We start from the raw sequence: 57671 nt of genomic DNA, 5'->3' as shown, positions 1-57671 counted from the left end.
ATCAGGCGTTCGGGTCTTCGCCAACGCGCTTGATGTCGGCCGCCACATGGCGGGCGGCAAGCGCGTAGAACACGATCGACACCAGCGACGCCAACGCGCCGGCGATCATCGCGTAGCGCAACGAATCCTGGCCGAGCACCGGCCGCAGCAGGTCGCTGGCCACGCCGATCAACTGCGGCCCCAGGCCCAGACCGATCATGTTGCCGACGAACAGCTGGATCGCCGCGGCACGCGCACGCATCTTGCCGGGCGAGAGCGTCTGGATCGCCGCGATGCACGGGCCGATGAAGGCGGCACTGAGCGACAACGGCACCACCGCCGCGAGAACGGCCACCAGCCGGCTATCGGACAGGAAGAACGGATACCAGAACGGCATCGACACCAGTGCCGCGATCGCCGGCACATACAGGCTCCAGCGCATGCCGTGGCGACGGCTCAGGCGATCGGCGATCCGCCCCGAGAAATACGTGCCCAGACCGCCGCCCAGCCCCACGATCAGCGCGAAGCTCAGCCCGACCTCGGTGGTGGTCATGCCGTGCGAGCGCACCAGGAACGCCGGCACGAACGAGGCAATCCCGTAACCGGAGAACGCACTCATCGAGGTGCCCAGCACGATGTACTTGTACGAACGCTGCCGCCACAGGAACGCGATGCAGTCGCGCGTACTCACTTCTTCCGCGGCGGCACCCGACACACCCGTGCGCGCAGGTTCGCGCAGCCACAGCCATGCAATCACCGCCAGCACCAGACCCGGGAAGCTGGCCGCGATGAACGCGGCACGCCAGCCATAATGATCGGCGATCCAGCCACCGGCGAAGAACGCGATCATCAAGCCGATGTTCGAACCGATCGCATAGGTCGATTGCGCAGTCGCACGTTCGCGCGGCGCATACAGGTCGGAAATGATCGATTGCGAAGCCGGCCCGGTACCCGCCTCGCCCACGCCGACCAGCACACGCGCCGCCACCAGCTGCCAGAACTGCAACACCAGGCTGCAGACCAGCGTCATCAGGCTGAAGAACGCCAGCGCGACGGCCACGATGCGCGCACGATGGGTGCGGTCCGCCGCGATCGCGATCGGAATGCCGACCGTGGCGTAGAACAACGCGAAAGCCGGGCCCACCAGCAATCCCAGCAGCGAATCGGACACCGCGAATTCGAGCTTGATGTGCTCCAGCACGATCGCCACGATCTGCCGGTCGACGTAGTTGACCGCATAGATCGAGCTGAGCAGCACGACGATCATGCCGCGCGACAGGCCCTTGCCCGCTGCCGAGGTGGAAGTGCTCACGTCAATTGCCATCGGCATCGCTCGCTGCGCTCTTCTTCGCGCGCGTCGGCAGGTTGCGCACGCGCAGCTCGTCGTTGGCGACCTTGCGCATCTGGATCGGCGAGATCCCGAACGCCGCCTTGAACGCGCGGGTGAAGCTGGCGGCGTGCTCGTAGCCGGTTTCCAGCGCGATCTCGATCATCGACAGGTTCGAATCGCGGATCAGATCCAGCGCCAGTTCCATGCGCAGCTTGTCGCGGATCCGCCCCACGGTGTCACCGTAGATCATGCGGAAACCCAGCTGCAGGCGATGCCGGCTCATGCCGACCGCCTCGGCGATTTCGTAGACGCTGATCTGCGCATCGATGTTGTCGCGGATCATCGCCATCGCCTGTTTCATCTTGCGGTGGTCCTCGGCCTCGAAGCGACCGCCGAACAGCTCGCTTTCCGGCTGGGAAAGACCGAACAGGATGTAGCAGGCCAGTTCCAGCGCCTTGGCCGACATGAACGACTGCCGGAACGTGCCGGGAAACGGTGGTGCGGTGAGCTGGTGCGCGGTCAGCGAGGCCAGTTCCGACAGCGGTACGTTGCGGCACGCATACGCGCTGCCGCTGTGGATGTATTCGGCAAATGCCGCCGGCACGTCCGCCTCGACCAGTCCGGTCAGGGCAAAGAAGCGCGAGCGCTCGAAATAGAGCGTGACCCAGCGCAACTGCTCGCCGGGCTCATAGATGGTTTCAAGCGGGCGATCGGGCCCGTTGCCGTAGACCGTGCAGTAGCCGTCGGCGAGTTCGCCTTCCACGCTCATGTCGTCAGTCAGCAGCACGTTGCCGTCGAGCACCGCCGACAGCGCCACGTAGTCACCGGTGTTGTGGCGCCGCACGATCCGCCGATTGGCCGTCATCTGCACCAGCGCGATGCAGATACCGTTGTGCAGGCGGTAGAACTCCCAACCGCCGGTGGCGACGCTGTTGTCGTATTCGTAGCGAAAGCCCAGGCCACCGGCGAGCGGTTGTCGCCAACCATCGCTCATGCGCGTGGACTGGCCGGGGGATGCGTTGGACGCATCCAGCTCCCGGAGCATGTCGTCGACACCGCGCGACAGCAACTCCGATGGAGACGTCATGCTCATCTGGCCCTGACACCGGCTGGCCAGCGATCGCGCCACGGCATCGCCGCTTCCAGTTGATAGGCCAGCCCGATCAGCGTTGCCTCGCCACCATGAGCCGCCGCGAACATGCTGCCGATCGGTGCGTCATCCGGTGCGGGAAACAACGGCAGCGACATGGCAGGGTGTCCGGTCAGGTTATGCAGCGGGGTGTAGGACACGTAGTCGAACATCAGCTCCATGATATGTCCGAACCCTGCGGCGGGGCCGAGCTCGCCGATTGCCAGCGGCGGCCGGTCCAATACCGGCGAAAGAATCACATCCGCGGTGGTGAAGAAGCGCTGCAGCGCATCGCGTGCTTCGGCGATCGCCTGCATCATCCGGTCCGCGTCGGTGATGGACACACCCTCCGCCCACCGCGCCAGCCCTAACGTCCACGGCTCCACCAAGCTGTCGGCCGCATCCCCGAACCGGGCCCTGGCGCCCTGGGCGACGTCGCGGGCGAGATAGGCCCAGATCGTCTTGAACGCGCGCAGGACCGCAGGACCGTCGTAGATGTGTCCGGCTTCGAACACCTCATGGCCCAGGTCCGCGCACAGCTGCGCGCTGCGACGGATGCTGTCCTGCACCTGCGGATGCGGCAGCTTGCCATTCAGGCTTTCCAGCGCCACCGCGATGCGCAGCTTCCTGCCACGTCGCGCCGGCAGCGCCGCAGGCACCGCGCTGGCCGTACGCATCGCCCATTCGACATCACGCACGCTGCGCGCCAGCAGCATGTCGCAGGCGAGCAGGTCTTCGATCATGTGCGGCGCACGCGCACGCAAGGTCGCGCCACGCCCGGGCTTGAGCCCGACCACGCCACAACAGGACGCGGGAATGCGGATCGAGCCACCGCCATCGGCTGCATGCGCGAAAGGCGTCATGCCGGTCGCCACCGCCACTGCCGCGCCACCGCTCGAGCCCCCCGGCGATCGTCCCGGCACCCACGGATTCTGCGCCGGGCCGTACAGCAGCGGCTCGGTGGTCGGCAGCAGCCCGAACTCGGGCGCGTTGGTCTTGCCCAGCGCGACCAGGCCCGCACCGTCGAACGCGCGGGTGAAATCGAAATCGATCTCGCCGGCCGGCGCATCGCGATACAGGCGGCTGGCGCTGCGGTTGGGCATGCCGGGATAGTCGAGCCCATCCTTGAGCAGCCATGGAACGCCCGCCATCTCGCCGCTCGCCCGCTCCGCACGCACCAGCGCCGCGTCGTAGTCGCGGTGGGTGATGACGTTCAAGGCCGGGTTCAACTGTTCGATCCGCACGATCGCGCTTTCGCACAGCTCACGCGCCGACAGCTCGCCCCGGCGCACCAGCGCAGCCTGGTCATGTGCGTCCAGGCGAGCCAGCTCCCAGGCCGCGTCCTCCACGCCACTCGATCCGATCCCCGTTTCCGGCAACGATGCCTGCACTGGCTGCATTCCACCCTCTGCAATCGATTCGGAAAGCCGCGCTTTCCCGGTGACCGCATTAGGGGGCGTCCGTGACCATATCGGTTAGCGAAAAGGACCGGTCAGTTCGCCATTGCGCGGGCGAGCCGGACAGCTAAGCAGGCCACGCTTCTGCAAAGCCGGGCCCCGCGTCGATGCAGTCCCATGGCCTCCACATCACGCGACCCGAAACGAGGATATCGACCGTGCGCAAACCCTATCTGCTGTTCCTGGGTGACGTCACCGAATTCAGCGCGGCCAAGACCGCAGCCGGACTCAAGCAATGGCGCCCAGCCGACGTCATCGCGCAGCATCGCCTGCCCGGCTGCGGCGTCGACCTCGAGCTTCCCGAGATGACGCCCGCGCAAGCCGCGCAGGCCGGCGCAGCAACGATGATCGTAGGCGTGGTCAACGTCGGCGGCTTCATTCCCGAGCACTGGGTGGCCACCATCGTGCAGGCGCTGGACAGCGGCCTCGACGTCGCCGCCGGCATGCATCAACGACTCAACGACATCCCCGCCATCGCCGAGGCCAGAGACCGCAGCGGGCGCGCGGTCCACGACCTGCGCCAACCGACCCAGGGCTTCGTGCCCGGCTCCGGACGCAAGCGCAGCGGCAAGCGCCTGCTGACCGTCGGCACCGATTGCGCGGTCGGCAAGAAATACACCGCCCTGGCAATCGAAGCCGGACTGCGCGCACGCGGCATCGACGCCGATTTCCGCGCGACCGGACAGACCGGCATCATGATTTCCGGTCGCGGCGTCGCCATCGACGCCGTCGTAGCCGACTTCATCTCCGGCGCCGCCGAATGGTTGTCGCCAGACGCCCCCGCCCAACACTGGGACGTCATCGAAGGCCAAGGCTCGCTGTTCCACCCCGCCTATGCCGGCGTGACCCTGGGCCTGATCCACGGCAGCCAACCCGACGCACTGGTGGTATGCCACGAACCGGTGCGGACCCACCTGCTCGGGTTCGACCACAAAGTCCCCGACCTGCGCCGCTGCATCGACGCCAACGTAACCGCCGCACGCCTGACCAACCCCGACGCCCGCGCCGTAGGCATCAGCGTCAACACCTCACGCATGGACCCCGCCTCGATCGACGCCGTGGTACGCGAAATCGAAAGCCAGACCGGCCTCCCCTGCTGCGACCCGATCCGCCACGGCGTGGATCGGATTCTTGATGTGTTGTTGAACTGATCGGCCAGTTAGGGCGCACCACGGACCGGAGCACGCTTTACCGTCGCTCCCGCGCAGGCGGGGGCCCAGTGACGTTCACTGCAATCGACTCGAACGTCGTTGGGTCCCCGCCTGCGCGGGGACGACGGTGTTTTAAGTGTTCGAGGTAAAAGTGAGCGCATCGGTACACAGAAAAACCCATGCTGTGGCTATTGCTGTGTGCGTAGCCGTCGCTTTGGCTCTGGCAGAGGCAGTTGCATTGGCTGTTGCTGTTGCTGTTGCTGTTGCTGTTGCTGTTGCTCGTGATTTTGCCGCTGCTGTTGCCTTGGACTTTGACTTACCGGGGCCCCTGCCGCAGCGGCGGAGCTGGCGGGAATAACCCGAAGGGCGACGTGCATGGATGCACGTCGTTTTCTGCCGCGGCATGGATGCCGCGTCAGAAAATCCCGCTGGCTCCGCGAACCCGTAGCGAAGCGAAGGGCGCGAAGGCGGGGTGTGCTTGATCAGCCATTCGGCTGCTGAAAAGCGCTTCTTTGGGTTACCTTTCTTTGCACAAGCAAAGAAAGGTAACTCGCTCCGAAGGAGCGAAAGCCTTGGCGGTTGCGGTTGCCATCGCTGTCGCTGTTACTTCAAACCCGAGAAGCAACGTCCATGGATGATCAGCCTTCGGCTGCTGAAAAGCGCTTCCCGCGTTCGCGGGGATGACGATAGTGAGATGGCGACGGCAGATAGATGCCGAGGAAGTCGCTCCCCCACCTTCGCGGGGACGACGATAGATAGATCACGGAGGGCGGCAGCTGGATAGTGCGGAAGTAGAAAGATCACGCGGAAAGCGCCCCCTAACGCGAACTCACACCCCGCGGATCATGCCGCTCAACAAGCGGCCACCGCCCCAACTGCGCATCAGGAAATCCCTCAGACTTCCCTCGCACATAAGTGTCAAGAAACGCCAGCGAGAAATCATCCAGTATCTCCTCCATATCACCCGGCGCGATCGTGCCATAAAGCATCTCGCGCCCAGGCCACCGCGTCAGATGCACCAGATCAGTCATCGCCAGATGCGCGGAAGTCTTCACCCGCATGCGGAAGTCGTCCGGCGCAGCATCAGCCGAACCCCAGCGCCGATAAGCGAAATCCATCGGATGCACATCCGCAGTGGGCGGCTGCCCCAGGAACAACGGATGTGCCACCCAATCGCTGTGCAGCAGCAACAACGGCGCGCGCACATCGTGGTCATACATCGCCGGGTCGTACACCACACCATCCAGATTGAAGACTGCGCGACAACGCGGCTCGACCTCGCACGACTTCACCGCCACCCCGCCGCCGAACGACATGCCGCCATAGGCCAGCCGCGCGAAATCGATACGCCCAGCCAGACGGCCGACCAACGGCGGACCACCGCCCTTCTCCAGCGTCGCCAGCACGAAGGCAGTGTCGTCCTGCCAAGCCTGCTCGCTGCGCGACAGCCGGTCCTCGTGCACCGCACGCGCGTAGGCCGGGAACAATGCGGTCCAATTCTCTACATCCAACTTGGGCACCAGCTTGCCCATTACATCCAGCAACGCAGGCGAAACCTGGAACGGCGTGGTGGATGTGCTGCTGCCGTCGGCGAAATCGATGCGCGCCGAATCATAGGGATGACTGATGCTGGCCACCACGTACCCATGGCTGGCGAGCCGCTCGAACAACGGCGTGTTCTGCGCCGGATACATCCGGTAGCCATGGTTGAACAGGACCAACGGAAAATGCCCGTCGCGGCTCGGCTCGGCCTCCAAGCGCGAATGAGTGGTGATCGCCGCCAGATGCAGCAACTGGTACGGCTTGTAGCCGAGGTTCTCGGCAAGGGAAGCGCCCTCGCTGCGGATGTGTTCGACCGGCAGATAGCGCGCCAGCGGTTGCGTGCTGCCAGGTTCGGCCGGATACCACAGCTGCACCGTCATCCGGCGCGCTTGCGCGGGAGCGTCTTCAAGCACGCCGTGCCGCGCCGGATCGACCAGCTCGATCCGGGTGGTCCCGATCGCATACGCCCCATCGGGCTCGGGTAGCGAGAACAACGGAAACAAGTAATAAGGCGCGGCCACCACAACCATCGTCACCACGACGGCAATCCACGCGACAACCCGCCGCCAGCGCGCGGGCCGCAGGGATCCACCGCGACGCCAACGCGCACGAATCCCCACCAGCAGCAGCGCACCCAGCGATACCACCACCGCCGGCACCGCCTGCCAATGCAGCATCACCACTGCCGCGACGGAAAGCCCCAGCGCGCAGATCGCCCAGACGAGCGACCTGCGCCGCAAAACCAGTGCACCCAGCGCGAGCAACAGGGCAAGCAGTGTCGCGAGATCGATCAACTGCATGCTGAGGGCGTGTCATTAGTTCCCGAACAGGTCGCGCCGTTCCTGCGCGTGTTCGGGACAAGGAAGAGGGAGGAAGTGGACGTCCGTCCACGACCGAGTGATGACGCAGTCCCGGGCACGCGTAGGAACGGCCCTTCGGGTTGGGCCTGGAAAGCCGCCAGCCGGCGCCGCGCGGCTTGACCTGACGGCCAGTCAGGCGCTGCGCCACGCAACACCGGCTGACGGCCTTCCAGACCCAACGCGACCTGTTCGGGAACTAATGACACGCCCTTACCTCCGGCAGAATCAGAATCGATGACCGATGGTGAAGCGGAATGCCCGCGGCGTGGCATAGGTCACGTACAGCGGCAATAGCGATCCCACCGCGGCGTACTCGTCGGTCAGGTTGGAGATGTTCAATTGCAGCCACGTCCTTCCTCCGATGTCGTAACTCACGTTGGCATTGAGCAGCGTATAGGACGGCAGGAAGAAACTGTTGGCCGCATCGCCCGCCTGATCCGAGTAATGGCTGCCGCCGAGGCTCAGGCCAAGCCCAGCCAGCGTGCCTTCCTGGAAGGTGTACTTGGCCCACAGGCTGGTGGTCTGCTTCGGCGAATTCAGCGGACGCGAACCGACCGCCTGCACGTTGTCCTCCAGCACCTTGGCATCGGTGTAGGCGTAGGACGCGATCAGCTGCAAGCCCGGCAGCGGGCGCAGCTGCGCATCAAGCTCGAAGCCCTTCGCGCGCTGGCGGCCGGTGACGTCATAGGTGCCCGGCGGCGTCACCCGCGCGGTCGCCACGTTGGTGCGGGTGAGGTCGTAGATCGCGGTGGTCAGGTTGTAGCGGCCATCGGTCGTGGCGAGTTTCAGCCCGATCTCGTACTGGTCGCCGCGTTCGGGCTCCACTGCGTTCCCGTTCCCGTCGCGCAGGCCGACCTGCGGATTGAACGATTCGCTGTAGCTGACGTAGGCGGCAAGCACCGGCGTGATGCGATGGTTGATACCGACCCTGGGCACGAAGGCGTCGTAGTGCACCCACCCCGTACCGCTGTCGACAGAAACACGATCGTAGCGACCACCCAGGGTCACCGTCGTGCGTTCGAGCACGCTGATCTCGTCCTGCAGATACAGGCCATTGCTGCGCGAATCCGATGTCGACGGATACGCCGTCATCTCCGGACGCACGAACACGCTGTAGTCGGGATTGAACAGATCGAACTGCACGCCCGGATAGAACCCGCCGAGATAGTCGACCCGGTCCACGCTCTCATCGCGATACTCGTGACCGAGGGTGACCTCATGCGTCACCGCGCCGGTGCCGAAGCTGCCCATCACGCGGCTATCGACGCCGAAGGCGTGGCGCTTCTCGATCAGATCAGCCGTGTAGAGCGTCAGTGTGCGCTGGTCATCGGACAACGAGAGCGGCTGGTAGATGTTGTACCAGTCCAGATCGGTCCAGGTGAAACGCAGGTTCTGCTGGAACCGGATCGCATCGGTGAAGCGCGTGTTCCATTCGTAGCCGGCGGTGATGTGCTTCTGGTCGATGGTCGGCGGATTGTCCGGATCTTCGATGAACAGGCTGCGCGAGAGCCGGCCGTTGGGGTTGTACTGGATGTAGCCGGTGGCCGGTTGCGCCGGCACCAGCTCGTTCCATTCGCGCGTCAACGACGCCAGAAAGGTGATGTCGCCGACATCCGAATAGACCCACCGCAGCGCCGGGCCCACATACAGCCGCTCCACGCCCTTGGTGTAGTCGATATGACTGCCTTCGCGCCGATAGACCAGATTCAAGCGCCCGGCGACCTCGCCGTCCGAATCGAAGACCTTGTTCAAGTCCGCGGTGCCGATCAACGTATCGAAGCTGCCGCCGGTCACCGACACGTCGGCAAACGTCATCGACTCGGGACGTTTGCTGACCAGGTTCACCACGCCACCCGGCGCGCCGCGTCCGTACAACACCGAGGCCGGGCCCTTGATGACTTCGACCCGCTCCAGCGCGTTCGGCTCGATGTTCAACGACACCGTGCGCGGAAGCCCGTCGAGCTGGGTGTACTGCCAGGCTTCGAAACCGCGGATCCGGAAGAAATCGTAGGCCCGTGCATAACCGCCGACCGATACGCCGGCAACATTGCGCAACCCGTCTTCGAGGACCGAGACGCCCTGCTCCTGCAGGAGCTGGCCCGACAACACCTGGATGTTCTGCGGCACATCGAGCAGGGCGGTTCCGGTCTTGCTGACCTGCGTTTCCGCAGAACCGACCACGATGACACTACCCAGTTCGACGGGTTCATCGTCTTTCTGCGCAGGTTCCGTGGCCGTTTGTGCGTACGCAGTGGCGACGACTGGCAGGTTCAGACCGACACCCAGGAGCAAGCAAATGCAGTACCGCATGACTCGACTCTCCCACGTTCCCCTTGATGTGTTGAGGCTGTCTTGTCATGCCCCTGTCGTACTTTGCGGACAAGGCAGCTCTTTTAGCATCGAGGGCATCGCGGCACACAACAGAAGGGCCAGCTCGCGCCGGCCCTTCCGTCATGGCAATCCGCAGCGAAGACTTACAGCGCCTTGGCGGCCTCCACCACGTGCGCGGTGGTGATGCGGAAATACTTGTACAGCTCATCGGCCGGCGCCGAGGCACCGAACGTGTCGATACCGACCACCGCGCCGTCCAGGCCCACGTACTGGCGCCAGAACGCGGTCACGCCAGCCTCCACCGCCACACGCTTGCGCACCGCGTTCGGCAGCACCGCTTCGCGGTAGGCCGCGTCCTGGCGATCGAACACGTCGGTCGAGGGCATCGACACCACGCGGGTCTTGATGCCTTCGGCGTCCAGCAGCTTCTTCGCTTCCACCACCAGGCCCACTTCCGAACCGGTGGCGATCAGGATCAGCTCCGGATGGCCTTCGCTGTCGGCCAGCACGTAGCCGCCACGCTCGATCTGGCTCACCTGATCGGCGGTACGCGGCTGGTGCTGTAGGTTCTGGCGACTGAATACCAGGCAGCTCGGACCGTTCTGGCGGGTGATCGCCGCCTTCCACGACACCGCCGACTCGACCGCATCGCACGGACGCCACACGTCGTTGTTCGGGATGTAGCGCAGCGAGGCCAGATGCTCGACCGGCTGATGGGTCGGGCCGTCCTCGCCCAGGCCGATCGAATCGTGCGTGTAGACGTGGATCGCATGTGCCGGGATCAGCGCGCCCATGCGCACCGCATTGCGCGCGTAGTCGCTGAACACCAGGAAGGTCGCATCGAACGGCAGGAACCCGCCATGCAGCGCAAGACCATTGGCAATCGCGGTCATGCCGAACTCGCGCACACCGTAGTAGACGTAGTTGGCGTTCGGATCATCGGTGGCGACCGACTTGCTGGCCTTCCACAAGGTCAGGTTCGAATGCGCCAGATCGGCCGAACCGCCGACCAGTTCCGGCAGCAGCGGCGCGAACGCCTCGATGGTGTTCTGCGAAGCCTTGCGCGAGGCGATGGTCTGACCATCGGCCTGGACCTTGGCGATGAACGCATCAGCCTGACCGATGAAATCGGCCGGCAGATCGCCGTGCGAACGGCGGGTCAGTTCGGCCGATTCAGCCGGGTACTGGCGCGCGTACTTGTCGAACGCCTGCTCCCATTCGGCCTGACGCAGCGCACCGGCACCGGTGGCGCGCCAACCGTCGTAGATCTCCTGCGGGATCTCGAACGGGCCATACGGCCAGTCCAGCGCCTTGCGGGTCGCTTCCAGCTCGTCCTTGCCCAGCGCGGCGCCGTGCGAGGACTCCTTGCCGGCCTTGTTCGGCGAACCGAAGCCGATGATGGTGCGGCAGCAGATCAGCGTCGGCTTGCCGTCCTCGGCGATGGCGGTTTCGATCGCGGCCTTGATGCTGTCGGCGTTGTGTCCGTCGACGTCACGCACCACGTGCCAGCCGTACGCCTCGAAGCGTTCCGGCGTGTTGTCGGTGAACCAGCCGTCGGTGTTGCCGTCGATCGAGATGTGGTTGTTGTCCCAGAACGCCACCAGCTTGCCCAGGCCCCAGGTACCGGCCAGCGACGCCGCCTCGTGCGAGATGCCTTCCATCAGGCAGCCATCGCCCATGAACACCCAGGTACGGTGATCGACGATCGCGTGCTCGGGACGGTTGTAGCGCTGCGCCAGCAGCTTCTCGGCCAGTGCGAAGCCGACCGCATTGGCGAAGCCCTGACCGAGCGGACCGGTGGTGGTCTCCACGCCGGGAGTCTCGCTGCGCTCGGGATGACCGGCGGTGCGGCTGTGCAGCTGACGGAAGCGCTTGAGCTCCTCGATCGGCAGGTCATAGCCGGTCAGGTGCAGCAGCGCGTACTGCAGCATCGAACCGTGACCGTTGGAGAGCACGAAACGATCGCGGTTGAACCACTTCGGATCGCTCGGGTTGTGGCGCAGGAAGTCGTTCCACAGCACTTCGGCGATATCGGCCATGCCCATCGGCATGCCCGGATGACCGGAATTGGCGGCTTGCACCGCATCGGCGGCGAGGAAACGGATGGCGTTGGCCAGCTGGCGGCGGGTGGGCTGGGTCATGGGCAGCGAGGGACTTTCCGAAGGCGGCGGGACGGGCACCGCACGGCGCCCGGGCCCGGCATTGTCCCACCCCTGTCCGGATAAGTCATATCGGACTCGGCCCCCATGCTCCCCGTAGGAGCGGCTTCAGCCGCGATGGGGCTTTCCCATTCGCCCCCCCGCACATGGGGGTGCGGTTTTTTGCGGAGAGACCTGCGTGAAAGCCCCATCGCGGCTAAAGCCGCTCCTACGAGGGGGCCATCGATCCGAGAGCGCCCTAGCTGGCTACCCGCGGCGCCTCGTCGCTCTCACCCTTGGCCACCAGCGTGGTCAGCGCCAGATCGCCGGTGACGTTGAGCGCGGTGCGGCACATGTCGAGGAAATGGTTCACGCCCAGGATCAGGCCGATGCCGACCGGGTTGACGCCCACCATCGCGCAGATCAGCGCCACCACCGGCAGCGAGCCGGACGGCACACCGGCGGTGCCGATGCCACCGAGGATGCACACCAGCATCACCGTGAACTGCTGCCACAGGCTCAGTTCCACGCCGAAGAACTGCGCCAGGAAGATCACCGTCACGCCTTCGAACAACGCGGTGCCGTTCTGGTTGGCGGTCGCGCCCACCGTCAGCACGAAGCGCGAAACCTTGTGCGGCAGGCCCATCTGGTCGGCCACGCGCAGCGCGGTCGGCAGCGTGGCGTTGCTGGAGGCGGTGGAAAACGCCATCACCGTCGCTTCCTGGGTCTCACGGAAGAACGTCAGCGGCGAACGCCCGGCGAACCACACCGCGATGCCATAGGTGACCACCATGTGCAGGCCCAGCGCCAGCACCACCACGCCGACGTAAGCGCCCAGTTTCACCAGCAGATCGAAACCGAACAGCGCCGCCAGGTTGAACATGAAACAGGCCACCGCGTAGGGCGCCAGCCGGATCACCAACCCGATCAGCGTCATCGAGATCTCGAAGATGCCCTCGATGCCGCGCCTGAGCGTTTCCACCTTGTCCTGCGGCGCCAGCACCATGCCGACGCCGAACATCACCGCGAAGAACATCAGCGACAGGATCGCGCCGTTGCTGGAGGCCGCCTCGACCACGTTGCTCGGCACGATCGACAGCAGCATGTCCATGCCCTTGGGCTGGGTGCCGGTGGCGGCGACGATCTCGCGGCTGCGCTCGGCGTTCTCGGTCAGCAGTTGCTGCGCCAGCTGCGGGTCCACGCCGGCGCCCGGCTTGAGCACGTTGACCAGCACCAACCCGAGCAGCACCGCGATACCGGACAGCACGATGGTGTAGCCCAGCGTCTTCCAGCCGATCCGGCCGAGCGCGCGGATGTCGCCCATCTCGGACACGCCCATCACCAGCGCCGAGAACAGCAGCGGCACGATCAACATGAAGATCAGATTGAGGAACAGCGTGGACAGCGGCGTGGTGACCCAGGTGGTCAAGCCGCGCACCCAGCCGGCATCGGCGCCGGCCAAGTAGTAGCTTGCCAGTCCCAGCAACAGGCCCGCGCCGAAGCCGATTCCCATCTTCCAATGCAGTGGAAGGGTCTTGCGTGGCGTGGACGGAACTGGGCTCATCGGGCGCTACCTGCGAAGTGTGGCAAACCCCGAGCTTAACAAAGCAGCGCGTCCGCCCCCTCATTCGCGACGGGTAGGGGCCCCTCAGCGCGGATACAACGGATCCAGCTCCGTGCGCTTCAACCCCGCCGCCACATGCCAGCGCGGCCCCTGCCGGAACGCCTCGCGCAAGGCCTGACGGGCGCCGATCACATCGCCCTCGCCGGCCCAGCGTGCCCGCTGCAAGCGCACGATCGCCTCGCGCTGCGCTTCGGAATCCAGTTTCGCGGCCACCTGATCGAGGTCGGACACGCCGCCCATCGCGCACAGCATCTGCCCGGCCTCGTCCAGACCGCCGGAATCCAGCGCCCGGCGCAGATCCGCCAGGCTGTAGCGCGACGGCGGCGGCGCAACCGGGCTGCCGCCAGCGAGCACCGCCGAAGATGCGATCGCACGCGACACGCCGCGACGCTGCCACAGCAACCACGCCAGCGTCGCCAGCCAGAGCAGCGCGAACAGGCCGGCCAGCCCGATCCATAGCCAGGGGCGTGATGCCGACGCGGGCGCAGTGCCGGACACGCTGCTGTCCGCCGCCACTGAATCGGACGCCGCCGGCTCGGCCTGCGTCGGCGAAGGCGGCGGCGCGGCGAAACCGCCAGTGCCGGGCGCCACCTGCAGCGTGATGTCCGGCAGGCGCGCCTCACGCGCGCTACCGGCGGCCACATCCCACCACGCCATGCGCAACCCCGGCACCACCAATGCGCCGGCCCGGTTGGGCACGATCGAATAGCGGCGCGTGAGCTTGAGCTGCGGCGTGCCGCCGACGAAATGCTCGTCGTACTGCGCCGGTTCGGCGAATACCTGCGCGTCGGCCACCGCCGGCGTCGGCAGATCCGGGAACTGCGCGCGGGTCGCGCCCTCGGCCGTGGCTTCCACCACCACCTGCACCGCCTGCCCGGCGGTGGCCTGTTGCGGCGAACCGGTGTAGCGCAGGCGCAGGTCATGCAATGGCAACCATGGCTGCGGCGCGCTGTCCGGTTGCGCACGCACCTGCAAGGTCTGGTTGGCGCCACGCGCGTTCAGCGTACCGTTGCCGCGGTCGAAGAAATCGTCGAAGAAGCCGGCCACCGCGCGCCCATTGAAGCTCGCGCCCGGCAGCGTCAACGGCCCGCTGCGCTCGGGCACCAGCAGGAAGCGCCGTTCGACCATGTTGTACTGGCGGCCGTTGATCGTCTTGACCGAACTGACGTCGTCACCGATCCGCTGCAGCGAGGCACCGTCCGGCGTATCCAGGTTCAGTTCGCCCGAAGCCAACTGGGTCGCGAAGTACAACCGCACCACCACGCCCACGCTCTGCTGCACGTAAGGCTGTTTGTCGTCCACCACGGTCTCGACGAACACCACCTCGTTGCCCTGCACACCGGCAGGCGCAGCGCTGACGGTGGCAGCCGACACGTTCAACCGCAGCGGCGAGGTCATCTGATTGCCGACCCGCAACGCCGGGATCGTCAGCTCACCGGCCTGGCGCGGCGTCAGCATCACGCCGAACAGCGAGCGCACCGACACTGCACCGTTCACCATCTGCATCTGCCGGCTGCTGTTCTCGCTGCTCAGCGAGAAAGCGCCGCGCAACGGCGAGTAATCCGGCATGACCGAACCCTGGTCGGTCTCGATGTTCAACATGACCGGCTCGCCGACACCGACCGTGTCGCGATCCAGCCACGCGCGCGTGTCCGCCTGCGCCATGCCGGCGGCCAGCGCCAACAGCAGCATGAGCGTCCCACGCATCCATCGCAGCGGCTGTCGAGGTGAATTCATTGCCCTTCCCGTTGCCTGCGTTCGTATTCGAGCCGGAACTTGGTGCGCAGCAGATTGCCCGGATCATCGGGCACACGCCGCATCCATGCTTCGATGGCCTGACGCTGCTCGCGCTGCGGCGGCGTTTCTTCGGCCGCTTCCGCCGCCTTTCCATCTTCGCGGTGCGACGGATCCTGCTGCGCCAGTGCCTGCTGCATGCGCTGCTGCTGTGCCTGGTTGGCCTGCTGCTGTGCCTTGGCGTCCTCGGTCTTCGGATCCGATGATTGCGACGACTTCTGCTTGTCCTGTCCCTGCTGATTCTGCTGGCGCTGCGCGTTCTGCTGCGATTGCTGAGCGTCATCGCCTGACTGCGGCGGCGTTTGCCCGTCCTTCGACTGCGATGACTGGCTTTTGTCCTGAGAAGAAGACGGCTGCTGTTGCCCGCCCTTGTTGCCGGATTGGTCCTGCTTCTGCTCGTTCTGCTGGCGCTTGCGCGCGGCCTCGACCGCGGCGCGGTTGGCGACCGCATCGGGCATGTCCGGATGCAGCTTGAGCGCGCGGTCGTAGGCGGCGATCGCCTCGTCGTAGTGGCCCTGCCGCGCCAGCGCGTTGCCGAGGTTGTACTGCGCCTCGTCGCGATCGATGCCATCGAAGGCTTTCTGCGCTGCGGCGAAATCGCCCTTGCGATAGGCCTGCACGCCGGTTTCGACGCGCTGCTGCTGGACCTGATCGGCGCGACGCCACCAGCCGCCCTGCTCGGCCGCCCGCGCCGGCATCGCCAGCGGCAGCAACAGACCCAGCGCCAACATCGACGCCACCGCACCGCGCCGACGGAACGCCAGCAAGGCCAGCAGCATCAGCGGCGGCAGCAGCCAATAACCCTCGTCGAGCCAGCTCTGGCCGCTGGTCGACTCACTGCCAGCTGCCTGCGCGCGTCCCGGTTCCAGCACGCCCAGATCACGCAGATCAGCATCGTCGATCGTCAATCGCGCATAGCGACCACCACCGCTGCTGGTCAGCGCGTGCAGCGAACTCTCATCAAGCCGCGCCTGCTCGATCCGGCCCTGCGCGTTCATGTAGGCGCCACCACCGCCGGTCCCCAACCCCAGCGCGGACACGTGGAAACCACCGCGCAGCGCATCGCCGGCGGCAGTGCGCGCACTCGCGTCGGCCTGGTCGGTCAGCAGCAGGATGTCGCCCTGGCGATAACCCGCCTGCATCAGCAGCGAGCTCGCCGCCTCGATCGCGCGATCGGCGCGCTTGCCGTCCACCGGCATCACCTCCGGCGCCAGCGCATCGAGGAACAGCGCGACGTTGGCTGCATCCTCGGTCAGCGGCGCGACAGTGAAGCTCTCGCCGGCATACGCCAGCAGCGCCACGTCGCCACCACGGCGTTCGCGCAGCAGCGTGGCGAGCTTGGCGCGCGCCTGTAGCAGCCGCGACGGCGGCAGATCGTTGGCCTGCACGCTCGAAGACAGATCGAGCGCGATCACCAGCGGCTGGTGCGCACGGAACAACGGCTGCTCCTGCTGGCGCCAGCTCGGTCCGGCCAGCGCCAGCACCGCCAGCGCGATTCCCAGCAGCAGCGCGACCAGGCCCATCCAGCCACGGCGCGTGCCCGACACCAACAGATGCGGCAGCAAATGCGCGTCGACGTTGCGCTTCCACACCTCGCCACGCCGGCGTCGCAACGTCCACAACGCCGCAGCAAGTGGCAACGCCAACAGCGCCCACAACCACTCCGGGCGCAAGAAATGCAGCGCGCTCCAGAACGCATTCCAGTCCGGCAGCCAGCCGCTCATCGCCACCTCCGCGGCAACACGAACGCCAGCGCCGCCAGCAGGCAAGCGATCGCCAGCGGCCAGGCATAGCGCTCGATGCGCGGCTGCACCGCCGGCGCAGCTGCGGCGACCGGTTCGAGCCGGTCGAGTTCGGCATAGATCCCGGCCAACGCGGCGGTGTCACGCGCACGGAAGAAACGTCCGCCGGTCTGTTCGGCGATACCGCGCAGCGTCTTTTCATCGACCGGATCTTCGTCGCCGGCCTGCACCGGGATGCCGAACAACGACATGCCACCGCCGTCGCTGCCGAACGCAATGGTGTGCACGCGCACGCCCTCGGCCTTGGCGAGTTCGGCGGCCTTGAGCGGATCGAGCACGCCGGCAGTGTTGACGCCATCGGTCAACAGGATCAACACACGCTGCCCGCGCGGCTGCTCGCGCAGCCGCTTGACCGACAACGCGATCGCATCGCCGATCGCAGTTTCGCGCCCGGCCAGGCCGACTACGCTGTCGCGCAACTGCTCGCGCACCGAGGCCAGATCGGCGGTCAGCGGCGTCAACGCATAAGCGCGCTGGCCGAATACCAGCAGGCCGACACGATCGCCCTGACGGCGATCCAGAAAGTCGGCCAGCACCGCCTTGGCCGCCGTGAGGCGATCGACCGCGCGACCGCCGAGTTCCATGTCCGGCTCGCTCATGCTGCCGGACAGATCCACCGCCAGCATCATCTGCCGCGCCTGCTGCGGCGGCGAGACCGGCTCGCCGAGCTCCTGCGGACGTGCCAACGCCGCGCACAGCAGCGCCCACGCCAACCAGGCCAACCATCGCCCGGGGCGCGCATACGACGCGCCCGTCGCCTGCGCCAGCGCACGGATCCGCTCGGGGTATGGCACCCGCAACGCGGCCCGGCCTTCGCCACCACGCGGCAACAGCCTCATCAGCAGCGGCAACGGCAGCAGGCACCACGCCCACGGCCATGCGAACTGCGAAAACCATTGCGACCACTGGCTCAGGTCGAACCCGCTCATCGCCGGCCCGCCATCAATTCGATGAACCGCTGCCGCGCCAACGCCTCGACCTGTGCGATCCGTCCGACCTGCGGATCGCGCTGGAAGCCACCGTCCAGCAGCACCCGGCCAACACCCTCGCTGAAATCGCGGCGCTTGTCGCCATCAAGCAGACGCAGCCAGGCCTCGCCCTGCAATCGATCCGCACCCGGCTCGACCCGACGCGCGGCACGGCGCAGCAGCGACGACAGCGTGGCCAGCCGACCGGCATCATCCGACGCGGTGGCGACCTCCTGATCGAACGCCACCAGCCAGCGTGCACGTCGGCGCCGGCGACGCCATGCAACCGCCACCGCCAGCGCAATCAGCAGCACGACGATCCCGAACAGCAACCACCAGCCCGGCGCCGGCGGCCACCATGGCGGCGAAGCCGGCAGATGCACGTCCCGCAGCGGAAGTTGCGACGGATTCATCGCGACGTCCCATCGCGGTCGATCGCGCCGCCCAGCCAGGCATCGCTGGCATCGGCGGTGGACAGCAGGTGCGCACGCACACTGCGCGCCGCCAGTTCGCGCTGCAGCTCCGTAGCCTGTTCGGCGAATTGCTGCTGCCATCGCCGCATGCCATCCGCACCGGCCAGATCGACCTCCACCTGCATCCCGTCGGCCATAAACGGCAGCGCCTGGGCCGGCGGCGCGGTTTCCAGCGGATCGACCAGCAACACCGCCGTCACCTCGTGATGCGCGGCAAGCGCGGCCCAGCGCGCCAACGGCACCCGCGCGGCACTGACCGCATCGGCAAACACGTACAGCCGTGCACCAGGACGCAGCAAGCGACCGGCATGATCCAACGCCACCGGCAACCCGGCATCGTCGCCCGGCGGCTGCGCATACCAGCGCACCAACGCATCCAGCACCCGCAGCACACCGCGCTGGCCGGTGGCCGGCGGCACCGGCGCTTCGACCTGACTGCCACGCAACGCAGCGATGCGATCGCCCTGACGCTGCGCCGACCAGGCCGCGACCGCCGCCGCACGCGCCGCCTGCACCGACTTGTAGCGCACCCGCGTGCCGAAATAGAGCGCAGGCGCAGTGTCGGCGACGATCAGGCTGAGCTGTTCGCGCTCGGCCTGGAACAGCTTGGTGTGGGCGCGACCACTGCGTGCGGTGACACGCCAATCGATATGGCGCGCATCGTCGCCGGCAACGTACTCACGCGATTCGGCGTACTCCATCCCGCGTCCGCGATGCGGCGCCGGAGCGAGCCCAGCCAGCCCGTAACGCCCGCGCCGCGGCGGCGGACGCCGTGAGGCGGTCCGCTTCAACGCCACCAGTTCGGTCAACGTGGGGCGGATGCCGTCACCGTCGATGACCGGCGATATCGCAATCGGTGCCGTCATTAGCCGCATCCCTCGCCCGCAATCAGCTCACTCATCGCAGCTAGGGCAATGGAATATGGTCGAGCAACGCCTGCACCAGGCGCTCGCCATCCCAACCCTCCGCGATCGCCTCGTAGCTGGGCAGCACACGATGGCGCAGCACATCCGGTGCCACCGCACGCACGTCATCAGGCGTCACGTAATCACGCCCGGCCAGCCACGCACGCGCACGCGCGCAGCGCTCCAGTGCGATCGACCCGCGCGGGCTCGCGCCCCAGGCGATCCGCCGCGCCAGCGCCGGGTCGTAACGCTGCGCATCGCGCGAGGCCAGCACGATCTCGATCAGATAGCGCTCCAACTGCGGCGCCAGATGCAACGACAGCACCGCCCGACGCGCGGCGAAAACGTCGTCCAGCGGCATCTTCGACGGCGCATGCTCGGTCTTGTCGAGCACCTCGCGGGCACTGTCGCGCGCCAACCGCAGGATCTCGGTCTCGGCATCGACCTGCGGATAGCCGATCCGCACGTGCATCAGGAAGCGATCCAGCTGCGCCTCCGGCAACGGGAACGTGCCTTCCTGTTCGATCGGATTCTGCGTAGCCATCACCAGGAACAGCTGCGGCAGCGCATAGGTGTGCCGGCCCACCGTGACCTGACGTTCGCCCATCGCCTCCAGCAGCGCCGACTGCACCTTGGCCGGGGCGCGATTGATCTCGTCGGCAAGCAGGATCGGATGGAAGATCGGGCCCGGCACGAACTCGAAACGGCCTTCCTGCGGGCGCCAGATCTCGGTGCCGGTGAGGTCGGCCGGCAGCAGGTCGGGGGTGAACTGGACCCGTGCGAAATCCGCATCGAGGCGCGCGGCCAGCGCGCGGATCGCGGTGGTCTTGGCCAGGCCTGGCGCGCCCTCGACCAGCAGATGGCCGTCGGCCAGCAGCGCGATCAGCAGGCGCTCGACCAATGCGGACTGGCCGATGATCCGGGCCGACAGCGCATCGCGAAGATCAATGAAGGCGGCATGCAACCGGGCATGGCCGGCGCTGTCCAGAGGTTCGGTGGAGAGCTGGGGAGGCATGTTCATAGGCCCAGTTTGACCCATCCGCGCCGGTTTGGTTCAGCCCGGGCCGCGTTCATGCAACATCGTCGCTCAGCCGGGATCCAGAATGAAGAACCCAGCGCACATGGATGAGCGCCGTTCTTGTGATGGACTCACAACAATGCGAAGGGCCGCACGCTGGCGGCCCCTCGCGACACTATGGTGCAACCGATCAGCCAGCCTTCGCGACGCGCAACACCTTCGGCGTGACGAAGATCAGCAGCTCGGCCTTTTCCTTGCTCTTGCCGCGCTTCTTGAACAGGTTGCCCAGGAACGGGATATCGCCCAGGAACGGCACCTTGCTCACGCTGCTGCGGTCGGTGAACTCGTAGACGCCGCCTACCACCACGGTCTGGCCGTCATCCACCAACACCGCCGTATTGATCTCGCGGCGGTTGATGATCGGCACGGTGCCGTAGTCGGCCAGCGTCATGTAGGAGTCCACCTCGTCCTTCTTGACGTTCATGTTCAGGAAGACGCGGTTGTCGTTGGTGATGGTCGGCGTCACCTTCAGCTCCAGCAGCACTTCCTTGAACTGCACGTTCGGCGTGGCGGCCGTACCGCCAGTGCCGCCAGTAATGGTCACATAGCCGATTTCCTTACCCTGCTTGATCACACCCTCGCGCTGGTTGGCGGTGACGATGCGCGGATTGGAAATGACCTCGCCACGACCTTCCTCCTGCAATGCGGACAGCTCAAGATCCAGATTGAAGTTCGAGCCAAGCAACGTATATGCCAGGCTAGGGGCGCCACCACTGGTGAAGATGCCGGTGCTATCGACACCCAGGTCGACATTCAACCCGCGCGTCGCGGCAGTACCACCGCCCGTGGCGGTGCTGCCGATCGTCGAAACGTTGCTGCCGGACGTGTGCGTACCACCAATACCGAACTTGGCGCCAAGATCACGCGCGAAAGTGTCCGTCGCGATGACGATGCGCCCCTCGATCAGCACCTGGTCGACCGGGCGGTCGATATGGCTGATCAGCTCGCGCATCTGCGCGACCTTCTTCGGGATGTCGCTGATCATCAGCATGTTGGTGCGCTCGTCGGCGACCACACGCCCACGCGAGGACAGGAAGCCATTCTCGTTTTGGCCGCTGCCACCGCCGCCGCCGCCACCACTGCCACCGATACCCTTGGCCTCGGTCAGCGCCTTGAAGATCGCCGTCGCGGAGTGGTAGTTGATCTGGATGTAATCGGTGATCAGGTCTTCGCGGTTCTCGATCGCGATGCGCGCGTCTTCCTTGTCCTGTTCGAACTTGGCCAGCTCGGCCTGCGGACCGACCCAGATCACGGCGCCGTCGCGGCGCTTGTCCAGGCCCTTGGCGCGCAGCACGATGTCCAGCGCCTGGTCCCACGGCACGTTGACCAGACGCAGGGTCACATTGCCCTGCACGGTGTCCGCCGCCACCACGTTGAGGTTGGATTCCTCGGCGATCAACTGCAGCACGGTGCGCACCGGCACGTCCTGGAAATTGAACGTCACCGGGCGACCGCTGTAGCCGCGCGATGCGATCTGCGCCGCTGCCTTGCCGACCGAGTCGGCGCTGACCGCGCCCATCGCCGGCTCACCCTTGCGCGGGGCGATCTCGACCACGTACTCGTTGCCGCTCTGGTAAGCCAACGACTCGAACGGCACGTTGGTGCTGAGCACCAGCTGCGAACCGTTGCCGGACGGCTTGGCGTCGATGCGCTGCACCGGCGTGGCGAAATCGGCCACGTTCAGCGGTTTCTGCAGCTCGGGCGGCAGCTTGGCGTTGCCGACATCGATCAGCACGCTGTTGCCCTGCGTGCGCAGGTCCGGGCTCGCGCCCTGACCGTCGAACTGCAGGATCACGCGACCCGAGCCATCCTCGCCACGCTTGAAGTCGATCTTCGAGACCGACACCGTCGCCGGTAGCGCCTTGGCAGGATCATGGGCATTGAGATCACCCGTTCCGGTCGCCGCCAACGAAGAGCCACTCGCCAGAGCGAGCGCGAACCCCAACGCGCACGCCCGGATCGTCGCTCGACGCCGTGTGGGGCGCAGGCTCAGGGCTTTGAAAAAAGTCATCGTGCTATCCCCTATCAATCATTGATCATCGAGCGCGATCGAAGCTGGCCTTTCAAGCCAACCGCCCGCACCATCCGGCACCAGTTCAATCAGCTCGATGTGGCCGTCGGACACCCCGGTCACGCGCCCATCGCTCTGCCCCATGTAGATACCGGGCCGGACCCGGTAGGTCACCTTGTCTGGCGCCATCACCAACGCCACCTGCCCCGGACCGGTGCCGATGGTGCCCACCATGTTCAGGCTGTCCAGCGGGAAGGCCTCAAGCGGCTCCTTGCGGCGATTCGGATCCGGACGCAGGCCGTTGCCGCCGTCGGGATTGACCCAGGCATCGGCGAACGGATCACGCATGCCCTGCGCGGCGTATTCGAACGTCTCGAACTGCTGCATCACCGGCAGCGGCTCCAGCGCCGGTGCCGGACGCGCGCGCACCTCGGCCACCCAGCGCTCCAGGTTCGGCGCATCGCCTGGCGCGCTGGTCACCCCGCGTGCGCACCCGGCCAGCAACAGCACCAGAGCGAGGCAAAAAAAGGCTCCGCGCACAGGGAGGTGCGTCGCTTTCGTGGGGGACTCACAAAAAAGTTTCTTGTAGGACGTCATGCTCATGCCTCAGCCCTTCTTTTTCTTGGCAGCCTCGGCCGCGGCCTTCTCCTGCTCCGCCATCTCCTCGTCGTCGAGGTAGCGGTAGGTCTTGACCGTGCCGGACAGTTCCAACGCCCCACGCGGCGTGATGCCGGCCTTGGGGTCCTTGGGCTTGAGGTTGATGTCATGCATGGTCAGGATCACCACGCGGGGCAGCGAGGCCACGCCGCTGACGAAAGCACCGAACTGGTGGTAGCTGCCCACCATGCGCAGCGCGATCGGCTTCTCGGCGTAGAACTCCTTCGGCGATTCCGGACCCGGCTGGAACAGCTCGTTGTTGAGCCCGCTCGACAACGCGGTCTGCGAGATGTCGATGATCAGGTCCGGCATCTCGGTCTTGCTGGGCAGCTGGCGCAGCATCTGCTGCAGCACCTGCTCCATCTGCGCCAGTTGCTGCTTCAGCGGCTCCAGGTTGACCGCACGGCCCTGTTCTTTTTCGAAGTCGGCACGCAGTTGGGTTTCCTTCCGATCAAGGCCTTCGAGCTCCTCGCTCTTGTCCTTGATCAGCACGAACCACGCCAGGACCACGATGAACAGCCCGACCAGCGCGCAGAAGACGATCTTCGCCGGCTGCGGCCAACCGCCGAGGTTGTTGAAATCGAGATCCTTGATGCTGAATTTCTTCTGGCTCACGACTTTGCCCCCTGCTGCGGCCGCTTGGCCGCCGGCGCGCTTCCAGCCTTCTTCGGTTCGGCCCCGGCTTCGCCCTCGGGCTTGTCGTTCGGGTTGGCCAGCGCAACCTTCAGCGTGAACACGTATGGCAACGCCTTGGTGTCGAGCACCGGTCCGGTGTTGCCGGGCTTGTCCTGCGCCTTCGCCTCGATGATCGACAGGTCAGGCTTGGTCATCCAGCCGGAACCTTCCAGATTGCGCATGTAGTTGCTGACCCGCGCATTGGATTGCGAACGGCCCTCCAGGGTCAGGATGTCGCCTTCCTGCTTGACCGCCGTCAGCACCACGCCGTCGGGAATCGTGCGTACCAGCGAATCGAACAGATGCACCATCTGCGAACGGTTGGCCTGCAGTTCCTCGATCACCCGCTTGCGCGCCAGCAGGCGGTCGCGCTTCTTGTCGAGCTCGTCGATTTCCTTGTTCTGCGCCTTGACCTTGTCGATCTCGGCGGTCAGGTAGGCATTACGGGTGTTCTGGCCGCTGATCTGCTGGTCGTAGTAGAACCAGATCAACACCGAGAGCAGCACGCCGGCCAGCGCCGCGAAACCCAGCATCGAGTAGAACTCGCGCTCGCGCTGCTTGCGGCGCTCGGCGCGCCAGGGCAACAGATTGATGCGTGCCATCAGTCAAAGCTCCTCAGTGCCAGACCGGTGGCGATCATCAACGCCGGGGCGTCCAGCGCCAGCGCCTGCGCCTGGACCTTCGGCCCCAGCGTCATCTGTGCCAGCGGATTGGCGACCGTGGTCGCCACGCCCAGTTGTTCTTCCACCATCTCCGGCAGACCCGCCAGCGCGGCGCACCCCCCGGCCAGCACGATGTGGTCGACCCGGTTGAACTCGCTGCCGGCATAGAAGAACTGCAGCAACCGGCTGATCTGCTGCACCGTCGCCTCCTTGAACGGCTCCAGCACCTCGATCTCGTAGCTCTCGGGCAGACCGCCCTGGCGCTTGGCCAGTCCCGCCTCCTCGTAGGTCAGCCCGTAGCGGCGCATCACCTCATCGGTCAGCTGCTTGCCGCCGAACACCTGTTCGCGGCTGTACAGGCTGCGCCCCGACCGCAGCACGTTGAGCGTGGTCATGGTGGCGCCGATATCGACCAGCGCCACGACCGCGTCCTGTGCCACCGGCAGCTCGCTGGCGACCAGCGCGAAGGCGTTCTCGACCGCGAAGGCCTCCACGTCCATCACCTTGGCCGTCAACCCGCCCAGCTCCAGCGCGGACTGGCGCAGCTCGACGTTCTCCGAGCGCGAGGCCGCCAGCAGCACCTGCACCATCTCGGGATTGTTGGGAATCGGCCCCAGCACCTCGAAGTCGAGGTTCACTTCCTCGATCGGGTACGGGATGTAGTTGGTCGCCTCGAGCTCGACCTGGGCTTCCAGATCGTTGTCGTCCAGCTCGGCCGGCATCGGGATCAACTTGGTGATCACCGCCGACCCGGCCACCGCGGCCGCGGCAAACTTGGCCTTGGACCCGGACCGGTTCAACGCCCGACGAATGGCTTCGCCGACCGCCTCGACCTCGACGATGTTCTTCTCGACCACAGCATTCGGCGGCAGCGGCTCGACCGCGTAGTGTTCCACGCGGAAACGGTTGCCACTCCGGGAAAGCTGCAGCAGCTTTACCGCACTCGAACTGATATCGACGCCGACGAGCGGCGCCTGACTCTTGGGAATAAGCCCCACGGAAACTCCCCTGCCGACGGGCACTTAGATGTGCTTCTTGCGCCCTGGCATTAATAATCGTTTTTTTTCAATTGGCAACCACCTCGCATGAAAGCCGGGAAGGCCATCACACGACCCCAGTGGTTTCCAACTGCAATCCCCAAGCCCGGCCCCAGCCAGACCTCCCGTAATCTATACTCTGCGGCTACGAAATCTGCAATCGGAATCTGTCTTGATGCCCCGTGTCCGTCGTTGGCTGGGCTGGATCCTGGCCGCGTTTGTCGTGCTTGCGCTGCTCGGCGGCCTGGCCGCCGCAGGCGTCTACTACGCCATTTCATCCAAGCTGCCGGACGTCCAGTCGCTCAAGCAGGTCGAACTGCAGGAGCCGATGTACGTCTACGCCAGCGACGGCCGGCTGATGGCGGTCTATGGCGAGACCCGGCGCTACCCGATCCAGATGAAGGACGTCCCCGAGCGCCTGAAGCAGGCGTTCCTGGCCACCGAGGATGCCCGTTTCTACGAGCACGGCGGCGTGGACTACAAGGGCATCGCGCGCGCGGTCTGGCTGCTGGCCACCACCGACGCCAAGCGCGTGCCCGGCGGCTCGACCATCACCCAGCAGGTGGCCCGCCAGTTCTTCCTCAGCTCCCAGTACAGCTACACCCGCAAGCTGGCCGAGATCCTGCTGGCGCGCAAGATCGAGGCCGAGCTGAGCAAGGACGAGATCTTCGAGCTGTACCTCAACAAGAGCTTCTTCGGCAACCGCGCCTATGGCGTGGCCGCTGCGGCCGAGTACTACTACGGCAAGAAGCTGGGCGAGCTGAGCCTGGACGAGATGGCCTCGCTGGCCGGCATCCCCAAGTTCCCCTCCAGCGGCAACCCGATCAGCAATCCCGAGCGCGCCCGCGAACGCCGTGACTACTACGTGCTGCAACGCATGGCCGACCTGGGCTTTGTCAGCCAGTCCGAAGCCGACGCCGCCAAGGCCGTGCCGATGCACGCCACGCCGCACGAGCCGCCGGTGCAGGTCTATGCCCCTTACATGGCCGAGCTGGTACGCCAGGAGATGATCGCCCGCTACGGCGGCGACGTGCTCAACAAGGGCTACCACGTCACCACCACCATCGATGCGACGATGCAGACCGCGGCCGACGCCGCGGTCCGCGACGGCCTGATGCTGTACGACCACCGCCACGGCTGGCATGGCGTCGAACAGCATTTCGAGGTACCGGCCGATGCCGACGCCGCCGCGCTGGCCGCGCACCTGGCCGGCGTGGTCACCCAGGGCGGGCTGATTCCGGTCGTGGTGGCACGCACCAACCCGGATGGCGGCGTCACCGTGGTTCGCCATGACAAGTCCGAGCTGACGCTGCCCGCCTCCGCCACCCGCTGGGCCAACAAGACCGCCGCCAGCCTGCTCAAACGCGGCGACCTGACCCGGATCCGTGCCGGCGAGAAGCAGGACGAGTGGACCATCGACCAGATACCACGTGGTCAGGGCGCCCTGGTCTCGCTGGACGCCAACACCGGCGCCCTGAAGGCGATGGTCGGCGGCTTCAGCTACGCCGGCAACAAGTTCAACCGCGCCACCCAGGCGCGCCGCCAGCCGGGCTCGAGCTTCAAGCCGTTCCTGTATGCGGCAGCGTTCGAGAAGGGCTTCAACCCGGCCTCGATCGTGCTCGACGCCCCGGTGGTGTTCCGCGACCGCCGTGGCCAGACCTGGTCGCCGAAGAACGACGACGGCGAATTCAAGGGCCCGATGCGCCTGCGCGAGGCGCTGGTGCAATCACGCAACCTGGTGTCGGTCCGCCTGCTCGACGCGATCGGCGTGGACTTCGCCCGTAAGTACATCAGCCAGTTCGGCTTCGACGAGGCCGAGCTGCCGCCGAACCTGTCGATGTCGCTGGGCACCGCCTCGCTCACGCCGCTGTCGGTGGCGCGCGGCTATGCGGTGTTCGCCAACGGCGGCTCGCGGGTGAACACCTGGGTGATCGACGAGGTCAAGGACCGCGACGGCAATGTGCTCTTCAAGGAGAACCCCGCCGTCGCCTGCCGCACCTGCGCCCTGCAGGGCGACCAGGTCGCACCGGTGAGCCAGGTCGTGGACGGCTTCAACTTCGGCGCCGTCGCCCCGCCCGCCGCGCCGGCGACGGATAAGAAGCCGGCCGCCGAAGTCGCCGCCGCACCTGCGGCCGATGCCAAGATCGCCCCACGCGCGATCGACGAGCGCACCGCCTACCAGTTGGTGTCGATGATGCGCGACGTGGTCCAGCGCGGCACCGGCACCGCGGCCAAGGTGCTCGGCCGCGAGGATCTGGGCGGCAAGACCGGCTCCACCAACGACCACCGCGACGCATGGTTCTCCGGCTTCGGTGGCCCGTTCGTGACCACCGTCTGGGTCGGCCGCGACGACTTCCAGTCGCTGGGTTACCGCGAGTACGGCGGCAAGGCCGCGCTGCCGATCTGGATCGACTACATGCGGGTAGCCCTGAAGGATCTGCCGATCGCCACCAACAACCCGCCTGACGGCATGACCCAGACCACCGTCAACGGCGCGGTCGAGTGGGTGAAGAACGAGGACCTGGATCGCCTGCAGGATTACGACTATGGGCTGCAGGACAAGCAGACCGACGAGAAGGCGTTCGATATCTTTTGATGGCCGGGATTCGGGATTCGGGATTCGGGATTCGGGATTCGGGATTCGGGATTCGGGATTCGGGAAAAGCCTGCCCGGCCCTGATGTCCTGTCAATTGATTTGGGCCTTTGCGCCTCGATTTTTGTGGGAGGGGCTTTAGCCCCGACAGCTGGCCGGTGAAGCCCGTCGGGACTGAAGTCCCTCCCACAACAGCCTTCTCTCCGAAGCAGGCGCTTACGAATCCCTCTCCCGAATCACAGCTTCTCCATCTACTTGCGGTACAGTCGGGACAGGTTTCCGACAGGGCAGCCGGCCATGCACCACGCACGCAAGCACGCCGAGACCCGTACCCGCGAGCGCCGTCACCGCCTCGCCCACGAAGCCGCCCGGCTGATGGCCGAAGGCGGCATCCGCGACTACCACCAGGCCAAGCTCAAGGCAGCCAGCCGGCTCGGCATCTTCGATGACGCTTCGTTGCCGCGTAACCGCGAGATCGAGGAAGCCCTGCGCGAGTACCAGCGCCTGTTCGCCGGGCCCGACCGCGCGCAGGGGCTGCGCCAGCGCCGCGAGGCGGCGCTGCGCGCGATGGATTTCTTCGTCGCGTTCTCGCCCCGACTGGTCGGCCCGGTGCTCGACGGCACTGCCGACAACCACTCGCCCGTGCATCTGCACCTGCACAGCGACGATCCGGAAACCGTGCCGATATTCCTGGAAGAACACCGCATCCCGACCGAAACGCGCACGCGGCGCCTGCGGATGGACCAGGAGCGCATCGCCGATGTCCCGGTGTGGTTGTTCAGCGCCGAAGAGCTGACCTTCGATCTGGCGGTGCTGCCGCGCCTCGCCCTGCGCCAGGCGCCGCTCTCGCAACTGGACGAACGCCCCATGCAGCGCGCCTCGGCGGCGCAGTTGCGCAACCTGCTGGCCGAACAGGACATCGACAGCTTCTTCGGCACCGGGCAGGCATTCGCGGCACGCTGAAAAGCAGAAGCCCCGCAGATGCGGGGCTTCTGTCGACACACGCTCGCCAGGCTCAGCGCTTGGCGGCGGTGTAATCGCGCTGGTCGTAGCCGGTGTAGATCTGGCGCGGACGGCCGATCTTCAGTTCCGGATCGACCTGCTGCTCCAGCCAGTGCGAAACCCAGCCGGTGGTGCGGGCAATCGCGAACATCACGGTGAACATCTCGACCGGAATGTTGAGCGCCTTGTAGATGATGCCCGAGTAGAAGTCGACGTTCGGGTACAGCTTGCGCTGCACGAAGTAGTCGTCCTTCAGCGCGGCCTCTTCCAGCTTCAGCGCCACTTCCAGCAGCGGATCGTTGACGCCCAGTTCGCCCAGCACCTTGTGGGTCATCTCGCGGATGATCTTGGCGCGCGGGTCGAAGTTCTTGTAGACGCGATGGCCGAAGCCCATCAGGCGGAAGGACGAATTCTTGTCCTTGGCCTTGGCGATGGCGGACTCGACGTTCTTGGCGTCGCCGATCTCCTCCAGCATCTTCAGCACCGCCTCGTTGGCGCCGCCGTGTGCGGGGCCCCACAGCGCGGTGATGCCGGCAGCGACCGAAGCGTACGGGTTGGCACCGGTCGAACCGACCAGACGCACCGTCGAGGTCGAGGCGTTCTGCTCGTGATCGGCATGCAGGATGAACAACAGGTCCATGGCCTTGGCCACGACCGGGTTCAGCTGCAGCGGCTCGCTCGGCACCTCGAACATCATGTGCAGGAAGCGATCGACATACTCGAGGTTATTGCGCGGATACCGGATCGGCTGGCCGATCGAATAGCGGTAGGCGGCAGCGGCCAGGGTCGGCACCTTGGCGATCAGGCGGATACCGGCCTGACGGCGCTGCTCCGGATCGTCCAGGTCGAGATTGTCGTGATAGAACGCCGACAGCGAGGCGACCGAGGCGGCCAGCATGGCCATCGGATGCGCATCGTAGTGGAAACCCTTGAGGAACGCCTTCAGCGACTCATGCATCATCGTGTGATGCGTCACTTCATGCTCGAACTTGGAGAACTCGTCCTTGTTCGGCAGTTCGCCATTCATCAGCAGATACGACACTTCCAGGAAGCTGGAGTGTTGAGCAAGCTGCTCGATCGGGTAGCCGCGGTACAACAGCACGCCGTTGTCGCCGTCGATGTAAGTGATGGCCGACTTGCAGCTGGCGGTGGCAGTGAAACCCGAGTCGTAGGTGAAAAGACCGGTTTCCTTGGTCAGCTTGGAGATGTCGACGCAATCATTGCCCAGGGTGGGCTTCAGAACCGGCAGAACGACCGACTTGTCGCCGGCGTTGAGCGTGACCTGATCAAGATCGGACACAGTGTGCGCTCCTCAATGGAAAGGCACCTGCCCCTTGCGAGTGGACAGGTACGTTATGGACATCCTAAGGGCTCCATACGGGGCCCATTGGATTCCGCCATTATCGCACAGCAACATTTTTCCCGTCGCTTGGACGGAAGTCGTAGACGCCGATCCGCGCCCGCGACGCAGCGTTGCACCAGCGCCGGAATTACCCGACGCGCAGTACACGCAGAAACGCAAAAAGCGACGGCCGCGCTGGGCGCGGCCGTCGCTGGCAAACTTGGCGTCGACGATCAGCGCGCGTAGCGCTTCTGGAACTTGTCGATGCGGCCGCCGGTATCGATCACCTTGTGCTTGCCCGTATAGAACGGGTGCGAAGCCGAGGAGATTTCAACCTTGATCAGCGGGTACTCGGTACCGTCTTCCCACTTGATGGTTTCCTTGGTCGCCATCGTGGAACGGCTCAGGATCTTGAAATCGGAGGTCACATCGTGAAAGACGACGTCACGGTAATTCGGATGGATGTCGGCCTTCATGGGCTCACACCGTTAGGGGCAGCTGGACAAGAGCGGCATTATATCCACCCCGGCAACCCCGTGCAAGCCTCCGGTTCAGTCGGCTAGAAGTGCGGCCTTCACAAGGCCCTGGAAGCGCGCCTGGTCGTAGCCGATCAGCAGGGTGGCGTTGTCCGGCGCGCCGTCCTGGCGGTTCCAGTCCACCACGGTGACACCGCGGGTGAAGCGGCCGGCCAGCTCGATCACGACCGGGCGCTGTTCCAGCCGCGTCGCCCCTTCCGGCTCAAGCGCATATGCCATTGCCAGCGCGTCGGCGGCGTACCAGTACTCGCCGCGGCTGTCTTCCGACCAGAGCCGGGTCTTGCGCGAGATTTCCTCGTAGAAGCGGGCTCGCGCCGACGGTGCGGCCAGCCACGGCCCGACCTCGCTGTGCGGCAGGCCATGGGCGATGGTGGCTTCCCAATCGGCCAGTTCCAGATGCGGGAAGGCGCTGAACACGATGTGCGCCGCTTCCGGGTCGAAGGCGATGTTGAATTCCGCCGCCGGGGTGATGTTGCCGTGGCCGGTGATCGCCCCGCCCATCACCACGAAGCGCTTGATCCGCTGCGGCAGGGTCGGGTCGAGCTTCAGCGCCAGCGCGACGTTGGTCAGCGGGCCCAGTGCGACGAACAGCAGTTCGCCGGCATGTTCGTGCGACAGGCGCAGGATCGCCAGGGCCGCATGTTCGGCCTCGGCCTGGCGCCTGGCGGGCTCGAAGCCGACATCGCCGAAGCCGTCCACGCCGTGCACGTGGGCGGCGTCCACCGACGGATGCACCAGCGGATCCGGGCAGCCGGCAAATACCGGCACGTCCTCGCGTCCAGCCACTTCGCACAATTTCAGCGCGTTGCGCACGGTGTGATCCAGGCCGACGTTGCCGGCGGCGATGGTCAGCCCGATCACGTCGTGGCGCGGATCGTTGAAGGCCATCAGCAGGGCCAGGGCGTCGTCCACACCGGGATCGGTGTCGATCAACAACGGGATCTTCTGGGTCATACCGCTCTTCGCTTCTTTCGATTTGGTCGCCGAGTCTCGCACCGCTGCCGTGACAACGGAAGCGTGCCCACTGCGCCGCATCGTAGATGCCGAGTTTGCTCGGCTTGGCGTTACCGGTGGAGCCTCAGCCGAGCAAGCTCGGCTCTACCATGCATCCGGCGCTATGCAGCCGCGTAGCGCACCGCGCCGCCGATCCAGCGTGCGACCAGCCGATCGGCAATGTCCGGGCGATCCTGCAACAACGCCTCGGCGAGGCGCTGAACACGCGGCAGCAGTACCGCGTCGCGGGCCAGATCGGCGACGCGGAAACTGGCCAGACCGGTCTGGCGCGTGCCGAGCAGTTCGCCGGGACCGCGCAGTTCGAGATCTTTTTCGGCGATCACGAAACCGTCATTGGTCTGACGCATGGTTTCCAGTCGCTGCCGCGCCATCGCCGACAACGGCGACTGATAGAGCAGCACGCAGCTCGATGCGGTGGCACCGCGTCCAACCCGGCCGCGCAGCTGATGCAACTGCGCCAGGCCGAGACGTTCGGCGTTCTCGATCACCATCAACGAAGCGTTCGGTACATCGACGCCGACTTCGATCACGGTGGTGGCGACCAGCAGGCCGATCTCGCCTTGCTTGAACGCCTGCATCACCTGCTGTTTTTCAGCCGCCTTCAGACGTCCGTGCACGAGGCCGACTTTCAGGCCGGGCAATTGCGCAGACAGCGCTTCATAGGTGGCCTGGGCGGCCTGCGCCTCGATGCGGTTGCCCGCGCCCTGCCCTGGCGTACCGTCCTCTTCGCTTTCTTCGATCAATGTGCAGACCCAATAGACCTGCCGGCCTTCCGCGCAGGCGGCGCGGATGCGCTCGACCAGTTCGGGGCGACGTTCGGCACTGAGTACCAGGGTCTGCACCGGGGTGCGGCCGGGTGGTAGTTCGTCGATCGCGGACACATCCAGATCGGCGTAGGCCGACATCGCCAGCGTGCGTGGGATTGGGGTGGCGGTCATCACCAGTTGATGTGGCACGCGCCCGGTCGCGGCGCCCTTGTCGCGCAACGCGAGGCGTTGGTGTACGCCGAAGCGATGCTGCTCATCGATGATCGCCAGCGCCAGATCATCGAACACCACCGTGTCCTGCATCAACGCGTGGGTGCCGACCACCACCTGCGCCTCGCCCGAGGCTACCTGCGCGAGTACCGCGGCACGCGCCTTGCCAGTGACCTTGCCGGCCAGCCAAGCCACGCGCACGCCCAGCGGTTCGAGCCAGCCGCGCAGGTTGGCGAGGTGCTGCTCAGCCAGCAGCTCGGTCGGCGCGGCGAGTGCGACCTGCTTGCGCTTCTCCACCGCCAGCATCGCCGCCAGCGCGGCGACCACGGTCTTGCCGCTGCCGACATCGCCCTGCACCAGTCGCAACATCGGCGACGGCCGGGTCAGGTCGGTGCGGATCTGTTCGAACACACGCTGCTGCGCGCCGGTCAGCTTGAACGGCAGTGCGCGCAACAGCTTGCGTACCAGCACGCCACGGCCATCCAGCGCAGAGGCAGCATGCTGCTGCATGGCGATGCGCTGGCGGCGCAGGCTGAGCTGATGCGCGAGCAATTCTTCGATCGCCAACCGTTGCTGCGCTGGATGCGTGCCGGCCAGCAGCGCGCGGGTATCGCTGCCCAGCGGCGGGCGATGCATGGTCAGCAGCGCGTCGCGCAACGGCGGCAGTTGTTGACGGGCCAACCAGTCGGGCGGCAGCAGTTCGAGCGCGGCGCTGTCGGGCAGACGCTCCAGCGCCATGCCGATCAGCTTGCGCAGGCTGGCCGGGCCGATGCCTTCGATGGTGGGATAGACCGGATCGAGCGATTCGCCCAGATCGGCCTGCTCATCGCTGCCGAGCACGCGGTAGGACGGATGCACGATCTCCCAGCCGTGCTGGCCGGGCTTGGGCGTGCCGAACGCGCGGATGCGCGCGCCGGGATAGAACTGCGAGACCTGGGCGGCACGAAAGTGGAAGAAGCGCAGCACCAGGGTCGAATGCGAGTCGTCACCGAGCGCGACCCGCAGCATCGGCCGGTAGCGGAAGCCGCGCTCGACCGCTTCCACCCGGCCTTCCACCTGTGCCGGCACCCCGCTCTGCAACTGCGCGATCGGAGTGAGCCGGGTGCGGTCCTCGTAGCGCAGCGGCAGGTGCAGCCACAGATCCTGCAAGGTGAGGATGCCGCGCGCGGCGAGCTTCTCGGCGACCTTTGCGCCGACACCGGGCAGCACCGTCAGCGGCGCATCACCGGCTGCGGTCAGGCTTGGCGAGGATGCGCGCGGCACGGCCAGGCGTGATCCTGGATCAGTCGAGCACCATCACCGCATCGACCTCGAAGCCGGCGCCCTTCGGCAGCCCCGACACCTCGATGGTCGAGCGGGCCGGGAACGGCGCCTGGAAGTATTCCTGCATCACCGCGTTGACTGCGGCGAACTGGCTCAGGTCGGTGAGATACAGGCCCAGGCGCACGATCCGGTCGAGCGAGCCGCCCGCGGCTTCGGCCACGGCCTTGAGGTTGTCGAACGCGCGACGCGCCTGCGCGCCGATGTCGCCGGGCACGATCTCGCCGGTGGCAGGGTCGAGCGGGATCTGGCCGGAGAAGTACACCGTGTTGCCGGCACGCACGGCCTGCGAGTACGGGCCGATCGCGGCGGGAGCCTGGTCGGTGTGGATGATCTGGCGGGACATGGCGACTCCGTGGGCGCTGAAAACGAGCGCACATTGTATCGGGCCACGGCATTGCAGAGCTGGCATCCGGCCATCGATTGGCCGGATGCGATATCGCTCAGGTGATCGGCGCGGGATTGAACAGCGCCAGATCGTTGTGCAGGTGATGCTTCTCGGCCCAGGTGCGCTGGCCGCTGGCGACCTCCAGATAGTTGTGGAAGATGTCCCAGCCCAGTTGCTCCAGGCTCTTCTCGCCGGTCGCGACCACGCCTGCGTCGATGTCCATCAGATCCGACCAGCGCCGGGCCAGTTCACTGCGGGTGGCGACCTTGATCACCGGCACCATGCCCAGCCCGTACGGCGTGCCGCGCCCGGTGGTGAAGATGTGCAGGTTCATGCCGGCGGCGGTCTGCAGCGTGCCGCAGACGAAATCGCTGGCGGGCGTGGCGCAATACTGCAGGCCGCGACCCTTCACCCGTTCGCCCGGCGGGACCACGCCGGCAATCGCGCTGCTGCCGGATTTTGCGATCGAGCCCATCGCCTTCTCGACGATGTTGGACAACCCGCCCTTCTTGTTGCCCGGCGTGGTGTTGGCGCTGCGATCGGCACCGCCGCGTGCCAGATAACGGTCGTACCAGTCCATCTCGCGCACCAGCGCTTTGGCGACCTCCGCATCAGCCGCGCGTGGCACCAGCAGGTGGATGCCGTCACGCACCTCGGTGTTCTCGGAAAACATCACCGTGGCGCCGGCGCGCACCAGCAGATCGGCGGCCACGCCGAGCGCGGGATTGGCGGTGATGCCGGAGAAGGCGTCGCTGCCGCCGCATTGCATGCCGACCACCAGCTCGGACGCCGGCACGGTTTCGCGGCGGCGTTCGTTCAGATGCTTCAGGCGTTCTTCGGCCAGATCCATGATCGAGCTGATCATGTCCTGGAAGCCCAGCGTCGCTTCCTGCAAGCGGTACACGCTGCTGTCGTCGGCACTGGCGTCGTCCTGCAGCAGTTTCTCCGGCACCAGCTTTTCGCAGCCCAGGCCGACGATCAGCGCCTGTCCGCCGAAATTCGGGTTGCGGCCGATGTTGCGCAGGGTGCGGATCGGGATGATGGCCTCCGGCGCGGTGATCGCCACGCCGCAGCCGTAGACGTGGTTGATCGCGACCACGTCATCCACGTTCGGATACCTGGGCAGCAACTCGGCGCGAATCCGTTCGACCGCATGGCCGAGCACGCCGACCACGCACTGCACGCTGGTCATGATGCCGAGGATGTTGCGGGTGCCGACGCTGCCGTCACGGTTGCGATAGCCTTGGAAGGTGTACCCCTCCAGCGGTTCGACCGCCGGTGCCGGATGCAGGCTCAGATCGAGCGCGTCCAGTTCCGGTGCTGCCGGCATGTCGAGCATGTCCTCCTGCACCCACTGGCCGCGTGCGATGTCGCGGTTGGCATAACCGATCGGCGTGGCATAGCGCATCACGGCGGCGCCGCTGGGGATATCGACCAGCGCGAGCTTATGGCCCTGCGGGATCGCCTCGATGGCGACCACGCCATCCTGGAACACGGCACCGGCCGGGGCGCCGCCGTCATTGACCACGACGGCGACGTTGTCCTGCTGGCGCAGTTGGATCGAACGCCACTGCTGGGGCTGGGGAACGGAAACGACGGACATGCTCTACCTTCCTGCGATGAAACTCGCTCAATGCTGGGCGACGGGCACCTGGCGCGGCTGATCGGTCGGCGGCGGATCCTTCAGCTCGATGCGCTCGATCTTGCCGACGATGACCAGATAGCTGATCACCACCAGCGCACCATTGGCCGCGACGAACGCCAGCGCCGATTCGAACGAGCCGCTGTTGCCGACCAGGTAACCGATGACGATCGGCGTGGTGATCGACGCGATGTTGCCGAACATGTTGAAGATGCCGCCCGCCAGGCCAATGATCTGCCTGGGCGCAGTATCGGACACCACCGCCCAGCCCAGCGCACCGACACCCTTGCCGAAGAACGCCAGCGCCATCACCGCCACCACCACCCACTCGGTGGACACGTAGTTGGCGACCACGATCACCGCCGACAGGCCCATGCCGAGCACGATCGGCAGCTTGCGCGCGAACGTCAGCGAGTGCCCGCGCCGCAGCAGCCAGTCGGAGAAGATGCCGCCCAGCACGCCGCCGGCAAAGCCGCACAGTGCCGGCAACGAGGCGATGAAACCGGCCTTGAGGATAGACATGCCGCGCTCCTGCACCAGATACACCGGGAACCAGGTCAGGAAGAAATACGTCACGCCGTTGACGCCGTACTGGCCCAGGTACACGCCCAGCATCATGCGCTTGGCCAGCAGCTGCTTCATGTAGAACCACTGGTGGCCGCCCTTCTTCTCACCGGGCTTGTCCATGTCCACCAGCGCACCGCCCGTGGCGATGTAGTCGATCTCGGCCTTGTTGGCGCGTGGATGCTGGCGCGGGTTGTAGATCACCCGCGACCACACGAACGCCACCGCCAGACCGATCACGCCCATGATCAGGAACACGTGGTGCCAGCCGAATGTGGCCACCATCCAGCCCATCAACGGGGCGAAGATCACCGTGGCGAAATACTGCGCCGAGTTGAACAACGCCGAGGCCGAACCGCGTTCCCTGGTAGGGAACCACGCAGCGGCGATGCGGCTGTTGCCGGGGAACGACGGCGCCTCGGCCACGCCCACCAGAAAGCGCAGCAGGAACAGCGCCGGCACCATCATGCCGCCGGGCAGGATGTGGATCGCGCCCTGCAGCATGGTGAACAACGACCACAGCGCGATGCCCCAGCCGTAGATCTTCTTGGCGCCAAAGCGATCCAGCAGCCAGCCGCCCGGAATCTGGCAGATGACATAGGCCCAGCCGAATGCCGAGAAGATGAAGCCGAGCTGCTCGGGGGTGATGCCCAGCTCTTTCTGCATCGACGAGCCGGCGATCGACAGCGTCGCCCGATCGGCGTAGTTGATGGTGGTGACGAGGAACAGGAACATCACGATCCACAGGCGGACGCGCGTTCTCTTATCGGTGTTGGCATTCATAGGTCAGCTCCGATGATGCGTCAGAACGCGATCTGCACGCGACCAGTGACGGCATTGGTCTTGTCCAGCGTGGTGTTGGCCAGCAGATCCTTGGCCTCACTGTGGATGTAGTCCAGGCGGAACAGCACATTACGCGTGGCGTACCAGTTGACGCCCAGCGAGCTGGCCTGGACCTTGATGTCGCGACCGGTCTGCTCGCCATGCGCCATGTCGTAGCGCAGTGCCAGCTCCCAAGCGCCGCCGGCACCGATGCCGTCCGGACGGGTGAAACGCGCCTTCCTGCGGTCGTAGCCACGCGTCTGGCCAGTAATGAACCAACCGACGATCGCATAACCGGTGGTCAGATCGGCATCCTGCGCGCCATCGTCGTAATGCGACTTGCCGTATTCGGACTGCACGTAGAACGGGCCGCGTGAATAGGCGAACTCACCGACGTACTTGTTGATGTCCACCTCGCGACCATCACTGAGCTTCACAAGCGTGAAGCGCGACTGATCGGACAGATGACCGGCCGCACGCACCGAGGCGCTGGTGCCGGTGTACACATCATCCGGTCCCCTGCCGATCTGGTCGCGCCCCACGTCGGCGCCCAGGTGCAGCACGCCGGATTCGCGATCCAGCGGCAACCACACCACGCGCCCGGACGCGCCAAGACCGTCGTTGCGATCACTGTCCATGTTGGCCTGGTTGTAGAGGTTCACGCCGTACACCCAGTGCTCGGTATTGCCGACCCATTGCGTGCCATAGCGATAGCCCGGCGCCATCACGTCGCTGATCCAGGAGCGCTCCTGCATCGACACCCACAAGTCGTCGGTGGTGTATTCCAGCGAGAAGAACGGCTTGATCTGGCCAATGCTCCAGACGCCGGGACCGAACGCGTGCGAAATCATCACGGTCTGGCCGGTGATCTCGCCGCCGGCGAAATCGAAGTCGGCGATGTAGCTCCAGTCGTCGAGCTTGCCCGAGATCGCCAGGCGTACCCGGCGCAGCTCGGTACCGCCAATGTTGTCGGTACCGCGGTCGTCGTTGTCGAACCCGGCGCCATCGAACTGCACGCGGCCGTGAATGCCGAAGGTATAGCGGCCATCGTCGGACGCGGCGTTGAAGCCATCGCTGTCGAGCTTGACGTCGCTCGCCTGTGCCGAAGCGCTGGCCGCCAACAGTGCCGCCGTCAGCGTCCAGACCTGCGCACGCCGCCGCGAATGGTGTGTCTTGTCCATCATCATCCCCTCTCCTGACGCCGATCCAGGCAGCGCCGATGTTGGTTGGTGTATCCGGCATGCCGCACGGCCCTCCCGAGCGGCATGTCGGTGTTGTGTGGCGGCCTCCTGCCGCGATCCGTGCGCACGTCGTTGTCGGCGTGCGCACCGGTGATGCGGTCAGTCGGTGCGAAGCACGCCGTCGATGCGGCGCCAGATGCCCAGCGGATTGCCGTCGGCAAGCGCGTCGGGAAGCAGGTCGGGTGGCAGATCCTGGTAACAGACCGGGCGCAGGAAACGCCGGATCGCCAACGTGCCCACCGAGGTGGTACGGCCGTCGGATGTGGCCGGATACGGACCGCCGTGCACCATCGCGTGGCAGACCTCCACGCCGGTCGGCCAGCCGTTGACGAGGATGCGCCCGGCCTTGCGTTCGAGTATCGGCAGCAGCGCACGCGCCAGTTCGGTGTCGCCGGCATCCATCTGCAGCGTTGCGGTGAGTTGGCCCTCAAGGTGTTCGCTCAGCGCCAGCAACTGCGCCTGATCCTTGCAGCGGATCAGCAGCGACGACGCGCCGAATACTTCGGCCTGCAGCGCCTCGTCAGCGAGGAATGCTTCCGCGCTGGTGGAGAACCACGCCGCCTCGCAGCGATTCGGGCCCTCGGCCGGCAGACCACGCGCCAGCGTCTGCACCTGATCGTGCCCGGCCAGCACCGATACGCCCTGCGCGTAAGCGTTGGCGATGCCCGGCGTCAGCATCACACTGGCGGCCGAAGCCTTCAGCGCGTCCACTGCCGTGGTCACGAACGTATCCAGCGCCGGCGAATCGATTGCCAGCAGCACACCCGGATTGGTGCAGAACTGGCCCGAACCCATCGTCAGCGAGCCGACGAATGCCTTGCCCAGCGCTTCGGCACGTGCCTGCAACGCCTGTGGCAGCAGATAGACCGGATTGATCGCGCTCATCTCGGCATACACCGGGATCGGCTCACGGCGTTCACCCGCGATCTTCATCAGCGCCATGCCGCCAGCGCGCGAACCGGTGAAGCCCACCGCCTTGATGCGCGGATCGGCCACCAGCGCGCCGCCGATGGCATTGCCCGCACCGAACAGCAGCGAGAACACACCGGCCGGCAGACCACAGTCCTGCACCGCCTCGGCGATCGCCTGCGCAACCAGTTCGGACGTACCCGGATGCGCGTTGTGCGCCTTGACCACCACCGGACAACCCGCCGCCAGCGCCGAAGCGGTATCGCCACCGGCCACCGAGAACGCCAGCGGGAAATTGCTGGCGCCGAACACCGCCACCGGACCGAGCGCGATATGCCGCTGACGCAGGTCGCTGCGTGGCAACGGCGTGCGCTCGGGCAATGCCGGATCGATACACGCCTCCAGCCAACTGCCCTCGCGTACCACCGCCGCGAACAGCCGCAACTGGCCGACGGTGCGTCCACGCTCGCCTTCCAGACGTGCACGCGGTAGACCAGTCTCGGCCATGGCACGCACGATCAGCTCATCACCCAGCGCCAGGATCTTCTCGGCGATGGTATCGAGGAAGCCCGCACGTACCTGCAACGAAGTTTCGCGATAGCCGTCGAACGCCGCCGCGGCCAGTGCGCAGGCACGCTCCAGATCGGCATGCGTCGCCAGGCCGAAAGCCGGCTCCAATTCGACGCCGGTGGAAGGATAAATCGCGCGGAACACGCCTTCCGTTCCGATCACGCTCTCGCCGCCAATCCGCATGCCGCCGGTGAGCGCTGCCATCAGCGGCGGTCTCCGATCAACCGCTTGAGCTGGGCGAATTCCTCGTCATTGAGATCGCTCAGCGGCGAACGCACCGGCCCGGCCGGACGCCCGACCGCGCGCATGCCGGCCTTGACGATCGACACCGCGTAGCCAGCGCGCCGGTTGCGGATCAGCGTGTACGGCAACACGAAATCGTTGAGCTCGCGGTAGATATGGGCATGGTCGCGCGCGCGCACCGCTGCGTAGAACTCAAGCGCCCACTCCGGCAGGAAGTTGAAGATCGCCGAAGAGTAGGTGGTGACACCCATTTCCAGATACGGCAGCGCGAAGGTTTCGGCGGTCGGCAGTCCCCCCACGTACAGCAGGCGGTCGCCGAGACGTGCATAGATGCGGGTCATGCGATCGACATCGCCGACGCCGTCCTTGTAACCGACCAGATTCGGGCAACGCTCGGCCACACGTGCCAGCGCGACGTCGTCGAGCTTGCCGTTGGCGCGGCCGTAGACGATCACGCCCAGCGAGGTCGCCTTGCAGACGCGCTCGACGTGGTCGGCCACGCCGGCGGCGTCGCACTCGGTCAGGTAGGGCGGGAACAGCAGGATGCCGTCGGCACCATTGCGCTCGGCGGCCTGCGCCATCTCGACCGCGATCGCGGTGCCATAGCCGGCCGGGGCGATCACCGGCATGCGCCCGGCGGTCTCTTCGACCGCGGCGCGCACCACCCGATCAACCTCCGACAGCGACAGCGAGAACAGCTCGCCGGTACCGCCCGCGGCGAACAGGCCCGAGGCCGGATGCGAGGCCAGCCAACCCAGGTTGCTGCGATAGGCGGCCTCGTCGAAAGCGAACTGCGCGTCGAAATGGGTGACCGGGAAGGAAAGCAATCCGGCGCCGAGCGCCTTGGCCACTTCCGTGGGGGTGTACTTGCTCATGGGGGCTGAAGGCCGTCGGTGTGAAGACGGAGCGATGCTAGGAACGCCGATCCATGCAAGTCCAAGCCAAAGGTCGAATCGATTGATACCCTAACTGGATCATTCAACCCACCCCGCCGCCAAAGCAAGTGTTTCCGGGCCCTGCACGCCGGCACGACCACCGCGTCGCTTCCACCCCCAGACCAAAGTAGGGGCGGCCAGCGGCGCATGTGGGGGGCCCAAGGCACTGAATTTTGCTGGCTTGCAGCATGAATCCGCCGGCCGCGCGGTTTCGTCAGGAGTACGCACCGATGTTCGATCTGAACCAACTGCGTTGTTTTGTCGCCGTGGCAGAGGAACTGCATTTCCGCCGCGCCGCCGAACGCCTGCACATGACCCAGCCGCCGCTGAGCCGGCAGATCCAGGTGCTTGAGCACCACGTCGGCACCCCGTTGCTGGAACGCAACAACCGCTCGGTACGGCTGACCCCGGCCGGCCGCAGCCTGCTGGCCGAAGCCCGCACGATCCTGCGCCTGGCCGAAAACGCCAGCCTGCGCGCACGCCGGGTCGGCCTGGGCGAAGCCGGCAGCGTCTCGATCGGCTTCACCGCCGGCGCCGGCTACCGCTTCCTGCCCGAAGCAATCGCCCGCTGGCGCGTGGAGCTGCCCGATATCGACCTGCAGCTCAACGAGATGGTCAGCATGGCGCAGTTGGAAGCGCTGGAAGCCGGCCGCCTCGACGTGGCGCTGCTACGTCCCCCGATCCACCGCGAAGGCCTCAACAGCCGCTGCGTAGCGCGCGAACCCCTGATCGCCGCCCTACCCGAACACGACCCACTCGCCCAGCACCCGCAACTCGCGCTGGAGGACTTCAACCAGCGCCCGTTCGTGATGTATTCCCCGGACGAAGCCCGCTACTTCTACGACCTGGTAGCGCAACTGTTCGGCGCCCACGGCATCCGCCCCCACTACGTCCAATACGTCAGCCAGATCCACTCCGTGCTCGCACTGGTACGCGGCGGCCTAGGCGTAGCCCTGGTACCGGAAGCGGCCAGCGGACTCAGATACGAAGGCATCGTCTACCGCCCGGTGCAACCACTGCTGCCCGCCGAACCGGTCGAACTGCACATGGTGTGGAAGCAGGGCAACGACAACCCCGCACTGCCCAAGATCGTCGGCTGACACACCAAGCGACCAAACAACCGCAGTTGATGTGGCTGTGGCTGTGGCTGTGGCCGTTGCCGTTGCCGTTGCCGTTGCCGTTGCTCGTGATTTTGCCTTTGCTGTTGCTTTGGACTTTGACTTTCCCGGGGCCCCCATCCGCAGCGACGGAGCCAGCGGGAAAAACCCGAAGGGCGACGTGCATGGATGCACGTCGTTTTCTGCCGCGGCATGGATGCCGCGTCAGAAAATCCCGCTGGCGGAGTGAACCCGTAGCGCAGCGGAGGGCGCGAGGACTGGGGCGTGTTTCTTTGGGTTACGTTTCTTTGCACGAGCAAAGAAAGGTGACTCGCTCCGAAGGAGCGAAAGCCTTTGCTGTTGCTGTTGCCTTTGCTATCACTGCAACGTCAAACCCAACAAGCAACGTCCATGGATCTTCGATCCCCGGCCATCGAGCATAGCCCGATGGCGCTCAGCACCACGCGAGCCAGTGGCTCGCAAACAGTGGCGCTTCGCCCCCGCTTCCGCGGGGATGACGGTAGAGAGATGGCTAGGAAGTCGCTGGGTCCCCGCCTACACGGGGACGACGGTGGAGAGTTTGTGCGGAAGAGACCAAACCACATCTCACTCACAGCTCACAAAAACCCCATCAAACACACCCTACTGCCGCCGCACACTCTGCACCACATGCAACCGCCGCAACCGCCGCATGATCTCCGCAAGATGCCGACGATCGCGCACCTGGATATTGAACCTCAACACCGCCGCATTGAAATCGCGATCCAGATAATCCACCCGCTCGATATTGGACTCACTCTGCGCGATCGCCGCCGCCAACTGCGCCAGCACACCCGTGCGGTTCTCAACCTCCACCACCAGCGCCGTGTCGTAATCACCACCAACGCTCGAATCCCAATCGATCGGCACCCAACGCTCAGGCGACTTGCGCAGCTCGGCCAGATTGGGACAGTCCAGCCGGTGCACCACGATGCCCTTGCCAGCGGTGTGATACCCCATGATCTCGTCGCCGGGAATCGGCTGACAACAGTTGGCGAAGCTGATGACGCCGCGCTCGCTGCCGTCGATCAGGATCTTCTCGTGCGAATGCTTGGACAAGCCGGCGCCACGCAACTCGGCGTAGGCCATCAGCGCCTGCGCGGCCTGGTTCGGCATCCAGTTGCCGAGCGCGACATCGGCCAGCAGCGCTTCCAGACGCGGATAACGATGCTCGGCCAGGAACGCATCGAGGCGGCCCTTGGGCAGACGCTCCAGCGAGGAATCCATCGCCTCCAGCGCGCGGTCGAGCATGCGATGCCCCAACTGCACCGCGTCCTCGTGCTCGAGCTGCTTGAGCTGATGACGGATCGCGGTACGCGCCTTGGAGCTGACCACGAACTCCAGCCACTGCGGCTTGGGCGTGGCCGAACGCGCGGTGATGATCTCCACGCTCTGGCCGCTGACCAGCTTGGTACGCAGCGGCATCAACTTCTTGTCCACGCGTGAGGCGACCGCGCGATTGCCCACGTCGGTATGCACCGCATAGGCAAAATCGAGCGCGGTCGAATTGCGCGGCAGCGCCAGGATCTTGCCCTTCGGCGTGAACAGGTAGACCTCGTCCGGGAACAGGTCGACCTTGACGTTGTCGAGGAACTCCAGCGAAGACCCGGCAGCGCGCTGGCTCTCGATCAACTCGACGATCCACGCATGCGCACGGCTCTGCGCGCTGTTGGGCGAATCAGAACCGAGCTTGTAGGTCCAATGCGCGGCGACACCACGCTCGGCGATCAGGTCCATCTCCTCGGTGCGGATCTGCACCTCGATCGGCGAACCGTACGGACCGAACAACACCGTGTGCAGCGACTGGTAACCGTTGGCCTTGGGGATCGCGATGAAATCGCGGAAGCGCCCGTCCAGCGGCTTGAACGTGGCATGCACCGCGCCCAGCGCGTGATAGCAGTCGGGTACCGAGCGCACCACCAGCCGGAAGCCGAACACATCCATCACCTGGTCGAAGGATTTGTTCTCCTCCTGCATCTTGCCGTAGATGCTCCAGGGCGTCTTGATCCGGCTGACCAGCCGGTGTTCCAACCCTTCCTTGGCCAGTCGCTGCGACAGCTGCACCTCGACCTGCGCCATCGCCTCGCGGCGCACCACCGGCTGGCTGCGGATGTGCTTTTCGATGATCGCGTGACGCCACGGATACAGCGCCTTGAAACCAAGATTCTGCAACTCGGACTTGACCAGACTCATGCCCAGCCGCTGCGCGATCGGCGCGTAGATCTCCAGCGTCTCGCGCGCGATGCGGCCACGTGCCTCGCTGCTCTGCGCGCCGAGCGTGCGCATGTTGTGCAGGCGATCGGCGAGCTTGATCATGATCACGCGCAGATCGCGCGACATCGCCAGCAGCATCTTGCGGAAGCTCTCGGCCGCCGCTTCCTGGCGGTCGCGGAACTTGAGCTTGTCCAGCTTGGTGACGCCATCCACCAGCTCGGCCACGGTCTCGCCGAACTCGCCGGACAGTTCGTCACGGGTGAGCGGGGTGTCCTCGATGGTGTCGTGCAGGATCGCGGCGATCAGCGCTTCGACATCCAGGCCCAGCTCGGCGAGGATGCCGGCCACCGCGACCGGATGGGTGATGTACGGCTCGCCGGACTTGCGGGTCTGGCCGGCATGCGCGGCGGCGCCCACTTCCCAGGCACGGCGCAACACCGGCAGTTGCTCCTTCGGCAGATAGGTGGCGGCACGCTCAAGGCGAAGGACGTAGTCGGGCACCTCCGCGCCAGAGGACGCGGTCGTGGCGAGGGCTGCCTGGGCAGTGGGGCCTGGGTTCATGCCGGAAGACTATGCCAGCGGAAAGGGGACGGCAATTGCGGGAAAAACCGCATGGGGCGCTTTGCGGGCTGGAACGGCCGGCCGTTTCGAGAAAGGCCCGCAAACAAAACAGCCCGCGAAGTCGCGGGCTGTCGGGTGACGCGATCGATCGTGTCGAAAGAGACGATCAATCGTCGTTCTTGGACATGTCCTCGTCGGCCACGACTTCGGCCGCGGCCCACTCCAGCGCTTCGCGCTCGACGCGCTCGCGCTCGGCCTTCTCGACCTGGTCGATCAGCGCGTTGTCGATCTTGCGCGCGGCGATCTCGCGCAGGGCCAGCACAGTCGGCTTGTCGGCGCTGTCGCTGTTGTCGATGGTGGACTGCACGCCGTTGGCCAGCTGGCGGGCGCGCTTGGAGGCCATCACGACCAGCTCGAAACGGTTGTTAACGACTTCCAGGCAATCTTCTACGGTAATGCGGGCCATGCGGGCTCCCGGCGACCGGTCAGGGCCGCGCCATCTGAATGGGGAAAGGGGACGGATTGTACGGCCGCCCCGACCGCAACCGCAAGCCACGTCGGTTCAGTTTCCTTTCCGATCAGAGGGTTGCGCGCTTCTAGCCCACACTTTCGGCCCTCGAAAAGGCCAAGCTGGCGCCCCGCGCCGGATCAGTACAGGGCCGCCACTACGGACTTACTCAGCCAGCAGCGTCTCGATCAGCCCCGCATGCCGCTGCGTCTGAGCCTGCCGGCGCAGGCGGCTGGCGACGAAGATCGAACACATCTCGGTCACCGCGGTCTCGAAGTTCTCGTTGATGATCACGTAGTCGAACTCGCCGTAGTGCGACATCTCCTCACGCGCGGCCGCCAGCCGCTGCGCGATCACCGTCTCGCTGTCCTGCCCACGCTTGCGCATGCGCTCTTCCAGCGCCTGCCGCGAGGGCGGCAGGATGAACACACTGACCGCGTCGGGTACCTGCTGGCGCACCTGATGCGCGCCCTGCCAGTCGATTTCCAGCAGCACGTCATGGCCGGCCGCCAGTTGCGGTTCCACCGATTGGCGGGCGGTGCCCTTCCAGTCGCCATGCACCAGCGCGTGCTCGAAGAAGTCGCCGGCGGCGATCATCCGCTCGAATTCGGCCGCCGAGACGAAGTGGTAGTGCTCGGCGTGGCGCTCGCCCGGACGTGGCGCACGCGAAGTGAAGGAGATCGACAGGGCGATCTGCGGATCGCGCGCCAGGGTGGCGTTGACGATGCTGCTCTTGCCGGCGCCGGAAGGCGCCGCGACGATATAGAGGGTGCCTCGCATCGCGTCTCTCTTGGAGGTCGATCGGGATCGGGCGGCGCACGATACCAGTCGGAAGGCCTCGCCACCAAGTTTCCGCAGCACATCTGGCGCGTGCATAACGCGCTTCAGTCCTCGAAGCCGCGCGCGCCCACCGCCTCGACCAGGTAGTCGACGAAGGAGGCGATGCGCGCCGACAACGCGGTGTTGCGGTAGTAGACCGCGTTGATCGGCTGGCGCACGTCCAGCGCCTGCCGCGTCAGCAGCGGCTGCAACCGCCCCTCGTGGCGGTCCTCACGGGTCATGAAGTCGGACAGGCAGACGATGCCAGCGCCTTGCAACGCCAATTGACGCAGCGTCTCACCGCTGGAGGAGCTGATCGTGGGGCGAATGTGCAGCGGCTGGCCATCGCGATCGGGCAGCGGCCATTCGTTGAGCGACTCGGGCTGATTGAAGCCAAGCAGCACGTGCCCGCCCAGATCTTCCAACCGCCGCGGCGTGCCGTGCTCGGCCAGGTAGGCCGGACTGGCCAGCACACGGATGCGGCTGTTGCCGATCAGGCGAGCGTGCAGGGTGGAATCCTTCAGCCGACCGATGCGCACGGCTACATCGGTGCGGCGTTCGAGCAGATCGATGATGCCCTCGTTGCTGTTGAACTCCAGCGCCACCTCGGGGTAGCGCCGGCGGTATCCCGCCACCAGCGGCACGATCACGTGCAGCATGAACGGCGTGGCAGCATCGACCCGCAGCCGTCCCGCTGGACGATGGCGGCGCATCGCCATCTGCTCCTCTGCCGCCTCGACCGCGGTGACGATCTCCCGCGCCTGCTCCAGGAACGCCAGTCCCTCCTCGCTCAGCTCCAGCCGACGCGTGGTCCGCCGCAACAGCGTGGTTCCCAGCTTTTCCTCCAGCCGCGTCAGGCTGCGGCTGGTCGCCGAGACGTTCTGCCCCAGCACGCCGGCCGCGGCGGTGATCGAACCGCCATCCACCACTGCGATAAAGGCCTGCAGCTCGTCCAGGGTGACTTTCATTTCTTGATCTTAAGTCAAAAATCTTTCGCCGATAACCTGCTTTTTCTGCACGCATCCGACGAGCAGACTGCAGCCCATCACCTCGACCGGATGCGACTACGCCCCACCCCGTGAGCCCCATCTCTGGCGAGTTTCGCCATCGGCACCAGCCGAATCTGTCGCCCCCTGGACCGCCGCACGGCACTGTCGGCCGAAGCCCGCTGTCCCCGCCCCCTTTTTTCTCCATTCAAGGAATCCCCCCATGAGCGTCCCCTCCTTCGGCATCGGCACCTTCCGGCTGACCGGCCAGACCGCCATTGATTCGGTGCGCAACGCGCTCGAATTGGGCTACCGCGCGATCGATACCGCGCAGATCTACGGCAACGAAGCCGAGGTCGGCCAGGCCGTGGCCGAGAGCGGCGTGGTACGCAGCGACCTGTTCATCACCACCAAGATCTGGGTGGAGCACTACGCCAGCGACAAACTGGTGCCGAGCCTGCGCGAAAGCCTGGACAAGCTGCGCACCGACTACGTGGACCTGACCCTGATCCACTGGCCGGCGCCGGGCAATGGCGTCGCACTGGCCGAGTACATGGGCGCACTGGCGGAGGCCAGGACGCTGGGACTGACCCGGCAGATCGGCATCTCCAACTTCAACATCGAACTGACCAGGCAGGCCATCGCAGCGGTCGGCAACGACGTCATCGCGACCAACCAGATCGAGTTGAGCCCGTACCTGCAGAGCCGCAAGCTCACCGCATTCCTGAAAGAACAGGGCATCGCCGTGACCTCGTACATGACCCTGGCCTACGGCAAAGTGCTGAAGGATCCGGTGCTGGCCGCCATCGCGCGCAAGTACGACGCCACGGTCGCCCAAGTGGCGCTGGCCTGGGCACTGCAGCTCGGCTATGCGGTGATCCCGTCCTCGACCCGGCGCGAGAACCTGGCCAGCAACCTGCTTGCGCAGCACCTGCACCTGGACGAAACCGATATGGCGCAGATCGCCGCGCTGGAACGCAACGGCCGCGAGGTCAGCCCGGACGGCCTGGCTCCGGCCTGGGACTGAGATCGCACCGTCCGGGCGTGCCGCACACATGCGCTGAAGCCTGCATCGCACGAAACGACGCGAGACCGGCAAGCTGATCTTCGCCGCACTCGCCACGCCCCTTCCCTCCGCCTGCTTCATTCGATATTCGACCGGCACGCATGTGCCGGTCCTGGAGACCCGTTATGTCTGACGATTGCCTTTTCCAGCCGTATTCCCTGGGCGAGCTCGAACTGCCCAACCGCATCGTGATGCCGCCGATGACCCGCTCGCGTGCCAGCCAGCCCGGCGACGTGCCTAACGCGCTGATGGCCGAGTACTACGCTCAGCGTGCCGGCGCCGGCCTGATCGTCAGTGAGGGCACCTGGATTTCTCCACTCGGCAAGGGCTACGCGTGGACGCCGGGCATCCACACACCGGCGCAAGTGGCCGGCTGGCGCAAGGTCACCGATGCGGTGCACGCTGCCGACGGGCGCATTTTCGCCCAGCTCTGGCATGTCGGCCGCCTGAGCCATACCCGTCTGCTGGACGGACAATCGCCGGTGTCGTCCTCGGCAATCCAGGCCGAGGGCGTCAACGTGTTTGTCGCCGAGCGTGAAGGCAGGCCCGGTTTCGTACAGGCGTCCTTGCCGCGTGCTCTTTCAGTCGATGAGATCGGCGAGATCGGCGACCAATACCGTCAGGCCGCGCGCAACGCGATGGCGGCTGGCTTCGATGGCGTGGAACTGCATGCAGCCAACGGCTATCTGGTCAATCAGTTCATCGACTCCAACGCCAATGATCGCGCCGATGCGTACGGCGGCTCATTGGAGAACCGCCTGCGCTTCCTCGACGAGGTCACACGCGCACTGGTCGAAGGCACCGGCGATGCACGCCGCGTCGGCATCCGCCTGGCGCCACTGACCACGCTCAACGGCTGTGTCGATGCCGATCCGGAAACCACCTACATCGCCGCGGCCGCGCTGCTGGATGACATCGGCGTGGGTTACATCCACATCGCCGAAGCCGATTGGGACGACGCACCGCACATGCCCATCGAATTCAAACAGCAGCTGCGCAAGACCTATGCCGGCACGTTGATCTATGCCGGTCAATACACCGCCGAACGCGCACGCACTGCGCTGGACGCAGGCTGGGCCGACCTGATCGCCTTCGGTCGCCCGTTCGTCGCCAATCCGGACCTGCCAGAACGCCTGCGCAACGGTGCCCCGCTCAATCCGCACGACCGCGAAACACTGTTCGGCGGCGGTGCGCATGGCCTCACCGACTATCCCGCCCTGGCTGGCGTTGCAGCCTGAACGGGACGGCAGATCACTCGATGTTCTGCACCTGCTCGCGGATCTGGTCGATCAGCACTTTCAGCTCGACCGCCGCGCCCGAGGTGCGGCTGTCCACCGACTTGGAGCCCAGCGTGTTGGCCTCGCGGTTGAACTCCTGCAGCAGGAAGTCCAGGCGGCGGCCGACCGGCTCGGTCTGGCGCAGCACGCGGCGGATCTCGGCGATGTGGCTGCCGAGGCGATCCAGTTCTTCATCGACGTCCAGCTTCTGCAGCCACAGCACCAGTTCCTGCTCGGCGCGACCGGGATCGACCGGATGCGGCAGGTCGGCCAGACGCGCGGCCAGCTTGACACGCTGACCTTCACGGATCGCCGGGATCAGCGTCTTCACTTCCCCGGCGATGCGCTCGACCGCGTCCACGCGCTCGACGATCGCCGCGGCCAGCTTGCTGCCCTCTCGCCCACGCGAGGTGACGAAGCCGTCGATCACCTCGTCCAGCAGTTCCAGCGCCTGCGCCTGCAGCACGGCCGGATCGGCCGCCTGCGCCTGCATCACGCCGGGCAGTTGCAGCAGTTCGGTGAATTCCACGCGCAGATCGGGGAACTTCGCATCCAGGTGACGCGCCAGATCGGCCAGGCGATCCAGCATCGACTCGTTGACCGACAGCGCGCCGCCGTCGTCCGGCGCGCGCAGGCGCATCACCAGATCGAGCTTGCCGCGGCTGGTCCGCGCCGCCACGCGTTCACGCAACTGCGGCTCCAGCGCGCGCAGCTCGTCGGGCAGGCGTACGCCCACTTCGAGGAAACGGTGGTTGACCGAACGCAGCTCGCAACCCAACGTGCCCCACGGGGTGATGCGCTCGCCACCGGCGAATGCGGTCATGCTTCGGATCATGCGTATTCCAGTACCGGAAAAGCGCGAATGGTACCCTAGCGCGCCTTGCAGACCGGTGCTTGCGCGCCAAGCCGCGCCCGCCCAGCCTCCCGAAACCGGATATCCCACGCATGACCTTTTCCCGTCCCAGCGGCCGCCAGGCCGACCAGCTGCGTCCCGTGCGCATCGAACGCGCCTTCACCCGCCACGCCGAGGGCTCGGTGCTGGTGAGTTTCGGCGACACCCGTGTGCTGTGCACCGCCAGCGTCGACAACAAGGTGCCGGCGTTCCTGCGCGGCAAGGGCGAGGGCTGGGTGACGGCCGAGTACGGCATGCTGCCGCGTTCGACCCACACCCGTTCCGATCGCGAAGCCGCACGCGGCAAGCAGGGCGGACGCACGCTGGAAATCCAGCGCCTGATCGGTCGCTCGCTGCGCGCCTGCGTGGATCGCGCCGCGCTGGGCGAACGCACCATCACCCTGGACTGCGACGTGCTGCAGGCCGATGGCGGCACCCGTACCGCCGCGATCACCGGCGCCTACGTGGCGCTCGCCGATGCGGTGGCATGGCTGCAGCGCCGCGGTGATTTGAAGAAGCATCCGCTGGTCGGCGCGGTCGCCGCGATCTCGGTCGGTATCTACCGTGGCGTGCCGGTGCTGGATCTGGACTACGCCGAAGACAGCAACTGCGACACCGACATGAACGTGGTGATGAACGACGGCGGCGGCTTCATCGAGCTGCAGGGCACCGCCGAAGGCCACGCGTTCCGTCGCGAGGAACTGGACGCGTTGCTGGTGCTGGCCGGCAAGGGCACCGAGGAACTGTTCGCCGCGCAGCGCGAGGCGCTGGGGCAATGAGCCAGCCGCTGAAAAAGCGGCGGATCGCGCTGACCACGCTGCTGGTGCGCGATTACGACGAGGCGATCGCCTGGTACACCGGCGCGCTCGGTTTCACGCTGCTGCAGGACATCGCGCTCGGCGAAGACAAGCGCTGGGTCGTGGTCGGGCCCGGCGGCAACGACGAGGCTGCGCTGCTGTTCGCGCAGCCCGGCGATGACGCCCAGCGCGCGCGCATCGGCGATCAGACCGGCGGACGCGTGGATCACTTTCTGTACACCGACGATTTCTGGCGCGATCACGCCGCGATGCAGGCACAAGGCGTCGAATTCCTCGAAACCCCGCGCGAGGAGGCCTACGGCACGGTCGCGGTGTTCCGCGACCTGTACGGCACCCGCTGGGATCTGCTGGAACCCACCTCATGAAGCAACTGGTCCTGGCCAGCGGCAACGCCGGCAAGCTGGATGAACTGCGCGCGATGCTGGCGCACCTGCCGCTACAGATCCTCGCGCAGGGCGAACTCGGTGTGGAGGACGTGCCGGAAACCGGCCTGACCTTTGTCGAGAACGCGCTGATCAAGGCCCGCCACGCCAGCGCCGTCACCGGCCTGCCGGCGTTGGCCGATGACTCGGGCCTGATCGTCGATGCCCTCGGTGGCGCACCTGGCCTGTACAGCGCGCGCTATGCCGGCAGCCCGACCAATGCCGAAGCCAACAACGCCAAACTGCTGGAGGCGATGCGTGACATCCCCGCCGACCAGCGCAGCGCGCGTTTCTACGCGGTGATCGTGCTGCTGCGCCATCCGGAAGATCCGCAACCGCTGATCGCCGAGGGCAGCTGGGAAGGTGAAATCACCTTCGCACCGCGCGGCAACGGCGGCTTCGGCTACAACCCGGTGTTCTTCGACCGCGAACACGGCATGACCGCCGCCGAGATGGACGCCGCGACCAAGAACCGGCTCAGTCATCGTGCCCGCGCGTTGGAGCAGTTGCGCGAGCAGCTTGCGCGTTTTCACGGCTGAGCCACGGACATAAAGCCACAGCCAGCCATAGCGCCATGCTCATCCCACCGCCCCTCTCGCTCTACGTCCACCTGCCCTGGTGCGTGCGCAAGTGCCCGTACTGCGATTTCAACTCGCACGCGGCCAAGGGCGTGCTGCCGTTCGATGACTATGTCGATGCGCTGGTGCGCGATCTCGACCACGACCTGCCGCTGGTATGGGGCCGCGTGGTCAACAGCGTGTTCTTCGGCGGCGGCACACCCAGCCTGTTTCCACCGGAAGCGATCGACCGCTTCCTGCAGGCGGCCAGCGCACGGCTGCGTTTCGCGCCGAACCTGGAAATCACCCTGGAGACCAATCCCGGCACCGCCGAGCACGGCCGCTTCGACCGCTATCTCGCTGCCGGCGTGAACCGGATCAGCTTCGGCATCCAGAGTTTCAACGACGATGCATTGAAGCGGCTCGGCCGCATCCATGACAGCCACGAGGCCGAGCGCGCGGTGAAACTGGCGCAGGACGCCGGCTACGACAACCTCAACCTCGACCTGATGTACGCCCTGCCCGAGCAGACCCTGGCGCAGGCCGAAGCCGACCTGGAGCGCGCCTTCGCGCTGGCACCGGCGCACATCTCGCACTACCAGCTGACGCTGGAACCCAACACGATCTTCCACGCACGGCCGCCCAAGGGCATTCCCGACGACGACGACGCCTGGGACATCCAGGAACATTGCCAACGCCTGCTGGCCGACGCCGGCTACGCCCAGTACGAAGTCAGCGCCTACGCCCAACCGGGGCGGCAGTGCGCGCACAACCTCAACTACTGGCGCTTCGGCGATTACCTGGGCATCGGCGCCGGCGCGCACGCCAAGATCAGCTCCGGCGCCGAGCAGAACGTACTGCGCCGCTGGAAGCACAAACACCCGCAGATCTACCTCGACAGCGCCGGCAGCGCACAAGCCATTGGCGGCGACGAAGTCGTTCCGACCGAACGGCTGCCATTCGAGTACATGTTGAATCTGCTGCGCCTGCACGAAGGCTTCCGCCTGGCCGACTTCGAAGTCAGCACCGGCCTGTCACGCACCACCCTGGCCGCACCGCTGGAGCAGGCACGCCAGCGCGGCTGGCTGCAACCGGATGCCACCGGCGAACGCTGGATTCCCACCGAACTGGGACGGCGCTTCACCAATGACGTGATCGAGCTGTTCCTGGCGTAGATCGTTGGTCATGCAATTCTCCTAATTCGTCATTCCCGCGAAAGCGGGAATCCATGGACGTTGATTCATCGAAAGCCAAAGTCCATGGATTCCCGCTTTCGCGGGAATGACGTGTGAGAGTTTCTTGCGGGACGCTGGATGGCAGCAGGCCTGGATGAAACGGAGCCAGCAGTGCTGTCGTTGCTGTTGCTGTTGCCTTGGACTTTGACTCACCCGGGGTCCCCGCCTACGCGGGGACGACGGTAGACAGATCACGAGGTAAGGCCCTCCGAAAAAGCAACCAAGCACCAACTCCACGCCAAAGCGCCAAACCCTCACCCCCGCTGGCCGACCACCACAAAACGTGATACACAACACAAATCAGGGGAGAGCAGGCGTCACAACGGATGTCCACGTCCGCACCGTCGTCGTCCATCGGCCCGGCGAACCACTTCGCCGGTACGCCGCTCCCCACCCGTGTGCGCCGCATCCTCGACGCCCTGCACACGCAACTCGCGCAAGCCCTCACCGCCCCGCTCAAACTGACGCTCGTTGAGCTGGAGCGCGAACTGTTCAAGCAAGCCGAACACGCCCGCAACAGCCAGATGCAAGCCGAGTTGTACGCCGAAGCACGGCACCTGCGCGAGCGCTGCGGAAGTTTCGAAGCCGACATCATGTCCAGCCTCGCCGGAGAACTGACCGGCCTGCGCGAACCCTGGCACAGCGCCTCGAATACCGAAACCGAACTGCTGCGCCAGCCCATGGCACTGGTCGAACACACCGACATCGACCGCGACATCGTGCTCAACGACATCGCCCGCCGCGAAGCCGGGCGCTGCAGCAATGCATTGCACCTGCTCAGCCAGCGTTTCGGCGTGCTCGCGGCGCGGCCGGCGTTCGAGATCGAACAACTGCCACTCGGCCCACACGCACTGTGCCGGCTGCTGCGCGATGCCGGCGAGACGCTGGGGCTGAGCCTGGACAGCCAACTGATGCTCTACCGCGTGTTCGAGCGGCAGATGCGCGAACGACTGGCCGAGATACTCGAACACGCCAACACCCTGCTCGCCGAGGAAGGCGTGCTGCCGGGTCTGGTCTACCTGCCCTACCTCGGCCGGACGTCGGCGTCACGCCGCCCTTCCGCGCAGCGTGAAGCGAAGCTCCCCCCCTCGCCCGCTCAAGCGAGCCAGCGTCCGCTGACCAGTTGGGCCGGCCAAGGCCCGGCCGCATCATGGAGTGGTGTGATGCTCGATGAAGTCTTGCCGACATTCGCGCCGCCCAGCGCCGAGAGTCATGCGGACACGCCAACTCACGGCGTCGCAGGCAACACCGACGCCCCTCACGCACCGGACACCACCCGCCTGCGACAGCTGCTGGGCGCCGCCCGCGCCCGGCTCGCCGCACCTGCGCCTGCGGGCACGCACGCCGCCCATCCGCCGGTGCAGGCAAGCGCGCTGAGCGAGACCCTCGGCCTGCTGCAGGCACGCTCCGGCGCCGGACACCCGATGCCCCCCGCGCCCGGACGCAGCGTCCGCGACGTGCACCAGCAGTTGCTGGCGATGCTGCGTGAATCACACGGCCCGCAGGCCGATCTATCGCAGCAGGACCACAACAGTTTCGACCTGCTCGATCTGCTCTACCGCGAGATCGGCCGCGAAGTGGATCGCGGCACGCCGGCCGCCGAGCTGTTGGTGCGATTGCAGGTGCCGCTCGCACGCGCCGCGATCGCCGACCCCGCTTTCTTCGTGCGCGAGCAGCATCCGGCGCGCGAACTGCTCAACGCCGTCGCCGAATCCGGCGCAACCTGGCTGGCCGAGGACGATGCCGACCCGCAGCTGTTGCAGAAGCTGACCGGCGTGGTCGATCAGGTGGTCAGCGATTACCACGGCGACGAAGCCGTGTTCGAGCACGCCCACCAGCAGATCCAGACGCACCAGCAGGCGCAGGCACGCAAGGCCGACATGGCCGAACACCGTCACGTCGAGGCCGCGCGCGGCAAGGAGCGACTGGCGTTGGCCAAACGTCTGGCCGGCGACAGCATCGAGCATCTGTGCCAGAGCGCCGCACCACCCAAGTTCGTGCAGTCACTGCTCAAACAGGCCTGGTCGGACGTGCTGACGCTGACCCTGCTGCGCCAGGGCGAGCACTCCGAGGAATGGGAACAACGCCAGAAGCTTACCGACCGTATCGCTGAGGTGACCTGCCGGCCGGCCGGCGAAGCGCCGGACATCGGGCTCGGTGGCGGAATCCAGCAGGCCCTGACCCAGATCGGCTACCACCACGACGAGGCCAGCGCGATCGCGCGCCGCCTGTCCACGCCCGGCGGCGAGGACGACCTCACCTCGCGCACCGAACTGGCCACACGGCTCAAGGCGCGCACCCGCCTGGGCGAACAGGACGGAACCCGCCGTCAGGAAGCACCGCCGCCGCGCACACCTGCCGAGCAGGCCTGCTACGACCAACTGCGCACCCTGCCATTCGGCACCTGGTTCGAGTTCATCATCCCGCCGCAGGGCGATGCCCAGCGCCGACGCCTGTCCTGGTACAGCCTGGTCACCGATCACGCGTTGTTCGTCAACCAGCGCGGCCAGAAGATCAACGAATACTCGCTGGATGCGCTGGCACGACTGATGGCCAGCAGCCAGCTACGCATCGTCACCGAAGAAAAGGGACGGCTGATCGACCGCGCATGGCAGGCGACGGTACGTGCCCTGCGCGTCCTGGCCGGCAGCCAGCGTGCCCCCACTTCACCGGAGTTCCCCACTTGACCGCAGAAGCCAGGCGCTCGCCGCGCCGCCAACCCGCTGCAACGATTCCGGTGCACGACTTCATCGCCGACGCGCCGATCGGCCATATCGGCAATGTCTCCGAAGGCGGCATGCTGCTGCTCGCCTCGGTGCCGCTGGTGGAGGACGCGCTGTATCAGGTGAGCTTTCCGCTACCGGACCGCAACGGCCGCGAGGTCGAGATCAGCACCGGCGTGCACCTGCTGTGGTCCGAGCAGGCGCATGCGCCGGGCCAGGCCTGGGCCGGGTTCCGCTTCATCGCCCTGTGCGACGCCTACCGCGAGCAGTTGCGCGAGTGGGTCGACTCGGCGCAGATGCCGGCCTAGCGCCGCAAGGTTGCCGTCCCGAGCAATCGTAGGAGCGCCTTCAGGCGCGATGGAGCTTTCCCTGTAAAGCCCCATCGCGCCTGAAGGCGCTCCTGCGAATACGCGTCAACTGCGCCCTGCCGTCGCTTTGCGGCAAAATCGCAGCCTCTCCGCGACACCGAACGAGCCTGCCATGACCCCGCAAGATCCGGCCGCGCTGTACCCGGCGCACCTCACCGTCCTCAAGCAACGCGCCGACGAAGCGCTGGCACGCGGCGGCTTCGATCATCTGGTGATCCCGAGCGGCACGCTGCACTACCAGTTCTTCGACGATCGCGACTATCCGTACGCGGTGAACCCGCCGTTCAAGACCTGGCTGCCGCTGACCCGCGTGCCCAACAGCTGGCTGGTCTACACGCCTGGCGAGCGGCCGAAGGTGATCTTCCACCAACCCTTCGACTACTGGCA

Annotated in this window: 47 protein-coding genes (2 of these 47 cut by a window edge); 14 read left to right on the top strand and 33 right to left on the bottom strand. The window is 66.1% G+C overall.

All coding sequences use genetic code 11. The features are described 5' to 3' along the window. Nucleotides 1–33, top strand: partial view of an N-acyl-D-amino-acid deacylase family protein gene (locus tag AC3WJE_RS04605; protein WP_493729600.1) — the 3' portion only. Its footprint begins 1425 nt before the window's first position; the window shows 33 of its 1458 coding nt (coding positions 1426–1458); its start codon lies beyond the left edge, outside the window; it ends in the stop codon at nt 31–33. Here AC3WJE_RS04605 and AC3WJE_RS04600 read toward each other — a convergent pair. The 3 genes from AC3WJE_RS04600 to AC3WJE_RS04590 are packed head-to-tail and all read right to left on the bottom strand — an operon-like array spanning nt 2 to nt 3838. After that, a complete protein-coding gene (locus tag AC3WJE_RS04600) occupies nt 2–1291 on the bottom strand; it encodes a spinster family MFS transporter (RefSeq protein WP_493729599.1) in 1290 nt (429 codons plus the stop codon). The two genes, AC3WJE_RS04605 and AC3WJE_RS04600, sit on opposite strands and share 32 nt — an antisense overlap. A gap of 1 nt (nt 1292) precedes the next feature. Further along, the gene (locus AC3WJE_RS04595) at nt 1293–2396 is read right to left on the bottom strand and encodes a helix-turn-helix domain-containing protein (protein ID WP_493729598.1); all 1104 of its coding nucleotides are present in this window, start codon (nt 2394–2396) and stop codon (nt 1293–1295) included. 2 nt (nt 2397–2398) lie between these two features. Beyond that, on the bottom strand, nt 2399–3838 hold the full coding sequence (locus AC3WJE_RS04590; protein ID WP_493729597.1) for an amidase family protein: 1440 nt from the start codon (nt 3836–3838) through the stop codon (nt 2399–2401). Between the two features lie 215 nt (nt 3839–4053). On the opposite strand from AC3WJE_RS04590, the gene dgcN reads away from it, so the two are divergent. After that, on the top strand, nt 4054–5046 hold the full coding sequence (gene dgcN / locus AC3WJE_RS04585; protein ID WP_493729596.1) for an N-acetyltransferase DgcN: 993 nt from the start codon (nt 4054–4056) through the stop codon (nt 5044–5046). 818 nt (nt 5047–5864) lie between these two features. On the opposite strand, the gene AC3WJE_RS04580 is transcribed toward dgcN, so the two are convergent. From AC3WJE_RS04580 to AC3WJE_RS04510, 15 genes are all read right to left on the bottom strand, one after another. Beyond that, nucleotides 5865–7388, bottom strand: coding sequence for an alpha/beta hydrolase (locus AC3WJE_RS04580; protein ID WP_493729595.1), 1524 nt, complete (start codon nt 7386–7388; stop codon nt 5865–5867). 285 nt (nt 7389–7673) lie between these two features. Next, nucleotides 7674–9758, bottom strand: coding sequence for a TonB-dependent siderophore receptor (locus AC3WJE_RS04575; RefSeq protein WP_493729594.1), 2085 nt, complete (start codon nt 9756–9758; stop codon nt 7674–7676). A gap of 164 nt (nt 9759–9922) precedes the next feature. Continuing rightward, nucleotides 9923–11920, bottom strand: coding sequence for a transketolase (gene tkt, locus AC3WJE_RS04570; protein ID WP_493729593.1), 1998 nt, complete (start codon nt 11918–11920; stop codon nt 9923–9925). A gap of 256 nt (nt 11921–12176) precedes the next feature. Further along, entirely contained in the window at nt 12177–13481 is a 1305-nt protein-coding gene (locus AC3WJE_RS04565) for a dicarboxylate/amino acid:cation symporter (RefSeq protein ID WP_493729592.1), read from the bottom strand. A gap of 84 nt (nt 13482–13565) precedes the next feature. Further along, nucleotides 13566–15278 (bottom strand): BatD family protein, encoded by a 1713-nt coding sequence (locus AC3WJE_RS04560; RefSeq protein ID WP_493729591.1) that lies wholly within the window; start codon nt 15276–15278, stop codon nt 13566–13568. Then, on the bottom strand, nt 15275–17059 hold the full coding sequence (locus AC3WJE_RS04555) for a vWA domain-containing protein (protein WP_493729590.1): 1785 nt from the start codon (nt 17057–17059) through the stop codon (nt 15275–15277). The genes AC3WJE_RS04560 and AC3WJE_RS04555 overlap by 4 nt, the downstream gene beginning before the upstream one ends. Then, the gene (locus tag AC3WJE_RS04550) at nt 17056–18066 is read right to left on the bottom strand and encodes a vWA domain-containing protein (protein ID WP_493729589.1); all 1011 of its coding nucleotides are present in this window, start codon (nt 18064–18066) and stop codon (nt 17056–17058) included. The genes AC3WJE_RS04555 and AC3WJE_RS04550 overlap by 4 nt, the downstream gene beginning before the upstream one ends. Beyond that, complete coding sequence (locus AC3WJE_RS04545) at nt 18063–18518, bottom strand: DUF4381 family protein (RefSeq protein ID WP_493729588.1); 456 nt, start codon at nt 18516–18518, stop codon at nt 18063–18065. Before AC3WJE_RS04545 ends, AC3WJE_RS04550 begins: the two co-directional genes overlap by 4 nt. Beyond that, nucleotides 18515–19444: a DUF58 domain-containing protein gene (locus AC3WJE_RS04540; protein ID WP_493729587.1), complete on the bottom strand. Its 930-nt coding sequence runs from the start codon at nt 19442–19444 to the stop codon at nt 18515–18517. Before AC3WJE_RS04540 ends, AC3WJE_RS04545 begins: the two co-directional genes overlap by 4 nt. 40 nt (nt 19445–19484) lie before the next feature. Further along, nucleotides 19485–20498: an AAA family ATPase gene (locus AC3WJE_RS04535; protein ID WP_493729625.1), complete on the bottom strand. Its 1014-nt coding sequence runs from the start codon at nt 20496–20498 to the stop codon at nt 19485–19487. Between the two features lie 193 nt (nt 20499–20691). Then, nucleotides 20692–22572, bottom strand: coding sequence for a type IV pilus secretin PilQ (locus AC3WJE_RS04530; protein ID WP_493729586.1), 1881 nt, complete (start codon nt 22570–22572; stop codon nt 20692–20694). 18 nt (nt 22573–22590) lie between these two features. After that, entirely contained in the window at nt 22591–23175 is a 585-nt protein-coding gene (locus tag AC3WJE_RS04525; RefSeq protein ID WP_493729585.1) for a pilus assembly protein PilP, read from the bottom strand. Between the two features lie 3 nt (nt 23176–23178). After that, complete coding sequence (locus AC3WJE_RS04520; protein WP_493729584.1) at nt 23179–23844, bottom strand: type IV pilus inner membrane component PilO; 666 nt, start codon at nt 23842–23844, stop codon at nt 23179–23181. Beyond that, nucleotides 23841–24506: a PilN domain-containing protein gene (locus AC3WJE_RS04515; RefSeq protein ID WP_493729583.1), complete on the bottom strand. Its 666-nt coding sequence runs from the start codon at nt 24504–24506 to the stop codon at nt 23841–23843. Before AC3WJE_RS04515 ends, AC3WJE_RS04520 begins: the two co-directional genes overlap by 4 nt. Beyond that, nucleotides 24506–25564 carry a pilus assembly protein PilM gene (locus AC3WJE_RS04510; RefSeq protein WP_493729582.1) on the bottom strand — a complete coding sequence of 353 codons (1059 nt, stop codon included), beginning with the start codon at nt 25562–25564 and terminating at the stop codon, nt 24506–24508. Before AC3WJE_RS04510 ends, AC3WJE_RS04515 begins: the two co-directional genes overlap by 1 nt. Nucleotides 25565–25778: 214 nt before the next feature. Here AC3WJE_RS04510 and AC3WJE_RS04505 point away from each other — a divergent pair, with 214 nt between their 5' ends. Then, nucleotides 25779–28199, top strand: a complete 2421-nt coding sequence (locus AC3WJE_RS04505; RefSeq protein WP_493729581.1) for a penicillin-binding protein 1A — start codon at nt 25779–25781, stop codon at nt 28197–28199. Between the two features lie 295 nt (nt 28200–28494). Then, entirely contained in the window at nt 28495–29160 is a 666-nt protein-coding gene (locus tag AC3WJE_RS04500) for a hypothetical protein (protein ID WP_493729580.1), read from the top strand. 52 nt (nt 29161–29212) lie between these two features. On the opposite strand, the gene AC3WJE_RS04495 is transcribed toward AC3WJE_RS04500, so the two are convergent. From AC3WJE_RS04495 to kdgD, 10 genes are all read right to left on the bottom strand, one after another. Further along, entirely contained in the window at nt 29213–30499 is a 1287-nt protein-coding gene (locus tag AC3WJE_RS04495; protein WP_493729579.1) for a citrate synthase, read from the bottom strand. 275 nt (nt 30500–30774) lie between these two features. Continuing rightward, nucleotides 30775–31017, bottom strand: coding sequence for a type B 50S ribosomal protein L31 (locus tag AC3WJE_RS04490; RefSeq protein ID WP_493729578.1), 243 nt, complete (start codon nt 31015–31017; stop codon nt 30775–30777). Between the two features lie 75 nt (nt 31018–31092). After that, nucleotides 31093–32031 carry a nucleoside hydrolase gene (locus tag AC3WJE_RS04485; RefSeq protein WP_493729577.1) on the bottom strand — a complete coding sequence of 313 codons (939 nt, stop codon included), beginning with the start codon at nt 32029–32031 and terminating at the stop codon, nt 31093–31095. A gap of 161 nt (nt 32032–32192) precedes the next feature. Further along, complete coding sequence (gene recG / locus AC3WJE_RS04480; RefSeq protein WP_493729624.1) at nt 32193–34307, bottom strand: ATP-dependent DNA helicase RecG; 2115 nt, start codon at nt 34305–34307, stop codon at nt 32193–32195. Nucleotides 34308–34350: 43 nt separating this feature from the next. Beyond that, a complete protein-coding gene (locus AC3WJE_RS04475; protein WP_493729576.1) occupies nt 34351–34734 on the bottom strand; it encodes a RidA family protein in 384 nt (127 codons plus the stop codon). Between the two features lie 97 nt (nt 34735–34831). After that, nucleotides 34832–36379, bottom strand: a complete 1548-nt coding sequence (gene garD / locus AC3WJE_RS04470) for a galactarate dehydratase (RefSeq protein ID WP_493729575.1) — start codon at nt 36377–36379, stop codon at nt 34832–34834. 27 nt (nt 36380–36406) lie between these two features. Next, nucleotides 36407–37765 (bottom strand): MFS transporter, encoded by a 1359-nt coding sequence (locus AC3WJE_RS04465; RefSeq protein WP_493729574.1) that lies wholly within the window; start codon nt 37763–37765, stop codon nt 36407–36409. A 20-nt stretch (nt 37766–37785) separates the two neighbouring features. After that, nucleotides 37786–38985, bottom strand: a complete 1200-nt coding sequence (locus AC3WJE_RS04460; protein ID WP_493729573.1) for an OprO/OprP family phosphate-selective porin — start codon at nt 38983–38985, stop codon at nt 37786–37788. Nucleotides 38986–39144: 159 nt separating this feature from the next. Next, on the bottom strand, nt 39145–40728 hold the full coding sequence (locus AC3WJE_RS04455) for an aldehyde dehydrogenase (NADP(+)) (protein WP_493729572.1): 1584 nt from the start codon (nt 40726–40728) through the stop codon (nt 39145–39147). Beyond that, on the bottom strand, nt 40728–41642 hold the full coding sequence (gene kdgD, locus AC3WJE_RS04450) for a 5-dehydro-4-deoxyglucarate dehydratase (RefSeq protein WP_493729571.1): 915 nt from the start codon (nt 41640–41642) through the stop codon (nt 40728–40730). The genes AC3WJE_RS04455 and kdgD overlap by 1 nt, the downstream gene beginning before the upstream one ends. A 290-nt stretch (nt 41643–41932) precedes the next feature. Here kdgD and AC3WJE_RS04445 point away from each other — a divergent pair, with 290 nt between their 5' ends. After that, nucleotides 41933–42802: a LysR family transcriptional regulator gene (locus AC3WJE_RS04445; protein ID WP_493729570.1), complete on the top strand. Its 870-nt coding sequence runs from the start codon at nt 41933–41935 to the stop codon at nt 42800–42802. A 639-nt stretch (nt 42803–43441) separates the two neighbouring features. On the opposite strand, the gene AC3WJE_RS04440 is transcribed toward AC3WJE_RS04445, so the two are convergent. From AC3WJE_RS04440 to AC3WJE_RS04425, 4 genes are all read right to left on the bottom strand, one after another. Continuing rightward, nucleotides 43442–45613, bottom strand: a complete 2172-nt coding sequence (locus AC3WJE_RS04440) for a RelA/SpoT family protein (RefSeq protein ID WP_493729569.1) — start codon at nt 45611–45613, stop codon at nt 43442–43444. A 166-nt stretch (nt 45614–45779) separates the two neighbouring features. Then, the gene (rpoZ, locus tag AC3WJE_RS04435) at nt 45780–46079 is read right to left on the bottom strand and encodes a DNA-directed RNA polymerase subunit omega (RefSeq protein ID WP_493729568.1); all 300 of its coding nucleotides are present in this window, start codon (nt 46077–46079) and stop codon (nt 45780–45782) included. Between the two features lie 207 nt (nt 46080–46286). After that, nucleotides 46287–46901, bottom strand: coding sequence for a guanylate kinase (gene gmk / locus AC3WJE_RS04430; protein WP_493729567.1), 615 nt, complete (start codon nt 46899–46901; stop codon nt 46287–46289). 104 nt (nt 46902–47005) lie between these two features. Then, nucleotides 47006–47908, bottom strand: a complete 903-nt coding sequence (locus AC3WJE_RS04425; RefSeq protein WP_493729566.1) for a LysR substrate-binding domain-containing protein — start codon at nt 47906–47908, stop codon at nt 47006–47008. 241 nt (nt 47909–48149) lie between these two features. Here AC3WJE_RS04425 and dkgB point away from each other — a divergent pair, with 241 nt between their 5' ends. Both dkgB and AC3WJE_RS04415 read left to right on the top strand, forming a co-directional pair. Then, complete coding sequence (dkgB, locus tag AC3WJE_RS04420; RefSeq protein WP_493729565.1) at nt 48150–48953, top strand: 2,5-didehydrogluconate reductase DkgB; 804 nt, start codon at nt 48150–48152, stop codon at nt 48951–48953. A gap of 164 nt (nt 48954–49117) precedes the next feature. Continuing rightward, nucleotides 49118–50230 carry an alkene reductase gene (locus AC3WJE_RS04415; RefSeq protein ID WP_493729564.1) on the top strand — a complete coding sequence of 371 codons (1113 nt, stop codon included), beginning with the start codon at nt 49118–49120 and terminating at the stop codon, nt 50228–50230. 13 nt (nt 50231–50243) lie between these two features. On the opposite strand, the gene AC3WJE_RS04410 is transcribed toward AC3WJE_RS04415, so the two are convergent. Continuing rightward, nucleotides 50244–51092 (bottom strand): YicC/YloC family endoribonuclease, encoded by an 849-nt coding sequence (locus AC3WJE_RS04410; protein WP_493729563.1) that lies wholly within the window; start codon nt 51090–51092, stop codon nt 50244–50246. 122 nt (nt 51093–51214) lie between these two features. Between AC3WJE_RS04410 and rph the strand changes: the two genes are divergently transcribed. From rph to pepQ, 7 genes are all read left to right on the top strand, one after another. After that, nucleotides 51215–51940, top strand: coding sequence for a ribonuclease PH (rph, locus tag AC3WJE_RS04405; RefSeq protein ID WP_493729562.1), 726 nt, complete (start codon nt 51215–51217; stop codon nt 51938–51940). After that, on the top strand, nt 51937–52344 hold the full coding sequence (locus AC3WJE_RS04400) for a VOC family protein (RefSeq protein ID WP_493729561.1): 408 nt from the start codon (nt 51937–51939) through the stop codon (nt 52342–52344). Before rph ends, AC3WJE_RS04400 begins: the two co-directional genes overlap by 4 nt. Beyond that, nucleotides 52341–52940 carry an RdgB/HAM1 family non-canonical purine NTP pyrophosphatase gene (gene rdgB, locus AC3WJE_RS04395; RefSeq protein WP_493729560.1) on the top strand — a complete coding sequence of 200 codons (600 nt, stop codon included), beginning with the start codon at nt 52341–52343 and terminating at the stop codon, nt 52938–52940. Before AC3WJE_RS04400 ends, rdgB begins: the two co-directional genes overlap by 4 nt. A 35-nt stretch (nt 52941–52975) precedes the next feature. Next, on the top strand, nt 52976–54133 hold the full coding sequence (gene hemW / locus AC3WJE_RS04390; RefSeq protein ID WP_493729559.1) for a radical SAM family heme chaperone HemW: 1158 nt from the start codon (nt 52976–52978) through the stop codon (nt 54131–54133). Nucleotides 54134–54519: 386 nt separating this feature from the next. Beyond that, on the top strand, nt 54520–56880 hold the full coding sequence (locus tag AC3WJE_RS04385; protein ID WP_493729558.1) for a DUF1631 domain-containing protein: 2361 nt from the start codon (nt 54520–54522) through the stop codon (nt 56878–56880). After that, entirely contained in the window at nt 56877–57224 is a 348-nt protein-coding gene (locus AC3WJE_RS04380) for a PilZ domain-containing protein (RefSeq protein WP_493729557.1), read from the top strand. Before AC3WJE_RS04385 ends, AC3WJE_RS04380 begins: the two co-directional genes overlap by 4 nt. Before the next feature lie 172 nt (nt 57225–57396). Continuing rightward, nucleotides 57397–57671, top strand: the start of a protein-coding gene (gene pepQ, locus AC3WJE_RS04375; RefSeq protein WP_493729556.1) for a Xaa-Pro dipeptidase. It continues 1066 nt past the right edge of the window; the window shows 275 of its 1341 coding nt (coding positions 1–275); the start codon lies at nt 57397–57399; the stop codon falls past the right edge of the window.

The sequence above is a fragment of the Pseudomonas sp. GW821-FHT07E12 genome (genome assembly GCF_058986605.1).
The sequence above is the reverse complement of the archived record's forward strand: the minus strand, read 5'-3'. Positions and strand labels throughout refer to the sequence as shown.

Bases quoted from the DNA above. Each gene is read 5' to 3' on its own strand.
- AC3WJE_RS04440 (WP_493729569.1), bottom strand. From the start codon at position 45,613: ATGAACCCAGGCCCCACTGCCCAGGCAGCCCTCGCCACGACCGCGTCC.
- AC3WJE_RS04525 (WP_493729585.1), bottom strand. From the start codon at position 23,175: ATGAGCATGACGTCCTACAAGAAACTTTTTTGTGAGTCCCCCACGAAA.
- AC3WJE_RS04540 (WP_493729587.1), bottom strand. From the start codon at position 19,444: ATGACGGCACCGATTGCGATATCGCCGGTCATCGACGGTGACGGCATC.
- AC3WJE_RS04545 (WP_493729588.1), bottom strand. From the start codon at position 18,518: ATGAATCCGTCGCAACTTCCGCTGCGGGACGTGCATCTGCCGGCTTCG.
- AC3WJE_RS04490 (WP_493729578.1), bottom strand. From the start codon at position 31,017: ATGAAGGCCGACATCCATCCGAATTACCGTGACGTCGTCTTTCACGAT.
- AC3WJE_RS04555 (WP_493729590.1), bottom strand. From the start codon at position 17,059: ATGAGCGGCTGGCTGCCGGACTGGAATGCGTTCTGGAGCGCGCTGCAT.
- AC3WJE_RS04550 (WP_493729589.1), bottom strand. From the start codon at position 18,066: ATGAGCGGGTTCGACCTGAGCCAGTGGTCGCAATGGTTTTCGCAGTTC.
- AC3WJE_RS04505 (WP_493729581.1), top strand. From the start codon at position 25,779: ATGCCCCGTGTCCGTCGTTGGCTGGGCTGGATCCTGGCCGCGTTTGTC.
- AC3WJE_RS04455 (WP_493729572.1), bottom strand. From the start codon at position 40,728: ATGGCAGCGCTCACCGGCGGCATGCGGATTGGCGGCGAGAGCGTGATC.
- AC3WJE_RS04595 (WP_493729598.1), bottom strand. From the start codon at position 2,396: ATGACGTCTCCATCGGAGTTGCTGTCGCGCGGTGTCGACGACATGCTC.
- AC3WJE_RS04575 (WP_493729594.1), bottom strand. From the start codon at position 9,758: ATGCGGTACTGCATTTGCTTGCTCCTGGGTGTCGGTCTGAACCTGCCA.
- kdgD (WP_493729571.1), bottom strand. From the start codon at position 41,642: ATGAGCAAGTACACCCCCACGGAAGTGGCCAAGGCGCTCGGCGCCGGA.
- rpoZ (WP_493729568.1), bottom strand. From the start codon at position 46,079: ATGGCCCGCATTACCGTAGAAGATTGCCTGGAAGTCGTTAACAACCGT.
- AC3WJE_RS04425 (WP_493729566.1), bottom strand. From the start codon at position 47,908: ATGAAAGTCACCCTGGACGAGCTGCAGGCCTTTATCGCAGTGGTGGAT.
- AC3WJE_RS04580 (WP_493729595.1), bottom strand. From the start codon at position 7,388: ATGCAGTTGATCGATCTCGCGACACTGCTTGCCCTGTTGCTCGCGCTG.
- AC3WJE_RS04535 (WP_493729625.1), bottom strand. From the start codon at position 20,498: ATGCCTCCCCAGCTCTCCACCGAACCTCTGGACAGCGCCGGCCATGCC.
- garD (WP_493729575.1), bottom strand. From the start codon at position 36,379: ATGTCCGTCGTTTCCGTTCCCCAGCCCCAGCAGTGGCGTTCGATCCAA.
- AC3WJE_RS04590 (WP_493729597.1), bottom strand. From the start codon at position 3,838: ATGCAGCCAGTGCAGGCATCGTTGCCGGAAACGGGGATCGGATCGAGT.
- AC3WJE_RS04530 (WP_493729586.1), bottom strand. From the start codon at position 22,572: ATGACTTTTTTCAAAGCCCTGAGCCTGCGCCCCACACGGCGTCGAGCG.
- AC3WJE_RS04400 (WP_493729561.1), top strand. From the start codon at position 51,937: ATGAGCCAGCCGCTGAAAAAGCGGCGGATCGCGCTGACCACGCTGCTG.
- AC3WJE_RS04565 (WP_493729592.1), bottom strand. From the start codon at position 13,481: ATGAGCCCAGTTCCGTCCACGCCACGCAAGACCCTTCCACTGCATTGG.
- AC3WJE_RS04500 (WP_493729580.1), top strand. From the start codon at position 28,495: ATGCACCACGCACGCAAGCACGCCGAGACCCGTACCCGCGAGCGCCGT.
- AC3WJE_RS04485 (WP_493729577.1), bottom strand. From the start codon at position 32,031: ATGACCCAGAAGATCCCGTTGTTGATCGACACCGATCCCGGTGTGGAC.
- AC3WJE_RS04465 (WP_493729574.1), bottom strand. From the start codon at position 37,765: ATGAATGCCAACACCGATAAGAGAACGCGCGTCCGCCTGTGGATCGTG.
- tkt (WP_493729593.1), bottom strand. From the start codon at position 11,920: ATGACCCAGCCCACCCGCCGCCAGCTGGCCAACGCCATCCGTTTCCTC.
- rdgB (WP_493729560.1), top strand. From the start codon at position 52,341: ATGAAGCAACTGGTCCTGGCCAGCGGCAACGCCGGCAAGCTGGATGAA.
- dkgB (WP_493729565.1), top strand. From the start codon at position 48,150: ATGAGCGTCCCCTCCTTCGGCATCGGCACCTTCCGGCTGACCGGCCAG.
- AC3WJE_RS04475 (WP_493729576.1), bottom strand. From the start codon at position 34,734: ATGTCCCGCCAGATCATCCACACCGACCAGGCTCCCGCCGCGATCGGC.
- AC3WJE_RS04410 (WP_493729563.1), bottom strand. From the start codon at position 51,092: ATGACCGCATTCGCCGGTGGCGAGCGCATCACCCCGTGGGGCACGTTG.
- AC3WJE_RS04560 (WP_493729591.1), bottom strand. From the start codon at position 15,278: ATGAATTCACCTCGACAGCCGCTGCGATGGATGCGTGGGACGCTCATG.
- gmk (WP_493729567.1), bottom strand. From the start codon at position 46,901: ATGCGAGGCACCCTCTATATCGTCGCGGCGCCTTCCGGCGCCGGCAAG.
- AC3WJE_RS04415 (WP_493729564.1), top strand. From the start codon at position 49,118: ATGTCTGACGATTGCCTTTTCCAGCCGTATTCCCTGGGCGAGCTCGAA.
- hemW (WP_493729559.1), top strand. From the start codon at position 52,976: ATGCTCATCCCACCGCCCCTCTCGCTCTACGTCCACCTGCCCTGGTGC.
- rph (WP_493729562.1), top strand. From the start codon at position 51,215: ATGACCTTTTCCCGTCCCAGCGGCCGCCAGGCCGACCAGCTGCGTCCC.
- AC3WJE_RS04460 (WP_493729573.1), bottom strand. From the start codon at position 38,985: ATGGACAAGACACACCATTCGCGGCGGCGTGCGCAGGTCTGGACGCTG.
- AC3WJE_RS04385 (WP_493729558.1), top strand. From the start codon at position 54,520: ATGTCCACGTCCGCACCGTCGTCGTCCATCGGCCCGGCGAACCACTTC.
- AC3WJE_RS04445 (WP_493729570.1), top strand. From the start codon at position 41,933: ATGTTCGATCTGAACCAACTGCGTTGTTTTGTCGCCGTGGCAGAGGAA.
- AC3WJE_RS04515 (WP_493729583.1), bottom strand. From the start codon at position 24,506: ATGGCACGCATCAATCTGTTGCCCTGGCGCGCCGAGCGCCGCAAGCAG.